Raw genomic sequence first — 57,003 nt, 5'->3', positions numbered from 1 at the left:
GACGCCCCTGACCCGCGCCCTGAGGGGAGTGCCGGTGATGGGAGCCCACTGGGTGGTGCGCCGGCCGGATGGCTCGGTGCGCACGCTCAGCGGCAGTGCCCTTCCCATCCGCCGGCCGGATGGCTCGCTCGCCGGGGCGGTGCTCTCCGCCCGCGACGAGACGGAGCGGCTGATGCGCGAGGTGGAGACCGCCGAGGCGCTGGCCCTGCTCGACACGGTACTGGCCACCGCACCCGTGGGCCTGTCCTTCGTGGACGGGGAGCTGCGGTATGTCCGCATCAACCACGCGCTCGCCGCCATCAATGGCCCCCCGGTGGGGAGCACGCTGGGGCGCACGATGCGCGAGGTGGTCCCGGAACTGGCGCACATCGTGGAGCCGCTCTGCCAGCACGTGCTCGACACGGGGGAGCCGCTGTTGGATCTCGAGATATCGGGCACCACGCCCGGCCTCGCGGGGAACCTGGGGCACTGGCTGGTGAGCTACTACCCGGTGTGGAACCGGCGGGGTCAGGTGTTCATGGTGGGCTCGGTGGTGGTGGACATCACCGAGCGCAAGCGGACCGAGGAGCGGATGGCGCAGCTGGACGCGCTGGTGGCCGCCGCGCCCGTGGGCCTGGCCCTGCTCGACACGGAACTGCGCTATGTGCACATCAACGAGGCCCTGGCCCGGGCCAATGGCCTGTCCGTGGAGTCCCACGTGGGACGGACGGTGGCCGAGGTGCTGCCGGAGTACGCTCCCTGGTCGGAGCCGCTGCTGCGGCGGGTGCTGGAGACGGGGGAGCCGTTGAGGGGGCTCGAGAGCCGGGCCGCGGCCGCCCATGATCCGGGGGTCATCCACCACTGGGTGTCGGACTACTTCCCGGTGCGTGCGCCGGAGGGGAGGGTGATGGGCCTGGGCGTGGTGGTGATGGACGTCACCGAGGCCCGGCGCAAGGAGGAGGAGCTGCACCGGGCGGCGGAGTTCCGCGAGCGCTTCCTGGGCATCGTCTCGCATGACCTGCGCAATCCGCTCAACGCCATCCTCCTGTCCGCCAATGCGCTGATGCGCTCGGATTGCGTGATGAAGCAGCACCTGAAGGCCGTGCGCCGCATCACCACCAGCACCGAGCGCATGGGGCGGATGATTGGCGAGCTGCTCGACTTCACGCGGGGGCGGCTGGGTGGGGGCATTCCCATCACGCCGCGGCCGGCCAACCTCCGCCACCTCTGCCGGCACGTGCTGGAGGAACTGGAGGCCGTCCACCTGGATCGCGAGCTGAGGCTGCGCGCGCAGGGAGATTTCCAGGGAGCGTGGGACCCGGACCGCCTGGCGCAGTTGCTGGGCAACCTGGGCAAGAACGCGCTGGACTACAGCCCGGTGGACACGCCCGTGGACTTCTCGCTCCACGACGAGGGCGGCACCCTGCGCCTGGAGGTGCACAACGAGGGGCCGCCCATTCCCCGGGAGCTGCTGGCGGGCATCTTCGAGCCCTTCCGGCGGGCGGTGAAGGGAGACGCCCACCCGACCTCGGGGCTGGGGCTGGGCCTCTTCATCGTGCAGGAGATCGCCCGGGCCCACGGTGGCTCCGTGGAGGTGCGCTCCAGCGAGGGCCGGGGCACCACCTTCACCGTGCGGCTGCCCCGGTACAGCCCGGGCGCGCCAGCTCCGGACGGGGCGCTGCATTGAGCCCCCGGTGTGCGAGCGGGGGAGCGGGGGCCCGGAAGCGGCCCGTCAGATCCGTGGCGTGACGGGGGTTTCTGTTCTTCGCATGAGCAAGAACGAAGCCCTTGGGGCGCTACAGGAACGGTGGGAGCTCGGAAGCTTCATTCGGGAGAACCGCACCAACCTCCTCCAGGAGTGGGAGCGCACCGTGCGCCGGCTTCCCTATGCCCGGGAGCTCTCGCGGCCCCGTTTGTTGGATCACCTGCCAGACCTGCTGGACCGGATCGCCCAGGTGGTGGAGACGGTGCGGACGGGCGGAGACGAGTCGCTCGAGGGCCTGCCGGAGGTGCATGCCCTGGAGCGGTTGGACTCGGGCTTCGACCTGGACGAGGTGGCCGGGGAGTACGCGCTGCTGCGGGGCTGCATCCTCCAGCTCTACGCCCAACACGTGGAGGCGGCGGGCGCGGGGTCGCTGTCCGTGGCGATGCAGGAAGTGGTGCGCTTCAACCGGACATTCGACGAGGCCGTGGCCGCCGCCGTCTCGCGCTACGCACGGGCCCGGGAGCGCACGCTGGTGGCGCTCGACCGCATCTCCGAGGCGGCGCTGGGGACGGAGGACGCGGACACCTTCCTGCCGAAGTTGCTGCGCGTCATCCTGGAGACCACGGAGGCGGTGGACTCCGTCACGCTGCTGTTGCGCGAGGGCGACGTGCTCCGGGTGCACGCCTCGGTGGGGTTGGAGCAGGAGGTGGCCTCCGGCTTCTCCCTGCGGGTGGGCGAGGGCTTCTCCGGGACGATCGCCGCCGAGCGGTGTCCTCGCGAGGTGCGCTCCGCGGCGACGGATCCGCTGGTGAGGAGCGAGGCCATCCGCTCGCGAGGGACGCGTGCCCTCTATGGCGTTCCCCTGTTGTACGCGGGAGAGGTCATCGGCGTGGCGAACATGGGCAGCCGTACCACCTTCGAGTTCTCCAACGAGGACAAGCTGCTCTTCCGGGCCATGGTGAGCCGGGTCACCACGCTCATCGTCCAGTCGCAGCTGGCCGCGCGGCAGCGGGAGGTGGAGCGGAAGCAGGCCGAGACGCTCGCGCTGCTGGACTCGTTGCTGGCCTCCGTGCCGGCGAGCCTGGCCCTGCTCGACACGGAGCTGCGCTACCTGCGCGTCAACGAGGCGTTGGCCGCCTCCAACGGCGTGTCCGTGGAGGCCCATGTGGGACGGACGCCGGGCGAGGTGATTCCCGACAGGGCGCCGCTCGTCGAGGCCCTGCTGCGGCGGGTGTTGGAGACGGGCGAGCCGCTGCGGGCCCAGGAGTTCAGCGCCCCCCCGGCCACGGAGCCGGGTGTGCCGCACCACTGGCTGGGGGACTACTTCCCGGTGCGTGCGCGGGACGGGCAGGTGCTCGGGGTGGGCGGATTCCTGGTGGACATCACCGAGCGCAAGAAGCAGGAGGAGCGGTTGCGCCAGACGGCGGAGTTCCGCGAGCGCTTCCTGGGCGTGGTCTCGCATGATCTGCGCAATCCGCTCAACGCCATCCTGCTATCGGCCAACGCGCTGCTGCGCACCGAGGGCATTCCAGCCAGCCACACGAAGATGGTGCGCCGCATCGTCACCAGTGGTGAGCGCATGGGGCGGATGATTGGCGAGCTGCTCGACTTCACGCGGGGGCGGTTGGGGGGCGGCATTCCCATCCAACTCCAGCGCGTCAACCTCCGGCACCTCTCCCGCCATGTGCTGGAGGAGCTGGAGATCGGCTTCCCCGGCCGCGAGCTGCGGTTGCACGCGGAGGGAGATCTCCTGGGCGCGTGGGACCCGGATCGGCTGGCGCAGTTGCTGGGCAACCTGGGCAAGAACGCATTGGACTACAGCCCGGCGGACACGCCCGTGGACTTCTCGCTCCACGACGAGGGCGACATGCTGCGCATGGAGGTTCACAACGACGGAGCGCCCATTCCGCGGGAGTTGCTGGCGGGCATCTTCGAGCCCTTCCGGCGAGCGGTGGAGGGGGATGCCCATCCGACCTCGGGGCTGGGGCTGGGCCTCTTCATCGTGCGGGAGATCGCCCGGGCCCATGGGGGCTCCGTGGAGGTGCGCTCCAGCGAGGGCGAGGGCACTACCTTCACCGTGCGGTTGCCGCGCCACGGCAAGCGAGCCCGGGAATCCGCCGGAGCCATGCACTGAGAGCGTGAAGATGGGGGCGCTCCCAGGATCCTGGAGAGTGCCCCTGGGAACAAGCGCTGACAACGCGGCCATATCCCCTCGCCCTCCGGGAGAGGGACGGGGTGAGGGTGCCACGCATCCCGGGTTGAACCCCCTGTCCACCCTGTGATTCATGGGTTGGAGAACGGGGACGGATACCCTCACCCTGACCCTCTCCCGAGGGGAGAGGGAATATCCGGTCACTTTCCCTGAAAGGGATTAGCGACGCAGGAGTGGGTCGTCGTCGGGGGTGAGATTCAGCGAGCGCCTGTTGTCCGCGTCATCGGGAGAGCTGATCTCCACCTCCTCGCGGCGTACCGACTCCGCCACGCGGCGCTCCTCCTCGATGGAGTCCTTGTGGATGACCACTTCCTCATCCACCACCGCGCGCTTCTGGACGTCCACCTCCTCGGCGCGCAGGGGCACCACCACCGTCTCCTCCTGGAAGGAGGCGTTCATGGCGGGCCGGCCTGGATCGACGTTGCGGCGCTCTACCCGGGCGCGCTCGCGGCGGACCGGGACCTCCACCGTCTTCACCTCTTCCACGACGTCCTTGTGGACGCGCACCTCACCGGCCGATACGTCGCGCCGGGTGACGTCCAGCTCCTCCTTGTGTACCGGGATGGCCACCTCCTCCGTGCGCCGGGCCTCCCACGTGCGATCCTTGATGCCCGTGTCCGCTCTCAGGCCCGTGTCCGTGCCCAGGCCGGTCGCGCCGAGGCCAGCGCTCGTGCCGAGGCCCGTGGTGGTCGTGTCGTAGCCGGTGGTCGTCCCGTACCTGTCCGTGTCCGATAGATTCCGGAGGCTCTCCCGGCCGTGCATGAGGATGATCTCCCCATCGCGGATGTCACTGATGTCCGCGTAGCGGACGAGGTAGTCCTTTGGGAAGAAGAGGCCCTTCTCGATGTGGAACGCGTCATCTCCGAGAGAGAAGACCTTGCCAAGCTTCTCGCCGTCGATGCTGCGAACCGTCATGCCTTCCCTCAACTGCGTGCGCTGGAACATGGCTGTTCTCCTGTTGAGTGGCTCCAGCCCTGACGATGGGGGTGATGGGACCGGGGGGCATATCGGCGCATGACGGACGCCCGGCCGCATTCCTGTCCAGGCTTCGTCCCGGAACGCGAGCCTCTCCCGGTGTTCTGATTGCGAACGGGCCCGGCGCCTGGGCGAGGCTCGCGCGCCTCCCTGGTGGCCAGGTGACCAGCCGGTGGAGGCGCTACGGCGTACCCTTCATCCGCTGCTGGCGGCGCTTCTCGCGGAAGAACTCCACCTGCCACTTCCGCACCGCCGCCTCGTGGCACTCCAGCGTGGGACAGAAGATGTGCGTGCCGTCGTTGCGCGACACGAAGAAGAGGTCATCGCAGTCCAGGGGGTGGAGGGCGGCCTGGAGGGCAGCGGCGCCCGGGCTGGCGATGGGCCCCGGTGGCAGCCCCGGGGTGGTGTACGTGTTGTACGGGTGCGGCGTCCTCAGGTCCTTCCGGGTGATGTTCCGCGAATACACCCCGTGCCGCAGCTTCATGGAGTAGAGGACCGTGGGGTCCGTCTCGAGCTTGATGCCCTGGCGCAGCCGGTTGTGGAAGACGCACGAGATGCGGGGCCGCTCCTGGGGCTGGCCCGTCTCCTTCTCCACGATGGATGCCAGGGTGAACGTCTCGAGCAGCGAGAGCTTCACCCCGTCCTTCCGCCGCGCGTCCGCCTTCCGGTACTCCTCCAGCGCGCGCTGCACCATCTTCGCCAGCACCTTCTCCGCGGTGGCGCTGCGGGTGAAGGCGTACGTGTCCGGGTAGAGGAAGCCCTCGAGCGAAGCAGTCGGCACTCCGGCCTCGCGCAGGAAGTTCCGGTCCGTGGCGAGCCGTTCCAGCTCTCCCAGGTCCAGCTTCAGCTCCGAGCCGGCGAGGATGGGGAGGATCTCCTCGATGCGCAGGCCCTCGGGGACGGTGAAGCGGTAGAGCTTCACCTTGCCGGAGGCGAGCTGTTCCACCACTTGCGCGGGGGTGAGTGTGCCCTCGAAGAGGTACTCGCCGGCCTTGAGCCGGGGGCCCACCCCCTCGCGGCGGATGTAGAGGTAGAGCAGCTCCGGGTCGGTGACGATGCCCGCGTCCGCGAGCATCCTCGCGATCGTCCTCGGGCCGGTGCCGCCAGGCACGGCCAGGGTGATGCCCTCGGAGGGCAGGGTGACGGGGGCGGCGGCGAACTCGGAGATTCTGCGCTCGCGGCGCAGGTACCAGGCGCCCGCGACGGCCGCCGCGAGCACCCCGAGGACGAGCAGGGCAATCAGGACCTTCTTCACCTACGGCTCCGGCTCGTAGTCGTCATCGTCGTAGGCGTCGCCCGAGGACGGCGGACTGCGGGCATCGAGCCAGCCCTGGAGGATGAACTGGGCGGCCATCTGGTCGATGACCTCGCGGCGCTTGGCGCGCGACAGGTCCGCCTCGAGCAGGGTGCGCTGGGCGGCCACGGTGGACAGGCGCTCGTCCCACAGCTCCACGGGCAGGCCGAGCGCCTGGGTGAGGGCGTCCACGAACTTGCGGGTGGCCTCGGCGCGAGGGCCCTCGGTGCCGTCCATGTTGAGGGGGAGTCCGACGACGAAGCGCTCGACCTCGTACTCCTGTACCAGCTCCTTGAGGGCGGCGAGGTCCGCCTTGAGGCTGGTGCGCCGGATGGTGGTGACGGTCTGGGCGGTGAGGCCCAGGGCGTCCGAGGCGGCCACGCCGATCGTCTTGGTCCCATAGTCGAGGCCGAGGGTTCGCATGCGCGGCGGAATGTAACCGCAATCCCCGGCCGTGGACCGCCCCGTCCGCGAGGCAGGACCGTGCTTGTCCGGTGGGCGGGCTAAACCGCTGAATTCGTTGAGCCGGGCGAGGCCTCGGGCCCGGCACCGCCGCTGCAATCCGTCAGGCGCGGAACACGGTGCGGCATCCGGAGGCATGGAGCCCCGGCGCCGCAGGGGAGGCACCATGAGTGACGTCTTGAGGGGTCTGGGCAATGTGCTGGGGGGCGTGACGAGTCTGCTGTCGGGGGGAGCGCTCATCGACGCGGCGGGCAACGCGCTGGGGTTGCCGCCAGCGATTACGAACGCGGCGAAGGTGGCCGTGGGCGCGATGACGGGCAACGTGATGCTGGCGGCCGATGGCGCGATGGGGCTCGCGCAGGAGCTGACGAAGAATCCGCCGGCCACCACCGAGTACAAGCCGCCCGCCGACAGCGCGCGGGCCTGTGAGGGCTACGCGAATCCTCCGCCGCCGGGCACCCCGACGTCGGGGTCGAGCGGCCAGGCCCAGGCGTGCGGCGGTACCCAGAGCAGCCACCTGGATCCGAAGATGAACGACTACCTCCACTCGCTGCAGACGTTGCAGCAGAACTTCCGCTACCTCGACGCGACGGACGGGAAGCTGGACGGCGACGTGTCGCGGGGGGACCTCCAGCGCATCTCCCAGGACGCGCGCGTGTCGCCCGAGCTGCGCCAGGCGGCCCGCTTCCTCGTGGACAACCCGGGCTACTTCGAGCGGCTCGATACCGCGGTCGGCGTCCACTCGCTGGGGCTGGTCTTCCGCGACATGCTCAATGACGACCGCATCAGCCTGAGCAACGTCCAGAACGAGATCAACAAGGTGAAGGCGGACTTCGCTCAGTACGGGCGGCCCGCGAGCACGGGCAGTCCGGCGCCGTCCACGCCGGCGGGCAGCGCGACGGGCGGCTCGCCGCCTGGATCCACGAGCGGCACGGCCAGCTCGAGCATGAAGGGCATCATCAACGACCCGAGCATGAGCCTGGAGGAGAAGATCGAGGCCATCCTCATGGGGCTCACGGAGAGGATGGACGGGGAGATCCTCCAGGTGATGGATGAGCTGGCGGCGGCGCAGGACAAGCAGGCCGGCATCAAGAACGGCAAGGGGGACGAGAAGGCGCTCTCCGACTCCCAGCGCGACATCGACCGCCTCAACATGCGGCTCCAGAAGCTGGTGGAGAAGCGGAAGATGATGTTCGAGATGATGAGCACGCTGTCCATGAAGTTCAACGAGATGGCGAAGACGGCCCTCTCCAACATGCGGAGCGCCTGAGCGGAGATGGGGCGCGTCATCAAGTACGAGGGAGGAACCATGGACACGGCAACGGCGGAGAAGCTGAAGGCATTCGTGCGCGGGGAGGTGACGTGGGCGGAGGTGGAGGGGATGACCTTCGCGGAGGCGAAGGCGATTGCCCAGGTGGGGTGTGACCTGGCGGCGGCGGGGCGCTACGAGGAGGCGCGCATCCTCTTCGAGGGGCTGGTGGAGGGGAACCCGAAGGACTCGGCGAGCCGCGCGGCGCTGGGCACGGTGTACCAGAAGCTGGGGCGGCTGGAGGACGCCGTCACCGAGTACAGCGCGGCGCTGGAGAGGGATCCGGCCAACCCGGTGGCGCTGGTGAACCGGGGCGAGCTGTACCTGCGGCGGGGGAACCGGCAGGGCTTCACGGACCTGGCCAACGCGGTGGAGGCGGATCCGAGGGGGGAGACGTCGGCGGGCCGGAGGGCGAGGGCGCTGGTGAGGGCCATCGCGCTGGCGGCCGCGGAGAAGCTGCAGCCGGAGCCGCGGGCGAAGGCATAGTCCGCGGAGCCGGGAGGGACCGCCGGGCCGCGGAGGGGAGGAGGGGATGGGCGGTCCGGGGGGAGGGCGTCAGTGGGAGGGCTCCGTGAGGGGTCCGCCCGCTGGCGCCCTTTTTTCTGGGGCGGGAGGGATGGCGGCGAGCCGCTCGCTGATGGGCGGGTGGCTGTGGCCCTTGAGGACGACCCAGCGAGGCGGGTCGGGGTTCATCTTGTTCACCCGGGCGGCCTTCACCAGCATGCGGCGGAAGGAGGCGGGATCCTGCGTGAGCTGGAGGGCGTAGCGGTCGGCCTCGCGTTCGCGCTCGCGGGAGAAGGCCGAGGAGATGGGCGTGCTCAGGAAGAAGACGAAGAAGGAGAGCAGCCACAGCAGGGGGAAGGTGCGGATGTCCGCGAAGCGCGTGGCGCCGAACCAGCCCCGGGCGGCGGCGCGCCGCAGCATCCGGTCGATGACGTAGAGGAGCGCCACCAGGGCCACCGAGGCGGCGATGCGGCCCGGCCATTTCGGCTCGTGTACGTGACCGGCCTCGTGGGCCACGGCGGCGAGGATTTCCTCCGGCTGGAGCTCGCGGAGCATGACGTCGTTGAGCACGATGGTGCGCGTGGGGCCCTGGCCCGCGAAGTACGCCTGGAGGCGCTTGCTGGCCACGGACGTCTTCTCCACCCGCACGTCCTGGAAGGGGACATCCGCCTGGGTCATGAGCGCGGTGATGCGCTCGCGCAGGGGGCCCTGCTCCAGGGGCTTCTGCTCGAAGAAGACCTGGCTGCGGTACGGGTCGAGCGCGGAAGCCACCAGCATCAGCAGCGCCGTGGGGATGCCCAGCACCAGCCACCAGCGTTTCATCCGCCGGGCCAGCCCGTACATGCCCAGCGCCAGCGCCGACACGGCGACACACTCCAGGGCGATGCCCTTGAGCTCGTCCACCAGGAAGCGCAGCGGCGTGTACGCGGACATGCCGTAGCGGTGCTCCAGCACGTAGCCGAAGTAGATGTTCGCCGGGATGTAGACGAGCTCGATGAAGAGCTCCACGAGCATCGCGAAGAGGAGCGCCGCGCCCCAGCCCGGCTCTCCCCAGAGCTTGTCCAGGGCCTGGACGATCACCCGGAAGACGGGCGCCGTCCGCAGGAACGCGAGCCGCTGGGACAGCCAGGCCGCGCCCGACTCGGACCACCGGTAGAAGGGCCGCACCAGGACGCCCAGGATGAGCGCCAGGACGCCCAGGTAGACGAGCGGGCTCACCGCGCTCCGGATGTAGAGCGGCAGGTAGTAGGCCTCGATCTCGGCGAGCTGCTCGGGGGTGAAGATGGGCTCCATGGGTGGAGCCAGAGCCTAGACCCTTCGCCGGAGTTTTTCCCAGGGAGGCGCCGTCAGCACTCCGAGTGTATTCGGGTCCAGATGCGAGGCCGGAAGCATCATGGATCCGCTGTGATAGCTTGCGCCCACCGCCATTCCGGGAGCCGTGAACCTGACACCGAATACGCGAGCGTGGCCCTGGGCACCTCTTCTGGCCGTGGCCGTGGGAGTGCTGTCCTCCGGCTGCATCGAGTTGCCCGACAAACGCTTCTCTTGCGCGACGGATGGGGATTGCGAGCAGGTGGGCCGCGACGGGACGGTGTACGTCTGCAGGGAAGAGGTTTGTGTCCCGCCGGGTTCCGGGCCCGGTGAGGAACCGGATTCGGGGATGGATGGCGGCGGAGATGGTGGGGCTGGCGAGGATGGTGGGACCGATGCGGGCTCGGATGCGGGCTCCGTCACCTGCCCGGACGAGCCGGCGCTGATGCCCTGTACTTCCGATGGGGGCTGGTGCTGGGACAACCCGCTCGCCTCGGGAAGCCGGTTGCTGGCCATCCGGGGGCATTCGGAGAACGACATCCTGGCGGTAGGGGAGAACGGCGTCGCGCTGTCCTGGGATGGGACGTGCTGGAACCGGAGCCGGGCCGGGAAGCAGAGCCAGACCCTGAATGGCATCTGGCCGGTCCCTGGTCAGGGGTGGCAGGTGGCCGGCATCAACGGCACCCTGCTGAGGTCCGAGGATGGCGGCTGGGTGGAGGAGAAGCTCGGCTCGGTGACACTGCATGACATCTCGGGGAGCTCGGACGGAACCGTGCTCGCGGTGGGCGACGCCGGCACCATCCATCGCTTCCTCGATGGGAAGTGGAGCACGCAAAGCGCGGGCAGCTCCCCGCTCACCGCGGTCGTGGCCGTCTCGAGCGATGATGCCTGGGTGTTCGCCGAGAACGGCGACATCTTCACCTACGACCCGATCTTCAGCCGCTGGAACTGGAACTACTCCTCGGGAGTCGCGCTCACGGACGCCGTCAGGCTTCCGGACGGGAGGCACCTGGCCGTGGGCACGGGCTCTCTCCTGCGCCGGGTGGGCGGGCTGACGGGGTGGACGAAGACCGGGATCGGGACGTCCACCACCCGGCTCAACGGCATCTGGCATGACTCCGGCTTCACGTGGATCGTCGGAGAGCCCGGGTCCGTCTATCGGGAGGATGGGGGCACCGAGCCGAGTGGTACCGCGCAGGTCCTGAACTCCGTGTGGAGCCGGGGGGAGAAGGCCTGGGCGGTGGGTGAGTTCGGCGTCATCGTGCAGCGCACCGGCTCGTCCTGGGCCGAGGTCCCGGGCGGCGTGGTGCGCAACATCCACGGGCTGTGGCCCTCGAGCGACGGGTTGTGGGCGGTGGGGGACAAGGGGCTGCTCATGCGCCGCGTGGGCGGGCGCTGGAGCACGGTGCTCCCTCCCGAGCAGAACGTCTTCCGCGACATCTGGGGGAGCGGGGACCGGGTGTGGGTGCTCGGCGACAGCGCCAGGGTCTACCTGTACCAGGACGGCCGTTGGACGACGGAGTTGACCGATGACAACCTGAACGCCTTGTGGGGCGTGGGCCCTGACCAGGTCTGGGGCGTGGGCCCGGGTGGAGTCATCCGGCGCCGCAATGCCAATGGCACCTGGGAGAGGGAGCCACTCAATGGCGGCAACGCCTTCGAGTTCAAGGCCATCTGGGGCTCGTCCGCCGGCAACCTCTGGGCCGTGGGCACCGGGGGCAACGTCTACCGGCGTGATCCCACGTGTGAAGCGGTCTCGTGCACCTGGCTCAAGCAGACCGGGGCTCCGGTGATTGGGTTCAACGATGTGTGGGGAACCCCCTCGGGCAAGCTGTGGGCCGTGGCCGGAGGGGGAGGCATCCATCACTACAATGGAAGCTCCTGGGTGGAGCAGCCCATCACCGGTGGCAATCCAGGCCTGCTCGCACTCACCGGACGGAGTGAGGGCGAAATCTGGGCCGTGGGCGGCAATGGCTCCGTCGCGACGTGGGACGGGAACACCTGGACCCTGCAGATCGTGACGGGTGGTCACGCCCTGAACGCGGTGGTGGCGGCGGGAGACACTGTCTGGGCAGGAGGGCTCGATGGGACGATCATCAAACACCAGTGACGGGCACGCCCCGCTCGAGCAGACCGTCCTGAGCGACCCGCTCATCGGGGCGCAACTGGGCGAGTACGTCGTCCGCGAGCGCATCGGCGAAGGCGGCATGGGCATCGTCTACCGGGGCGAGCAGCCGCTGATCGGCAAGCAGGTGGCCGTCAAGGTGCTGCGCGCGGAGGTGGGGGAGCGGTCCCAGCACGTGGAGCGGTTGCTGGCCGAGGCCCGTGCCGTCAACGCCATCCGCCACCGCGGCATCATCGACATCTTCAGCTTCGGCCAGACGCCGGACGGCCGGCAGTACTTCGTCATGGAGTACCTGCAGGGCAGCGCGCTCGACGCCCACCTCGCCCGGCACGGCTCGTTGCCGTTGCGTGAGGTGCTCCACATCTCCGAGGAGCTGCTGGACGCGCTGGCCGCCGCGCACGAGGCCGGTGTCATCCACCGCGACCTCAAGCCCAACAACCTCTTCCTGGTGCGGCAGCCCGGGGGGGGCACCTACGTCAAGGTGCTGGACTTCGGCCTGGCCAAGCAGACCTCCAGCACCCACGGGAACACGCCCCAGACGCAGCAGGGGATCGTCATGGGGACGCCGGAGTACATGGCGCCCGAGCAGGCCTGTGCGTTGCCGGTTTCCTCCAAGACGGACCTCTATTCCTTTGGAGTGATGCTCTTCCAGATGTTGACCGGGCAGCTTCCCTTCGCCGCCCGGTCCTCCATGGAGCTGCTCGTCCAGCACATCACGCAGCCGCCGCCTTCCGTGCTCACGCTGCGGCCGGAGCTGCCTTCCGAACTCGCGGCGCTCGTGTCGAAGCTGCTGGCGAAGGCGCCGGAGGAGCGGCCCGCGATGGAGGAGGTTCGCGCCGGGCTCCAACGGCTCGCGCGCCTGGTGCCGGAGGAGGGCGGCCCGGTGAAGGCCGTGCGCGGCGCGAAGCGCCCTCCCGCCCCGCGGCCGCTCCCCGCTCCCCCGAGCCCTCCCGAGGAGCACCCCGCCCTGGCGAAGACGGTGATCTCGCTGACGGCCATTCCGGTGGCTCGCCGGTCCCGGGCTCCGCTGATCGCCGTGGCCGGAGGGTTCCTGCTCACGCTGGGGGCGGGGTTGTTCTACTTCCCGCGCTCGGAGCCGCCACCCGTGGCCCCTCCCGTCGTCGAGGCCCGCGCCCCGGCCGTGGTGGAGCCGCCCCCCGCCGCGCCTCCCGCCGTGGCCGTGGCCTCCGCCGCCGAGCCGGTGCCTGCCGCCGAGCCCGCCCCTTTCTCTCCCGAGCCGCTGACTCCCCCAGAGTCTCCTTCCGGGCCGGCTCCGGACACCCGGCCCTCGAGCAACACAGCCCAGGTGCGCGGCCCACCCAGGGGACGCACCGAGCGCAACCCGTTGCTCGCGCGCATCGAGCGCCTGGAGAAGCGGCTGCGCTCGGCCGGGCTTCCGGACGATGAGCGGGAGCAGGCACTCGCCCTGTTGGAGAAGGCGCGGGACATGGCCGAGAAGGCGGATACGCCCGAGGAACGCAGGCGGGTTCTGATCAGCCTCGACCGGTGGACGGGTCAATTCCTCCCGAGGAACTGAGGGCCCCGTACCTTGACAGTGCGAGCGCGGCGTGTGCCACCATGCGCCCATGCTCTCGTTGGTGCTGGCGCTGGTCGCCGCGCAGACCGCCGCTCCTCAGGAGGCGGCCCTGTCGCGTGGGGTGGTGGTGATGAGCTCGCGCAGCGAGGGGCTCACGCCCATCGAGACCGTGGCGCTGGCGGAGCGGTTGTCCAAGGCGCTCCAGGACGCGCGGGTGCCGGTGGCGCTGAGTCCCGACGAGGCCATCTCCCGGCTCGGTCCCGAGCGGCGCCCCGAGCGCTGCCAGGTCAAGCCCGAGTGTCTCGCGGAGCGCGGGCGCGCGCTCGGGGTGGGGGCGGTGGTGGCGCTCGACTCGAGCAAGGTCTTCGATGATCTGCCCATGCGCGTCATGCTGCTCGACTCCCGCCAGGGCCGGATCATCCTGAGGCGCAGCTACACCGTCCCGGGCGCCCGGGTGGAGGAGCTGGACAGCGCCTTCCGGGACGTCAGCCAGGAGATCCAGAAGAGCCTCTCGGCGCTGCCCGGTTTCGAGGAGCCCCTGTCCTCGGATGCGCCCACGCAGCCCGGCGCCGTGGTGCTCACGCCCTCGCCAGCGGAGGCGCCGTCTCCCGCCCTCGCCGGGACCGCCCAGCCCTCGCGGCTGCCCGTGTACCTCACCCGGGGTGGCGCCGCGGTGGCCGGAGGGACCGCCCTCTTCTTCCTGGTGAGCGGGTTGCTTCAGGCCTCGGAGCTTCAGCAGGAGCTGCCGTCCGGCGATTCCAAGTGGACCTACGCGCAGGCGACCCAGCTGAGGGATGGCGCCAACCGCCAGCTGCTGCTCTCGGGCGTGCTCGCCGGGGCGGCGGGGGTGCTGCTCGGCGCCAGCTTCCTGCTGTCCTCGCCAGAGCCCATGAGCGAGGCTCCCACGGCCGGAGCGCGTTGAAAGGACAACGCCCTCCCATCTCCGTGCTGGCGTGAGCCGTGGGTCTTCCGCACCTTCAGGGCGCGAGGAAGGCCCAGGGCATGACGACGGTCGCGGAGTTCATCGAGAGGAACCGGCAGCAGCTCATCGAGCGCTACATCCGGGAGTTGAGCCAGTGGGAGTCTGCCCGGGGGTTTGGTCCGAACGAGCTGACGGACAGCTTTCCCGAGTTCCTCTCGGCGCTGGCGGCCATCTCCCGGCAGGGCCGCCGGGACGATCCCGCGAAGACGAGGTCGCGGCTGGAGGGGACCCACATCAGCCAGCGCGTGCGGTTGGGCTTCAACCAGGAGGAGGTGACGGACGAGTACGTCCTCATGGGCCGTCTCATCTCGGGCCTCTGGGAGGGGCTTCCACTGGAGCAGCAGCCCACGCTGGAGGACACGCGGCTCCTGTTCGAGGAGCTCCAGGGAGCGATGGACCAGGTGATTGTCACCTTCAGTGGCTACTCCCTGGAGGACCGGCAGCGGGAGAAGCGTTTCCTGAATCGCCTCAACGCGCTGGCGAGCGAGGTGATGGGAGACGGCGAGCACTTCATCCCCCTGCATGAGCGGCTGGGCGCCCTGGTGGAGGTGGTGCGGGAGGCCATGCGGGCGCAGGGGGCCGCGCTCCTGCTCATGGCCGCGGACGGCCGGACGCTCCTTCCCACCATGTTCACGGGCCAGTGGAACGCGCGGACCGAGACCGGGCCCGTTCCGCTGGACGGGTCCTCCTTCGTGGCCAGACTGGCCGCCTCCGAGGAGCCGCTGGAGTTGCCGGACGCGGCGGGAGCCGGACACGAGGTGTCCGAGGGCGTGCGCCTCAGTGGCCTGCATTCGCTGCTGGGGGCCAGGCTGTGGCCGCACGGCAAGCTGCTCGGGGTGCTCTACCTGGGGGTCGCGGAGATCCGGCCCTTCGAGCCCCAGGCCCGGCGCTACCTCGAGACGCTGGTGGAGTACCTCTCCGGCATCATCCAGAAGGCGCTCCTGCTCCAGCAGCTCCGGCAGGCCAACGAGCGGCTGGCCAGGTCCGAGACGTTCCACCGGCTGGCGACCGCGGCCATCAGCGACGCCATCTGGGAGTGGAATCTCCAGACGGACACCGTCACCTGGAGCGGGGGGGTGGAGAAGCTCTTCGGGCATACGCGGGAGCAGCTCGGCGGGCACGTCTCCGCCTGGTACGACCATATCCACCCGGAGGATCGCGAGCGGGTCGTCCACGGCATCCACGAGACCATCGCAAGCGGTGGGCAGCGGTGGAGGGACGAGTATCGCTTCCTCCACCAGGATGGCGGCTATGTCCACGTCACCGACCACGGCCTCGTCGAGCGGGACGCGAGCGGCCGGGCGGTGCGGATGGTGGGGGCGATGCAGGACATCACCGCGAGCAAGGCGGCGAGCGAGGCGCTCCGGGTGAGCGAGGAGCGGCTGCGGCTGGCGGTGCGCGCGGCGGAGCTGGGGACGTGGGACTTCTATCCGGTGACGGGCATCCTGCGCTGGGACGAGCGGTGCAAGGCGCTCTTCGAGCTGCCCCTGACGCCCGAGGTGACGTACGAGGGCTTCATGGCGGCGCTCCAACCGGAGGACCGGGAGCGCGCGCAAGAGGCCGTCCAGTGGGCGCTGCAACCGGACAGTGGCGGGGAGTACGACATCGAGTTCCGCCCGTTGAGGCAGAAGGGCCGGCCAGAGCGCTGGGTCCGCGCCATCGGCCGGGCCCTCTTCGAGGGAGGACGGGCCGTGCGCTTCATTGGCACCGCCCAGGACATCTCCGAGCGCAAGCACCAGCAGCAGGAGTCCCAGAAGCGCGCGGAGTTCGCCGAGCAGCTCATCGGCATCGTCTCGCATGACCTGCGCAATCCCCTCAATGCCATCACCCTGTCGGTGGCGGCGCTGTTGCGGCAGGAGGAGCTGGGCGAGCGCCAGGCGAAGGGGCTCGCGCGCATCTCGGCGGCGACGGAGCGGGCGACGCGGCTCATCCGGGATCTGCTCGACTTCACCCGGGCGCGGCTCGGAGGCGGCATCCCCATCGAGCGCAAGCCGTTGGACGTGCATTCCCTCTGCCGGCAGGTGGTGGAGGAGGTGAGGCTCGCCCATCCAGACCGGGATGTGGAGGTGGTGTGGAGCGGGGAGGGCACGGGCGAGTGGGATGGGGACCGGCTGGCCCAGGTCATCACCAACCTGGTGAACAACGCGCTGGCCTACAGCCCGCCGGGGACGCCCGTGCACGTGGAGACGCGGGGGATGGACGGCGCCGTGTTGCTCAGCGTGCACAACGTGGGCAGGCCCATTCCTCCCGAGCTGCTTCCGCGCCTGTTCGAGCCAATGACGCGGGGGAGGCCGGGAGGAGACGCGGCGAGCCGCAGCATCGGCCTGGGCCTGTTCATCGTGGCCAACATCGTCCATGCGCACGGAGGCACCATCGAGGTGCACTCCGAGGAGGCCACGGGCACGACGTTCACGGTGCGGCTGCCGAGGAGCGCGTCCACCCCTTCAGGAATGTGACCGGATACCCCCTCTCCCCTCGGGCGAGGGGAAATGGCCTCAGGAGTGCGGCTTGGACGGGGTGGGCTCGTCCTCGGGGACGGGCGCCGACTCCGTGTCCGCCAGCAGCAGCGCCTTCATCTTCTCCAGGCTCTGCCGCGTCTTGTCCACGAACGTGTTCTGCGAGCCGATGCGCTCGGCCGCCTCCAACGTGCGCTCGTAGATGTTGATGGACTTGGTGAGGAGGATCCGCACCTTCTTGCGCACCTCCTCGCGGTAGATGGCCGCCTCCTCCGCGTCCAGCTCCGCCGGGGCCGGCGAGTTCACCAGGTGCTCGTAGAGGTTCTCGTACATCGAGCCGATCTGCGACCCGGCCGCCGTTGCCCAGTGCCCGTTGCCCACCCGGATGGCGCGCAGGTAGTTGCCCTGTGCCGACAGCAGCAGCTCGGCCTTGTAGTTCAGGTCGTTGGCCAGCGCGTCACTGCCCTTGGCCGGGTCCAGCTTCACCTGGTCGTAGTGCTGCCGGTAGATCTCCCCGATGAAGAAGTGCGCCTGCGCCGGGAAGTAGTCCTCGATCTCGTCCTTGTCCGCCAGGGCCTCATACGTGGAGAGCGCTTGCCGCAGCGTCTTCTCCGCCTTCTCGCTCTGCCCCAGCTCCAGCTCGCACACGCCCTGCTGCACCTGGGCCTCCAGACGCTTGCTCACCGGGAGATCCGCGCGCCCGGCGATGGTGCCGAGCACCCTGGCGGCCTCCGCGAAGCGCTCCAGGTGGTACTGCGTCTCGGCCAGACGGAAGGCCGCGTCCAGTGCGTCGCCCGTGCCCTTCTCCGCGTCCGCCAGCTCGGAGAAGCGCAGGTTCGCCTCCTCCCACTGCTCCAGCCGCTCGTGGGCCAGGCCCGCGTTGTAGAGCGCCTCGAAGCGGTGCTTGCTCTGGGGGTGGAAGTCCGCCAGCCGCCCGAAGTAGCGCGCCGCCTTGGTGAAGTCGTTGGCCGCGAAGGCCGACGTGCCCCCGGCGAACAGCTCCTCGTCGTTGAGCGAGGCCAGCTCCAGGTCCGCCGTCACCGTCACGGGGTCGAACTGCACCTGCTGCCGGGGCGTCTCCGGCGTCTCGCGCACCGCCGTCCCCGTCGTCCGGCACCCCACCAGGCCCAGAACTCCCACCAACACCCACTTGCGCCAGGTGGCCAACATGTATGTCCTCCGCTGCATAGGTCGTCAGGGGCCCCCGGAGGGGCCGTCCAGGTTTCCTGCCTCCAGGACAGCAAGAGCCGTCCCGGAGTTCCCAGGCGGGGCGCAGCTTAACCTTCGCCCGGGTTTCCCGCCCGCATGGCTCGATGCCCGGCGGCCTGGCGGGCGCAGCCGTGGACACTTGGAGGAGCGACGATGCTGGCCTGCATGGACGTGGATTACCGGGACGAGGTCACCGTGGCCGCCTGTGTGCTCTTCCGGGACTGGGCCGATGCCGCCGAGGCCTCGCACCTCGTGGAGCGCGGCCCCCCCGCCGAGCCCTATGAGCCCGGCCAGTTCTTCCGCCGCGAGCTGCCCCACCTGCTCAAGGTGCTCGGCACGGTTCAGGAGCCGCTGGAGACGGTGGTCATCGACGGGTACGTGTGGCTGGGCGAGGAGCGGCCCGGGCTGGGCGCGCACCTGTACGAGGCGCTCGGGCGGCGCGTGCCGGTCATCGGCGTGGCCAAGACGGCGTTCCACTCGAGTCAGCTCGCGGTGCCGGTGCTGCGCGGGCAGAGCCAGCGTCCGCTGTTCGTCACCGCGGTGGGCGTGGAGGCCCGCGAAGCCGCCGAGTACGTGCGGCGGATGCATGGGGCCTCGCGGATTCCCACGCTGCTCAACCGGGTGGACCGGTTGTGCCGGGATTCGTGACGGAGGTGGGGCTTCCGGGAGCGCTCTTCACGAACTTGTCCAACAGTTGGACAAGTCTTGCGAGACCGGGCCCGGAGGGTGCTCCCGGGATTCAACCCGGGGGACTGGAACCCTCACCCCGTCCCTCTCCCGGGGGGAGAGGGGCAGTGGGGCCGGGAATCACTTCCTCGCCGATCAGGTAGCGCCCCGTGCGCCACAGCGCGCTGATCTCATGCACGTCCAGCTCGAAGCGCGGCACCTGGATGAGCGGCGTGTTCCCGGCCGCCGCCTGCAGCTCGGCGATGCCCCGGGCGTCCTGCTCCGCCAGCATCTTCAGCTCCCGCAGCGTCTGCTCCACCTTCGCGCGCCGCGCCGGGATGAGCCCCTGCATCTCCTCCCACAGCTGCGCTCCCGGCATCGGATGCACGCGGTTGACCACCACCGCCACCACGTCCATCGCGTTCTGCTTCAGCAGCCGGTGGAAGTGCATCACCTCGTCCAGCCGCTCGCGGCCCGGGCTCGTCACCAGCACGAAGCCCGTCTGCTCCGCCGCCAGCAGCTCGCGCACCCCGCGCGCCCGCTCCCGGAAGCTCTCGTTCATCGGCGCGATGGCCATCATGAAGGCGGCCAGCTCCTGCAACGTCTCCGTGCCGGTGAACTTGGAGATCGTCTTCGCCGCGTAGCTGCTGCCCAGGCTGAACAGGGAGAGGCCAATCCGGCCCGCCGCCAGCGCGGGCGTGAGCAGCCACTTGGCCGCCTCGTTGTCGAGGAAGTCCAACACCCGGTTGGGCGCCTCGAGGAAGTCCAGCGCGTGCGCCGTGGGCGGCGTGTCGAGCACGATGAGCTCGTAGTCGCGCTTCGTGCGCAGCTCCCACAGCTTCTCCATCGCGATGTATTCCTGGCTGCCCGCGAGCGCGCTGGAGAGCGACTGGTAGAAGCGGTTGGAGAGGATCTTCTCGCGCTTGTCCGGTGGGGCGTACTTGAGGATGAGATCGTCCCACGTCTGCTTCATGTCCAGCATCATCGCGTGGAGACGGCCCCGGGGCTTCACCCCCAGGGGTTCCAGCGCGGAGGCGGGGACCTCGGCTTCCACGTTGCCCAGGGCGTGGAGCCCCAGCGAGTTGGCCAGCCGCTTGGCCGGGTCGATGGTGCACACCAGGCTGCTGCGCCCATCCACCGCCGAGCGCAGCGCCAGCGTCGCGGAGATGGTCGTCTTGCCCACGCCTCCCGAGCCGACGCACACCAGCACGCGCTTCTTCTTCAAGGCCTCGGAGAGCGCGTTCATGCCCCGGCCTTCCCCGTCACCATCGGCTCCAGGTGTCCCATCACCTGCTCGATGGCCGAGCGGTCGAAGTCCGGCGTGAAGATGCGGGGCACCTGGTACACCGGCACGTGCAGGTTGCGCTCCAGCTTCATCTCCGAGAGCACCGTCTGCGCCGCCCGGTCATGGTGCGAGCGCGCCACCCGCAGCAGCTCCGGCTGATCCACCAGTGCCTCCAGGTCGTCCTCGGTGAAGCGCTCGAGGAAGGCCGCGTTCAGCACCGCCGCATGCGTGCGCACCTTCACCTGATCGCGCAGCGCCGCGTGCAGCTCCAGCGTCTCGTTCACCGGCAGCTCCTCCGGCAGCGACACCAGCACGGCCGCCGTCACCGCGGGGTCCTCGAGGATATCGCGCATCTTCAGGGCCTCGCGGGTCATGGGCCCGGGCGGCAGCGTTTGCAGCAGCACCTGCGGCACGCGCAGGAAGGTGATGGCGTGGCCCGTGGCCGGCGCGTCCATCACGATGGTGTCCCACAAGGGCTTGCCATCCGGCCGCTTCTCCTGGGCGTGGTAGAGGATCTTCCCCAGCAGCACCAGCTCCTGCAGCGAGGGGATGAAGCGCAGGAAATAGCGCACCACCTTGTTCTCGAAGACCGTCTTGTAGAGGGTCTCGAAGCGCAGGACCATGAGCGCGTACTCGCGCATGGCCTCCTGGGGGCGCACGTCCACCGCCCAGAGGTTGTCCTCCAATTTCGTCACCTCGGGGCCCACGGGCTTGTGCCCGAGCAGGCGGCTGATGCGCTCCTGGGTGTTGATTTCACACACCAGGGTACGCCTGCCGGCGCGCGCCGAGCGCAACGCCAGTGCCGCGGCGATGGTGCTCTTGCCCACGCCACCCTTGCCAGAGACGATCCACACCCTCTTGTCGAGCAGGCCGGCCATCGGGAGCGGCGAACCGTAGGGATGCCCCTCCCCCCTGTCAACGCGCTCTGTCATCTGGAACCCATCGCTTGACACGTCGCGTCGTGTCCTTCCAGAGTTCGCGCGTTTTCTCCAGAACCTTCCGCGTCCCCCGTGTCGAATCGCGCGGATTGATGGACACCCCCATGCTCAAAGACAACCCCGTGGTGAAGAAGCTCGTCGAGACCGGCGAGGAGCGCGCCGGCAAGCTGGCGCAGCAACTGATGTCCAACGAGAAGTTCGTGGCGGCGGTGCAGACGGTGGTGGCGCGCACGCTGGCGGCCAAGGGCACGTTGGATGGAGCGCTGCGCTCGGCGCTGTCGGCCATGAACCTGCCCTCCAGCGCGGACGTGGAGCAGCTGCGCAACAAGGTGGATGACCTGGAGCGGTTGCTGTCCTCGGTGGAGTCCAAGCTGGACACGCTGACGGCCGCGGCCAAGAAGAAGTAGAGGGCCCTCCATGCGGCGCATCGCCTTCATCAACGAGAAGGGTGGCACCTGCAAGACGACGCTGGCGGTCAACACCGCGGCGTGGCTCGCGCGGGACCGCGGACTGAAGGTCCTGCTGGTGGACCTGGATACGCAGGGGCACGCGGGCAAGTCGCTCGGCCTGGACGTGCGCACCCTGCCGCGCAACGTCTTCCACCTGCTCACCGATCCGGCCGTGCGCCTGGAGGACGTGGTCCAGCCCTCGGCCGTCGAGGGCCTGTCCGTCCTGCCCGCCTACAAGGAGATGGCGGACTTCCCCCTGGTGGTGGCCCAGGACGAGCGGCGTGCACACCGGCTCGCCGGGCGGCTCGAGGCCGCGGAGGCCGCCGGCTTCGACGCCATCGTCTTCGACGCGCCGCCGTCCATGGGCATCACCACGCGCAACATCCTCGTGGCCGCCACCGAGGTGGTGGTGCCCGTGGCCCTCACGTACTTCGCGCTCGATGGCTGCGCCGAGGTGGCCGACACCGTCCGTCAGGTCGCCGAGACCGAGGGCCGTCCCGGCTTGCGCATCACCAAGGTGGTGCCCACCCTGTACCGGCGCACCGCGCTCGCCACCGCCATTCTCGAGCGCCTCAAGGCCTACTTCCCCGAGACCCTCGCCGCCACGCCGCTCGGCTACAACGTCAAGGTGGACGAGGCGCAGAGCCACGGGAAGACCATCTGGGAGTACGCCCCGAGCAGCACCGGCGCCCGGATGCTCGCCGCCATCGCCACGGAGATCTTCGACGGGGCGCCCGCGAAGGCCTCGAAGCGCGGGAAGAAGGCCGCCAGCGGGGCGTAACAGGGGGCAACCCGCGAGCCTCGATACCCTCACCCCGGGGGGGCTTGCCCCCCCTTTGAACGACGGGGGGCTCCTCTCCCAGGGGGAGAGGGTGTTTGGCGGTGAGGGGAGACTGGGCGGGGAGGGTGCTACTGCTGCTTGCTCTTCTCGAGCTCGTCCAGCTTCTTCTCGAGCTCTTCCAGCCGCTGCGTCAGCACCGCCATGTCGCGGCCCAGCGCCGGCAGGTTGCCCGCCAGGTTCTCCACGGCGTGCTTCACCCGCTCGTCGATCTTCTTCTGCCAGTCCTCCAGCGCCCGCTGGCTCGCCTTGAGCAGCTCCGCCGGGCCTCCCGGCGCGTTGTCCTCGTCCTGCTTGCTCGGCTCCTCGGCGAGCGGGGGAGCGTCCTCCTGCGCGCCTTCCTCCTTCTCGCGCCTCAGCAGCTTGTCCAGCCGCGACTCGGCCTCCTCGCGGATGGAAACCACACGGGGAGTGACTTCCTTCTGGATGAAGCCCGTCAGCGACTCGCCCGGGTGCCGGATGATCTCCCGCAGCACCGTCAGCGGCATCCGGTTCCGCTTCTTCTCCTCCTCGAAGATGATCTGCGCCAGCGTGACCGAGGTGAGATCCTCTTTCGTCCGATTGTCGACGATCTGGACCTCCACACCCTCCTTGATCATCGCGGCGATCTCATCCAGGGTCACATAGCGGCTCTCGACGGTGTCGTAGAGCTTGCGGTTGGTGTACCGCTTGATGACCTTGGGCTCCTTGCCCGGCACGCCTGCCTGCTCTGGCTCGCTCATAATCTCGTTCCCCGCCCACTGCGGATGCTTGAGCACACGGTGTGGGACAGAAGCCTGTAGCAGAGGGGTGGGGGGCGGGCAAGCCGGGTGGAGGCATGCTCGCGATGACGCCCCTCTGCGCCTATACTCCCGGACCGGCCGAGCCCTGAATGATCGTCAAGTGTGAGCGGTGTCAGACGCGGTTCAAGATCCCCGACGAGAAGGTGACGGACAAGGGGGTCAAGGTCCGCTGCACGAAGTGTCAGCACACCTTCAAGGTCGCGCGTGAGGACTCCCCGTCCGCCGCGCCGGCCCCGGGTGTGCCTTCCCTGGATCCGGCCGCGAAGCCGCCGGCCACTCCTCGTGCGGGTACGCCCCTCGAGGTGCCCCGGGCCTCCCCGCCCGCTGGCAAGGCCCCGGCTCGCCCCGGGGGTCTGGACAACCTTTTCGATGGGCCCGTGAGCGCCAACGCGTCGGTTCCGGGTATCGCCTCGTCTCGCGGAGGAGCTCCCTCCGTGCTGCCGCGCATCGGCTCGATGGAGCCGCCGAAGACGCCGGCGACCATCGATCTGGACCCCTTGATGGAGTTCATGGGGGAGAACACCCCCACGCCCGCCGAGGCGCTCAAGCTCGCCGCCAAGGCCCCCATTCCGAACAAGCCCGCCGGAGCGCTCGCGACCGGCCCGGCCCAGGCGCCCAAGCCCGCGGCTCCCGCGCCCAAGCCCGCCGCGCCCGTGCCCGTGCAGGTGCCGGCGAAGAGCCCTCCCTTGCAGGTGCCGGCGAAGAGCCCCGCGCTCGCGCCCGTGAGCAGCGCTCCCTTCTCCTTCGACGAGAACGACCCGTTCGGCTCGACCGATACGGAGGCGACGCTCCCGGCTCCGGTGCCCACGTTGCCGCCCAGGCCGGTCCCCACGCCCGTGCCCGTCCGGAGCGCTCCGCCCGCGCCCAAGCCGGCCCAGGCCGCCGCGCCCGTGCCCGTGCAGGTCCCGGCCCGGAGTCCCGCGCCCGCGCCTCGCGCCCCCGTGCCCGTGGCCATCGAGGAGCGTGATCCGTTCTCCTTGCCTCCCGAGGACGCGCCGACGATGCGGGCCTCGCCCACGCTGCCGCCTCGCGGTGCGGCGCCCGTGGCCCTCGAGGAGCATGATCCGTTCTCCCTGCCTCCCGAGGACGCGCCGACGATGCGGGCCTCGCCCACGTTGCCCGCTGCGCCCGCCGCTCCGGTCTACGAGGAGATGGAGGGTCTCGAGGGCAACAACCCGTTCGTCTCGTTCGAGCCTCCGCCGCCGGCCCCGGCGCCCAAGCCGGCCCGTGCCGCGCCCGTTCCGGTTCCCGCCGCGGCTGCTGGTGAGGACAACCCGTTCGCCGCGTTCGACCCGGTGGCGGCACTGCCTCCGGCCGCGGCACAGGCCCCCGCGCCGGCTGCCGGTGAGGACAATCCGTTCGCCGCGTTCGATCCGGTGGCGGCGCTGCCTCCGGCTTCGAAGGCGCCGGCGCCCGCTCCGAGCCCCGCGCCCGCCGCGCCCTCGGGCATTCCGGATTGGGGTGCTCCGCAGCAGGGGGCTCCCTCGGGCATTCCGGACTGGGGTGCTCCGCAGCAGGCCCCGCCGTCGGGCATTCCGGACTGGGGTGCGCCGCAGACGGTCGCGGCCACGCCCATCGCCAAGGCGAACGCGCCCACGGAGCGCAACCCGTTCCCGGACTTCCCGGGGCCCGGAGAGGGCGGTGCGCCGGGCCGCGAGGTCCTCGAGGATTTCCCACCCGCGCCTCCGCCGCCGGTGATCGCCGCACCGCCGCCTCCCAAGGTGGATCAGGCACCTGGCGGGAGCTCGGGTCCGGGCATCGCGCGGCGTCTGGCCTCGTTGGCCGCCCAGCTCATGGTGGCGGCGGTGCTGGTGGTGGGCCTGCTCGCCGTGGCCATGGCCTGGCTCAACGATGGGCGGATGGAGCTGTCGCCCGAGCGCATGCGCGAGCTGGTGTCGCCCACGCGGCCCCTGGTGGCGAAGGATCTGTCCAACGGCCTCTACGAGACGGGGGCGGGGCACAGCCTCTTCTTCGTCCGCGGCGAGGTGGAGAACCGTGGCACCTCCGCCATCCGGGTGAAGGCGGGCGTCGCGCTGTACGAAGGAGATCAGCGGGTGAAGTCCGCGGAAGGCATCGCGGGCGCCGTGCCCACGCCCGAGGAACTCTTCCAGCTCACCAGCCCGGCGGACGCCGAGACGCTGCGGGCCCGTCTGGACGCCGCCGCCAAGGAAGTGGCTCCCGGGGCCCGGGCGCCCTTCGTCGTCTTCTTCTACGAGTACCCCTCGGATCTGGCGGACTTCCGGCTCGAGGTGACGCTCGAGCAGCAGACGGCGGTCGCCAGCGGAGGAGCGAAGGAGGGAAGCGCCGGCGATGCCAAGCCGTGAGGAAGCCAGGTCCGTCATCCACAAGCTCCACGCCCTGAGCGGGAGCGCGGAGATCGTCCGCAAGGCCGCCGCGCGCGAGCTCGCGCGGAGGGATCCGCTCGACGCGAACGAGCTGCTCAACGAGGTCATCTTCCTGGCCCGGGGTGGCTGGGAGCCGGCCACGTGCGTGCTCTCGGCCTTCGTGTCGGCGCTGGGCCGGGAGGCGGCGAGCATCCCCTACGCGGACTCCATGCGCCGCATGGCCGAGGTGCAGTCGCTGGAGTCGGTGGCGGACCTCTTCGAGACGGGGCCGGCCCAGAAGGAGTTCGACGAGGGGGCGGCGGCCAAGGCGGACGCGAAGCTGCTCACCCAGTCGCTGGGGCACCTCAAGCAGCAGGCGCGGCTCACGAGGGACCCGGACGTGCTCTCGCGGCTGGTGACGGCGAGCAACCCGGCGGTGGTGCGCAACGCGCTCCTCAACCCCCGCCTCACCGAGCCGCTGGTGGTGCGCATGGCGGCGCGCCGTCCGGCCCGGCCGGAGCCGCTGGTGGAGATCTGGAAGTCGCCGCGCTGGTCCACGCGTCACGGGGTGCGCCGGGCGCTCGTCTTCAACCCGTACCTGCCACCGGAGGTGGGGGTGAAGATCGTCCCGCTGCTCAACGTGAATGACCTGGAGGAGCTGGCCAGGGACTCGTCCGTGCACCCCTCGCTGCGCGAGCAGGCCGAGCGTCTGCTGGCCGGGGGGATGGTACCCGGCTCGAACTAGCCGCGCTTGGGGCCGGAGTCGGTGTAGTCGGCGTCGGACACGTCCTGGCCGCGCTTGGCGCGGGGCAGCGTCTTCACGTCCACGAGGTCCTCGCCCTTCGAGGCCTTCTTGAACGAGTAGACGAACTTGCCCACGGCATTGCCGAGCTGACCCATCCGGGCGGCGGAGAACACCACCACCAGGATGAACGCGATGAACAGAATCTCCCCGGTACGCAGCCCCAGCATGCCGCGCACAGTGCAGCAAAGCCGGGGGTGAGGCAAGCCGCCTGTCACCCTCCGGACGGAGGAGGGGCTTCAGGACGCTCGCCCTGGGGGCCGGGCTGTTGCAGATTGCGCGGCATGCTCCTGCTCGCCCACCGAGGTGCCAGCGCCGATGCCCCGGAGAACACCCTCGACGCCTTCCAGGAGGCCGTGGCCCAGGGGGCCGACGGCGTGGAACTGGACGCCATGGTGTGCGGCTCCGGCGAGGTGGTGGTGTGCCACGACGAGCACCTGGAGCGGCTGGCCGGCCTGCCCTGGGAGGTGCGCACCACGTCCTATTGGAAGCTGAAGGGGGCGGACGTGGGCAGCCGGCTCGGCTTCAAGCCCGCGCGCATTCCCCTGTTGGAGGAGGTGCTGGACGCGCTGCCCTCGCACTTCCTCATCAACATCGAGCTCAAGTGCGACCAGGCGGATGACGGGGGCCTGTCCCAGAAGGTGGCGGAGCTCGTCATGCGGCGCGGGCTGGCCGGGCGGGTGGTGATTTCCAGCTTCAACCCGCTGTGCCTCTTCCGGACGGCGGCGGCCGCGCCCTCGTTGCGCCGCGGTTTCCTCATCGATCCGGACAAGCGCTGGGGGCCGCAGGCGTACGTGGTGACGCCGCTCGTCTCGTCGCACTCGGTGCACCCGTGCCACGAGCAGTGCACGCCGGAGCGGGTGGAGGAGTGGCGCCGCCGGGGCCTGCGCGTGGCGGTGTGGACGGTGGATGACCCCACGCGCGCCCGGCAGATGGAGGAGATGGGCGTGTCCTATCTCATCACCAACAAGCCCCGCGCCATTCGCGAGGCCCTGCGCGGCCGGGCGGCCTGATCTCTTTCAGACAAGTGGGCGAAGATATCCCCTCTCCCCTCGGGAGAGGGTCAGGGTGAGGGTGCCCGGTCCCGTTCTTCAACCCGTGGCCCCCAGAGTGTGGACAGGGGGTTCAACCCGGGTTCACCCGATACCCTCACCCCGTCCCTCTCCCGAGGGGAGAGGGGAAATGGCCGCGGAGAGGACCTGGATTCGGGGAAGGGACTTCCCTGAAGATGAACTAGAAATCCAGGCCGAGCGTGGTGCTGAAGGCCAGCACCGCGGGCAGGGCGCGGCTGCGCGTCGCTCCCGTCTCAGTGTTGGCCACCTCGAGGAAGCCCTGGTTGCTCAAGGACACCTCGGCGCCAAGCTGCAGCGCGCCGCCGATGAAGCGCACGCCCCCGTAGAGGCGGCTGTTGATGTTCTCCATCAGCTTCACTTCCTGGTACACGCCGGTGTTGTTCAGGCCCGCGTAGGGGTCCGCGCCGGTCGTGCTGCCGCGCGTCCGGGCCTGATCGAAGTCGAGCGTGTCCGTGCTGGCCGCCACACCCGTCAGGTCGAGGCCACCGTAGGGGGTGAGCGTCACCATGCCCCCGAGCGGGAACTGCTTGCCCACGCCGAAGTCGAGGCCCGCCGCCGTCAGATCGAAGTCCTTGTTGCCCATCAGCCGCGTCACGTGCAAGCGCACGCCGACGTCCGGCAGCCAGGTGAAGCCCTCGTTGACGGCCCACTTCAGCTCGCCGGTGGCGGCGAACATGCTGCTGCGGTCAATCCACCCCACGCGGGCGCCCAGCTCGAAGGAGAAGGGCAGGCCCTTGCGCACGTGCACCGAGGGCAGCAGCAACGGATTGGTCGGCACCCCCTCCGTGGGGATCGTCACCTGTCCGTCCGCGTTGCCCGGCGTGGGCAGGCCGATGACACTCAGCTCCGCGTTGAGCGAGAAGCCCGCGTGCCCCAGCGTCTCCGGCGGCATCAGGTTCGCCGACGTCATCACCGCGGCGAAGGTGCGCGCGAAGGCACGGAAGTCTCCGTTGGCCTCCGGCTTGTAGTTGGCCGACGGCGTGGTCGAGCCAGCACTCGCGACGGGGCTCGGGTTGCCGAGATCCGTAATCCTGATGTCATTGCGGTCCGCGTACGCGGCGGAGCCGCACACCAGAACCGCGAGGGCCATCCCACGGCTGAACGTCCGCATCCTCAGTACCGCCTCCCAGGCGCGCGTCCGGCGGCGGCGCCAATCGGAGCGACGCTAGCGTGCGTCCGAGGAAAGCGTCAATAAAACGGGCGGCTTCCGAGGGGACCCCGGGGTCCCGACGAAAGCCGCCCGGAATACGGACGATCAGCCCGTCTACCTGCTACGGCGTGGCCGACTTGGCCGGCTTGCTGGCCGAGGCCGGCGTCACCTTCTGGGCCACCTCGGCCGGACGGCGGCGGATGACCAGGGTGCGGCGGCTGGCGAAGTCGGTGCTCTCACGGGCCACCACCAGCACGCTGTTGTTGCCCTCCTTCAGGGAGAACTCGGTGCTGAACTTCAGCTTCTGCGGCTCGCCGCCCTTGGCCTTCGGGTCCACGCCCTGGAAGTAGACCTTCTGGTCGTTCACCAGCACGTACATGTCCAGCAGACCCTGGGCGTCGTCTACCTCACCGGAGAGGGTGTACTTCTCGCCGTTGGCCACCAGGCCACCCTGGGCCAGGTCCACGTCGAGCTTGATCTCCGGCGGCGAGCGGCGCGCCACGTACGTCAGCCCCTGGGGCGCCGTGGCCTTGCCGCGCGTGTCGCGGGCGTCCTCGGTGCTCACGAAGGCGAAGCGGTCCTTGTCCAGCTCTACCCGGTAGTAGCCCTTGGTGGCGGCTTCCGCGTTGAGCACCGCCGGGCGGGACAGCCGCGCCAGCACCTGGGCGCCCTGCTCCGGCGACGCCAGCAGCGCCGCCTTCTCCGACACCTTCACCAGGCCCTTCTTCGGCTCGAACTTCGCCACCGGCGCGTCCGACACGGGCAGCTCCAGCTTCTCCATGGCGAACTCCTCCAGCGGCTCGTCCACGATGGCCAGACGCAGCGGGAAGGTCTTCCCGTCGTAGCCCTTCTTCACCGCCAGCTGGAAGCGCGCCGTCTTCGTCTCGCCCGGGGCCAGCTCGCCAATCTTGAAGCGGCCCTTCTCGATGAAGATGTCCGGATCCCCCAGGTTCTTGATCTGCGCGAACGAGTCGAGCGCCTTGCCCTTGCCCGTGTTCGTCACGTCCATCACCAGGGTGATGTCCTCGCCGCGCTGGGCGGTGCCGTCGCGGTTGCAGGACTCGCAGGCGTCGATGACCTGCCAGTTGAAGGCGAAGGCGGGACGCGGCAGCTCGGCGAAGTTGAGCTCGCTCACCAGCGTGGTGGGCAGGGCCCCGTGGTCGTCGTGGAACTTCACCGTCACCTCGTCCCGGCGGGACGTCAGGTCCTTGGGCAGCTTCACCTTCACCTTCCACGTCTTCTTCTCACCCGGGGCGAGGCTGCCGATGAGGAACTCGCGGCGATCCAGGTAGTAGTTGTCGCTCTCCGTCCAGGCGTGCACGCGCTTGAGCGGCTCGGTGCCCTTGTTCTCGGCGGTGAGCACCAGGTCGAACGTCTCGCCCGCGGCGATGCGCTGGTCCGCGGAGGGGCTGAAGGTGGCCGCGAGCTTCACGTCCTTGGGCGTGGGGCCCGCGTTCCAGTCCACGTTGAGGGCCTGGATGGCGGAGTTGATGCGCTGCTCCTCCTCCTCGCGCTTCTTCTCCACGAAGCCCTTGCCCTTCTGCAGCATCTGGCGCCGGTCGGCGTAGGGCATCTGCAGGACGTAGTCGCGGGCGAACTGCACCTCGAAGTCCTCCTTCACCTCGTCCTGGCTCTCGGCATCCATCTGGTCGTCCAGTTCCTCGCCGGTGCCCACCGAGTCGATGTCCAGCAGCGGGCTGGGCGCCGTGCCCTGCTTGGCGGCCGTCTCGGGATTCTTGGCGGCCTCCTCCTGCTTCTTGGCGAGCGCCTGCTGCTGCTTCTCGTCCAGCTTGAGGTACTTCACCGACTCCAGCGGCTTCTCGCGGCCCAGCACGTCCTCGCGCTTCTTGGCCACCGAGTCCGAGTTCGGGTTGCCGAAGTGCTGATCCAGGTCCGCCTCGCCAATCGTCTTGCGCGGGGCGAACACCAGCACGCGATCCTCCGTGACGGCCGAGGGCACCAGCTCGATGTCCGGGACGATGCCCACCTCCTGGATGGAGACGTCACCGGGCGTGAGGTACTTGGCGATGGTCAGCTTCAGCGCGCTGTCGTCCGGGAAGTCATAGAGCACCTGCACGCTGCCCTTGCCGAACGTCTGGCGGCCGATGATGACGGCGCGGTTGAGGTTCTTGAGCGCGCCCGCGACGATCTCCGACGCCGAGGCGCTGCCCGCGTTCACCAGCACGGCCACGGGGTAGGTGTCCTCACCCTCGTCCGGACGGGCGCGCTTCTCCTCGCGCAGCTTGTCGGACAGGCCCACCGTCGAGACGATGGTGCCGCTGGACAGGAAGGTGTCGGACACCTGGATGGCCTGCTCCAGCAGACCGCCCGGGTTGCCGCGCATGTCCAGCACCACACCCTTGAGGCCGCCCTTGGCCTCGGTCTGCCGGCGCATCTCGCTGAGCGCCGCCTGCAGATCCCTCGTGGTGTTGCCCTGGAAGTTCTTCAGGCGCACGTAGCCCACGTTGCCGGCCAGCAGTTTGTGCTGGACGCTCTCGATGGAGATCATCGCGCGGCTGAGCGTCATGGGGCGCGGCTTGTCCCAGCCCTTGCGCTCCACGGTGATGGACACGCGGCTGTCCACCGGGCCACGCAGCTTGGACACGGCCTCGTTGAGGTCCATGTTGACCGTGGACTCCTCACCAATCTTCTTGATCTGATCATCCTTCACGATGCCCGCGCGCGCCGCCGGCGTCTTGGGCAGCACCTTCACCACGGTGAGGTTGCCCTCGCGCATCTGGATGACGAAGCCCAGGCCGCCGAACTCGCCCTTGGTGGAGAGCTTCATCTCCCGGTACACCTCGGGGCGCAGCAGCACCGAGTGCGGATCCAGCGTGGAGAGCATCCCGTTGACGGCCGCGTACTCGATGTCGCGGGTGTCGTCGATGGGACGCATGTTCTTGTTCACGAAGTCGAAGACGTCCTTGAGCGTGAAGGACATCTTCCAGAGCGAGTCCACGTGGCTGATGTCGAACTCACGCGTCTTGCCGTTGACGTTGACGTTGAGCTTGCCGGACTCGGCGTTGCCGTCCACGAGCACGTCCGGGACGCTCTTCTCCACGTACTCCAGCGCGGAGATCATCATCTCCTTGGGCTTCACGCGCTTGGGGTCGACGTAGTTGTCCTTCACATAGAGGATGACCTTGGTGAAGACGCGGAGGGAGGAGAGGTCATGCGTGGGGCCTCCCTTCTCACCGGCGATGCGGGAGGAGTCCGAGCTTCCCTGGCCGGCCTCCGCCACGCCGAGTGTCAGCGGCAGGGGCGCCCGGTCGTTGCCCACGAGGGCCCAGGCGCCAAGGAGAACGGCGACGGCGGTGATCCGGCGAAAGAGTCGCGGCATGGTTCATCCAGGGTGGGGCCCGTGGGCCCCGGGGGTGATACGTGAAAAGCCCAGCAAATCCGAGCGGTTGGCGTGAAGAACGAGTGCCGGGAGCAACCGGGCAAGCCTAATCATGGCCTCTTGGTGCTTCAAGCGGACGCCTTCCCGCAGCGTTCGATAACGCCACCAGGGCCCGGAGCGTTCCCGCCTCGGAGCCTCCGGACGAGACAACCGGCCCCCTGGATTATTTCCCGGCGGGCCCGGCCGAGGGGGGAGGAGGCACGTTGCCCACGGCGAGCAGCCCCCGGTACAGGAGGGTGCCGCCCACGACGGCCACCGGCAGGAAGAGGGTGTTGAGGATGGGAACCCAGAGCAGGACGTAGACGCCCGCCCCGAAGCCGAGGCAGAGGAGCCAGCGCTGGCGCATCACCCGGCGCACCTCGGCGAAGGGGTACTGGTGGCGCGTCATGGGCGCGGCCAGGTGTTCACCCGCCAGCCAGAGCGTCGTCCACAAGGTGCCCAGCACCGTCCACGCGATGTTGCCCACCACCGGTATCAGGTTGAGCGGGAAGATCACCGCCAGTCCCAGCAGGAGCAGGGAGAGGCGTGCCAGGGTGTGCCCCAGGCTGGTGGCCAGTCCCTGGAGGAAGGAGCCGAGCCGGAAGGGGGGCGAGGTGTAGCCGCCACACTGGGCCTCGGTGAGCTCGGACAGGGGGTCCTGCAGGGGGGCCAGCACCAGGGGGACCACCACGTTGGCCCCCACCACCAGCAGGACGAGGAACATCAACACCAGCACGAGGTACCAGAGGGCCTGGCTGTACCAGGGCCCGGGGCGGGTCCACATCCACCCCAGCAGGTCCGGGGTGTACCTCCAGAGCAGGGCGAAGAGGGCGCCCAGGGCCACCAGGGTCACGGCGGCACACAGGGCGGACAGCCGCTTCAGCGCGGGGGTGCGGAAGATGAGGTTTCCGGCTCGGAACAGGAGGCCGAGCCCCTGGAGCACGTCCGCTGGACCGGCCCGGGCGGAGAAGGGGGGCACCGGTGAGGGGTGGGTCGAGGGGTGGGTCATTGACGTCACGATGCGCAAATGACGGCAGTGGGGTCAACGACCGTTATATAGGGCCGCCATGTCTCTCGATCTCCAGCGCGCCACCTCCGAGCCCATCACCTCCGTCGACATGCTGTTGGCGGGTTTCCGCTCCGCTGAGAAGCCCCCCTCACAGCACCTGCTGGGACTCGAGCACGAGAAATTCGTCTATCCCGTCCAGTCCGCGCGGCCCGTGCCGTACGAGGGGCCCTCGGGCATCGGGGCGCTGCTGGAGCGGCTGGCTCCCAACGGCTACACCCCCTTCCGGGAGACGCCGGCCTCCCCCGCCATCGCCCTGCAGAAGGGGATGCTCACCATCTCGCTGGAGCCCGGCGGGCAGCTGGAACTGTCCGGCTCGCCCCTGCGCACCGCGCGCGAGGCCCACGCGGAGAACCTCGCCCACCTGGCCGAGGTGAAGGCCGCCGCGGGGCCGCTCGGCCTGCGGCTGGTGGCCCTGGGCTACCGGCCCTTCGCCACCACGGCCGACATGCCGTGGATGCCCAAGACGCGCTACCTCGCCATGCGGCAGTCCCTGCCCGAGCGCGGCCGCCTGGCCCTCAACATGATGTTGATGACCTCCACCGGCCAGGTATCTCTCGACTGGTCGAGCGAGGCGGACTGTGTGCGCAAGACGGTGCTGACGGCGCGCCTGGCTCCGCTGATGGTGGCCCTCTACGCCAACAGCCCCATCGTGGACGGCAAGCCCTCGGGCTACATGTCCTTCCGCAACCGCGTCTGGGACGAGGTGGACCCCACCCGCTGTGGCTACCTGCGCTCCTTCTTCGACGGCTCCTTCTCCTACCGTGCCTATGTGGACTGGGCCCTGGACGCGCCCATCCTCTTCCTGCGCCGGCGCGGCGAGTACCTCCGTCCGAAGATGACCTTCCGTCAGTTCATGAAGGACGGCTTCGAGGGCGCGCCCGCCGACATGTCCGACTGGACCGACCACCTCTCCACGCTCTTCCCCGAGGTGCGGCTGAAGAAGGTGATGGAGGTGCGCGGCGCGGACTGCGTGTCGGCGCCGATGACGGGCGCACTCGCGGCGCTGTGGCGGGGACTGCTGTACGGCCCGGGCGCCATGGACGAGGCCGAGAAGCTGCTGCCCCAGCTCTCCTACGAGGAGCACCTGGCCTTCCACGACACCGCGCGCCGGCAGGGTCTGGCGGGGCGGCTGCGCGACCAGGAGATCCACCGGCTCGCCGGGGAGATGGTGGCCATTGCCCGCCGCGGCCTGGAGCGACTGGATCGCGAGGACGCGCCCCTGGTCGAGCCGCTCGCCGAGGTGGCCGCCTCGGGCCGCTCGCCCGGCCAGTCCGTGCTGGAGGCGTGGGAGAAGGATCCCCGTCCCGAGGCACTGCTCGACCGCGCCGCCCTCTAGGACGGGCTTCCGGGGGCCGCTGTGGGCGGCCCCATGCGGAGAGGATCCCAGACGTACTCCTCGGTGGGGATGAGCTTCATGTTCGTCAGGCCATGGCGTGCGACGAACCCGGCGAAGCGCTCGGAGACGACGATGCTGCCCGGCAGGCCTCGGGGACGGAACACGTCCTCGCCGGACCAGGTGCCCGGCTCCAGGGTGTAGCCGTGGATGGAGTCCACTCCCGTGGAACGGCACTCCAGGCATGTCACGGGCTCGACACGGCGTATGCGGCTGTGCGCCTCATCCACGGCGGCACGGCTGTAACAAGCGGTGACGGCGAAGTAGCGAGGGACTGCACCGGGCTTGGGGCCCTTGCGCATCCTGCGCACCCGCAGCACCTCGACGGGATGGAAGCCGAGCAGCCCGGTCAAGCCATCCTGTCGGAAGGCCTCGGCGAAACGCTCGGAGACAAGTATGTCATGGCCAGGGCCATCGACGAAGTCGCCAAGGCTCTGGCCATACAATTCCAACTTGACGCGGTAGGGGGGCAGCCACGTCCGCATGCCGATGGGATCGCCACACTGGGGGCAATAGGGGCCATCCCCGGTGTTGTCAGGCTCGGCCGGGTCGAACTTGGTGTCATGAGGGCCCCACATGTCATCTTCGAGCTCGAAGAAGCGTTGGAGCGGGGGCGGTTCAGAGGCCATCGGGAAACCTTTTGAGCATCTCTGGTCGGTTGTAGATCTCCCGGAGTAACTTCTCGAATTGCTTCGGTGTTGCTTTTTCGTGGCGAGCGAGCCACTTGATGACCTCCGCGTCCACGTCGCGGTGCCATTGCTGGTAGCCGCAGTGTGATTCCTCGTCCTTCGCCCGGAGCTTGAATCGCTCGTCCCGAGGCTTGTACAGCCCGCGAAGGGTGAGATGTCTCTCCAACGCCCTGGCGATGGGCCGGGAGATGGCGTGGTGATTCTGGCCCGTGCAGTTGGGGGGCTCGCCAGACTCCGCGTTTTCTGTGGCGTCGTCCGCTTCGGCGCTCTCGGACTCCGTGGCTTCCTCCTTGAGCGTCACCTCCGCGCTCGCGGTGGCCTCGTGGAGCGCCTTCGCGCCTTTGAGCATTTCGGTGATCTGCGTTGGGGTGGCCCCACAACTCTCCGCCGCGCTCTGTGGCCATCGCCTGATGCAGCAGTCCACCGTGTTCAGGCAGGAGGGAGCCTGGGCCAGGAGCGTAGGGGTGCTCGCGGTGCTCGAACCGCTCGCGAGCACCACCACCACCACCCACCAGAGTCCCAGGACGCTTTTCGCGAGGCGCATGCCCTCCAGCATAGGGGAACCCCTTATTCACAGGGTTGTGACTCTGGTAGTTTGTCAACAAATACCGTCTTGCTGGATAATTCTCGTCTGGCTCGAAAAGCGGGTTTGAGGTATTGGCGCCCGCATTTCGGACACCGGGGTGGCCGGGGGTGTCCAAGCGAGAGGCCAGAGCGATGACGGTGCGCACCAGAATCCTGCTGTTCGCGGCGGTGGCGGTGGGGCTCGTCGCAGTGGTGGGCGGGGCGCTGTACTCGCTCGCCACCCGGGGGCGGTGGAGCACGGAGCAGGTCTTCGCCATGCAGGAGCAGAACACCCTGTACGGCAAGCTGTCCGGAGACGCCCTGGGGGTGCCGCACACGCTGCTCGAGGCGCGCGGCAAGGGCCAGGAGACGCGGGTGGTGCTCGAGGCCGAGCGGCGGCGCGCCGAGGCGGACTTCGGGCACCTCCGCGAGCTGATCGCGCTCGACAGGATGCCCGAGGATGTTCCCGGCGTGCTCGCCCTCATCGACGCGGCCCGGCGGGAGCACCTGGGCTGGATGGAGCGCCTGGAGGAGCGCGTGCGGCAGGCCGGGACGGGAGGCGAGGACCGGGTGCTGCGTGAGTCGCTCGACTCCTTCCGCACGGGGGTGATGCCGCTCCTGGAGAAGGCCTGGGGGATGAACCTCGAGCGGCTGGCGGAGCACAAGCGGCTCCGGCTCGAGATCCTCCAGTCCAACCAGGTGTTCGGCGCCGTCGTGCCGCTCGTGGCCCTGGGCCTGGTGATGTCGCTGGCGGCCACCGTGCTCATCACCCTGCGGCGCTCGTCGCGGGAGTTGCTGCGAGGGGCGGAGCGCATCGGCCTGGGAGACTTCACCACCGAGCTGCCGGTGAAGGGCCGGGACGAGTACGCCACGCTGGCGCGGGCCTTCAACCGGATGATGGGAGAGCTGCGCGACACCGTGAGCGAGAAGGAGCGGCTGGCCAAGGCCGAGGCCGAGGCGGCGGAGCGGGAGATGCGCCGCTACAGCACCCTGCTGGAGGAGACGGTGCGCCAGCGCACCACCGAGCTGGAGGAGGCCAACGCGCAACTGCTCTTCGCGGACCGGCTGGTGACGGTGGGCCAGCTGGCGGCGGGCGTGGGCCATGAGATCAACAACCCGCTCGCCTTCATCCTCGGCAACCTGAGCTATGCGCGCGAGGAGCTGGAGCGGATGCAGGGCGCGCCCTCGCCGCTGGAGCGCGAGGAGTTGCTGGCGGCGCTCTCCGAGGCGCACGAGGGCGCCGAGCGGGTGAAGCTGCTGGTGCAGGATTTGAAGATGCTCGCGCGCGCGGACGACGCGGTGAGCGGCCCGGTGGACCTGGAGGCGGTGCTGCGGAGCGCGTCGAAGATGGCCGCGCACGAGGTCCGCCAGCGGGCGCGGGTGGTGATGCGGATGGAGGGAGCACCCCGGGCGCATGGCAACGCGGCCCGCCTGTGCCAGGTGTTCCTCAACCTGATCATCAACGCGGCACACGCGATCGCCCCGGGGCAGGTGGATCAGAACGAGATCCGCCTGGTGGCCCGGCAGGCTCCGGACTCGCGCGTGCTCGTGGAGGTGAGCGACACCGGTTGCGGCATCCCCTCCGAGAACCTGGAGCACATCTTCCGGCCCTTCTTCACCACCAAGCCCGCGGGGGTGGGCAGCGGGCTGGGGCTGTCGGTGTGCCAGCGCATCATCACCATGCACGGCGGCGACATCACCGTGGAGAGCCAGCCGGGCCGGGGCACCACCTTCCGGATCTCCCTGCCGATGCACGTCGCCGGGGAGGAACGGCTCGCGAGGTCGGCTGCCTGACTCCGCCATCACGAAGCCCCGCCGCTCCAGGTGGAGGCGCGGCGGGGCCCGGCTTCATGAGGTCCGGTGGCGAGGGGACTAGAAGCTGCCGCCGAGAGTCAGGTTGAAGTTGACCAGACCGCCCGTGGTGTCGCCCGCCGGGGTGGCGTCGTTCGCGAAGGACGTGCCGATCAGGGCGCGGTACGTGGCGCGCGCACCCGCGAAGACGTTCCGGGTGAAGCGATAGTCCACGCCGGCCGCGAGCGGCACTTCACCGATGAAGTCGTTGTCGTAGAGGCCCTCGGAGCCTTCACTGGCGTTGAGGTAGCTCAGGCCGAAACCCGCTCCCAGGTACGGAAAGAGCTTCGCCTGGAACATGGGGGCGCCAGCCTTGGCCAGGATACCGAGGTTGTGGCGCCACATGGCTTCTCCCTCGCCGACACGCCCGTCATCAATGGGCAGGCGCTGTCCCTCATAGCCCGCCTCGACGCCAACGGAGGGCCAGGGCTGGGCATCGGCGGTGACGCCGAGCAGCGCGCCCGGCTGCGTGAGGCCACCGCTGTTCCCCGTGAATCCACCCACGCCACCGCGCACATCGACGCCCACCGGTACCTGGTTCTCTTCGAAGTCGATGCCGCGGCCGACCTTGGATGCGTCCACGGCTGCGAATGCCGAGCCCGCGGTGCAGAAGGCCATCAAAGCGATACCACCCATCCATGAACGGAACTTCATCGCGTCCTCCAGTCACGAGTGACTGCTGGGCGAAATCTGGGCATTCGCCCGGAATGGGAAGGAGTTGACACCGCAACACCGTGGATGCTCGTGCACGACTCGGGCATGACGTGGAGCGGCTGCCTGGCCCCCCGCTGCCTTCAAGAGGTGCGGCGGCCGAAGAGCTTGCGCAGACCGGAGAGGAGTCCGCCCGGACGGGCCTCGGGCTCGCCCTCCAACGGCGAGCGGGCCATGACGGCCTCCAGCTCCGCGTCCTCGGGCATGTCCATGGCGAGCGTCACGGTATGCCGCTTCACGCCGGGCAGCGTGGCCGCGAGCGAGAGGATGCCGTCCTGCGAGAGGCTGAAGTGCACCTCGGCTTCTCCCTGACGCTCGATGGTGAAGGCGAGCGTGCCGAGGTATTCGTTCTCCGCGGCCACCGGAGAGGGCCCCTGGAAGAGGGCGAGCGTGAGCGGCCCGGGCGTGACGGGCAGCACGAGCGTCTTCTCCGCGGGCAGCCGCGTATTGCGCTCGAGGACGCGGCGCAGCGTGCCCCCGCGCTCGGCGACGCCGATGGGGACGGAGAGCACCTCGGAGACGGTGGCGCCGGGCTTGCCCGCGGCCGCATCGAGCAGCCCCTGGCCCAGCAGTGCCGCGCCGAGCGCCACCAGGTGCGTGGCGTCGTGGGTGGACTGCATGTCCGCGCGCACGGGCACGCCCAGGCTCTCCTCCAGCCGGCGGCGCACCAGCGGCGAGCGGCCCTGTCCTCCCAGCAGCAGCACCTCGTCGAGCCCCTGCGGCGAGAGTGCGCTGGACTCGAGCACCTGGCGCACCACGAGGGTGATGCGCTGCACGAGGTCCGCGGTGAGGGCGTCCAGGCGCTCACGGTTGAGTGAGAACGGCGTGGGGGTGCCGGGGAGCGGGAAGGAGACCTCGTCGCGCTCGCTGAGGGCCACCTTGGCGGACTCGGCGGCGGTGAGCAGGGGGAGCCAGTCGGTGGGGTGCTCGGGACGCGGGAGCCCCTGAGCCTGGAGCTCGCTGGCGAGCGCCTCGGCGATGCGCGCGTCGAAGTCCATGCCGCCGACAGTGGGGTCTCCGCCCGTGGTGATGACCTCGAGATCATCCCCGGTGAGCTGGACGACGGACACGTCGAGGCCGCCGCCGCCGAGCTCCACCACGAGCAGGCGCTTGCGGGCGAGCCCCCGCTCATGACCGAAGGCGAGTGCCGCGGCCGAGGGAGCGTTGACGATGCGCAGGACGTCGAGCCCGGCGAGCGAGCCCGCCTCGCGCATGGCGGCGCGCTGGCGGTCATCGAAGTGGGCGGGGACGCAGAGGACGGCGCGCGTGGCCTCGTGGCCGAGGAAGGAGGTGGTGGAGGACTTGAGCTGGCGCAGGAGCAGGGCGGCGAGCTCGGGGAGGAGGTGGCCGCGGCCGTGGAGCTCGATGCTGGCGTCGCCGTGGGGACCGGCGGAGAGGGGGAAGGGCAGGGGGCCACCGAGTGCTCGCACGAGGGGCGAGCGGGCGCGCAGGCCGAGGAAGCGGCGGAGCCCGGGGATGGCGTGTCGAGGGGAGCGCTCGGCTTCGGCCCTGGCGGCGGCGCCCACGAGGAACTGGCCCGAGGCGTCCACGGCGAGCAGCGAGGGGAGGGCGTTGGCCTCGCCCAGGGGGATGAGCTGGAGCGTGCCCTGGTGGTGGACGGCGACGCGCGCATGCGAGGTGCCGAGGTCGATGCCGAGCACCACCTCGGGAGGCGCGGCCACCACGGGCGTGGAGACGGGCACGTCGAGGATGGCGCGCCGGCGGCCCTTGAGCTCGGGCGAGACGGGACGGCGGGGCTCCTCGGTGGGCGGCGGCGGCACCTCGCGAGCGATCTCCGGACGCGAGGGAGCCTCCGGGGGTTGCGTGGGAGCGGGTGCTTCGGGGATGGCGGGTGTGGCCGGGGCTGACGTCTCGGCGACGGGCGGCTCCGGTTGTACCGAGACGGGAGGTGCCACGGGCGGAGCAGGCGCGGGTGGCTCGGGCTCCAGGGTGATGCTCTCGGGGGAGAGTATCTCCTCGTCGGGGTCGAGGTGATCCAGAACGGCGTTGGCGATGAGGTCCTGGGTCGTGGGCCGCGCGGGAATCGCGGGGATCTCCACGGGGGTGGGCACTCTTGCGGCCGTGGGCGCGGAGGGCGTGGGTTGCGTGGGAGTCGCGGGGAACTCCACGGGAGTGGGCACCCTCCCTGGAGCTGGCGCGGAGTGCGCGGGCAGCGGTGCGTCCGCCTGTGCTGGCGCCTCGGGCACCGGGGGCGTCGCGGGAATCCGTGGCTCGGTGACGGCGGCAGGTGTCACCGGTTCAGGTGCCGGTGCGGAGGGCGTGGCCGGTTTCGGCGTGGGAGTGACGTCCTGTTGTGCGGAGAGGGCCGCGGGAGGAGTCACCGTCTCTGGCGGAGTGGGCGCGGCTGGTTTCGGCGCGGGCGTCCGGGGTGGAGCGGAGGGGGCGGCGGCCGGCTTCGCGGAGGCCGGAGGCACCACCTGTGTGGGAGCAGGGGTCTTCGGCTCTGGCGCACGGGCAGGTGCGGCGGGGGCCGCTTGCCTCGCCGGACCTGGAGCCTGACCCGGAGCCGGTGCCGGGGACACGGGGCCCGGAGCGGTGGCCGGTCCGGGCGAAATGGGAGCTGCTGTCGTGCCAGGCGATGCCGGCTTCGGAGCAGCGGGCTTCAGCGCCGCCGGTTTCGGAGCAGCGGGCTTCGGAGCGGCGGGCTTCGGCGCCGCTTGCGTTGGAGCGGCGGGTTTCGGAGCCGCGGGGCGCGGGGTGGGGGCGGCGGGCTCCGGACGCGGAGGCACGACGGGCGTGGCCGGCCCGTGAGGGGCTGGGACACCAGGGTTCGCCGCCGCACCGGTGGCCGGCGGTGGCGAGGCGATGGGGGCGGAGGGCGTCGCGGCCTGCTTGCGAAGCGCCTCCGCGGAGATGACGGGCCGTCCGCGTTTCGCCGCGCCCGCCGATGCCTCCGGGTTCGGAACCGGATGCTCGACGGGCGGGTTCGCGAGCGGCTCGGGCACCGCCGTGTCAGCGGTCCTGGCGGCGCTCCCGGTGCCGTGGTTGCGGCGGGCGAGGATGCGGTCGATGAGCGCCTTGCTGTACGCATCGAGCCGCACGAAGCGCACGGTCATCCCGGCGCGAGGGCCCTCGGCCTGGGACTTCACCACCAGCCCCTCGCCGCGCAGCAGGCGCCCACCATCGGCCAGCACCAGCTCGAAGGCGAGCCCCGTACCCTCGGGCTTGGGCGAGCGCGTGGCGATGAAGAGGCCCCCGCGCGCGACATTGGCGCCGTACTTCTCGACGAAGTCCTCCTCCGTCGCGTACGGGAGGCGGATGCGCAGCGGGATCAGCGTGGGCCCGACCGTCACCGTGCGTCACCGTCTCCCGAAGGGCCTCATTGCAGCGGGATGCGAGCGTTCTCGCCGCTGCGGGTGGGAATCAGGAGGGACAGCCCCGGACCGATGGCGTCCGGAGGCACCTCGAAGATGAGATCCATCGAGTCGCGCTGTGCGTTCTCCCAGGTCCGGTCCAACGTGCGCGTCCCCGCGAGGGTCTGGGCATCACGGGCCAGGGGGTACTCCTTGCCCCCCGCGTCCACCACCCGCGCCGTCGAGAAGGACACGTCCACGGACTGCGGGCCCACGTTCTCCGCGTCGAGCGTCACGCGCAGGAACAGCTCGTCGGTGGTGAGGGCCACCTTGCCCGTGCCGCGCAGGGAGTGCAGTGACTCCAACCCGGTGGGCTGGAGCGCGAGCGTGTCCACCTTCACCTTCTCCTTGGAGGGCAGTGCGTAGGTCCGGGCCTTCTCCTGGTCCTGGCCGGCGGCGAGTCCCGCCAGCCGGGCATTGGGGTCGGTCTCGTCGGGCGCGGCGGTGGGCGCCCCGCCCTGATTCACGCGGTCCACCTCCTGGCGCAACCTCTCCAGGGTGCGGTCCTCCGTCGCCGCGGGCTGCTCCTCTTTCTTGCAGCCCCCGAGGAGGGCCGCCGCGCAGAGGAGCACCGCGAGTCCTCGGGGGCTCGGGCTCATGAGAGGCTCGTCCCCTTCACCAGCTCGTAGAACTTGTCGAAGGCGTTGGAGATGCGCGAGGGATCCTCGCCACCGCCCTGGGCCAGGTCCGGCTTGCCACCGCCGCGGCCGTTGACCTCCTTGGCCATCTCCTTGAGCAGGTTGCCCGCGTGGATGCCCTTGGCCACCACGTCCTTGGTCGCCGCCACGAGCAGGACGACCTTGCCGTCCTTCTCGCCGCCGATGACCACCACGCCGGACTTGATGCGGTCGCGCAACTGGTCGGCCATCCCGCGGAACACGTTCGGATCCGCCGGATCCATCCGCGTGGCGAGCACCTTCATGCCGTTGATGTCGCGCGCCTGCTCGAGCAGATCCTTGCTGGAGCCGCTCTGCGCCTTGACGGACACCTCCTCGACCTTGCGCTCCAGGTCCTTCACGCGCTTCTGCGTGGCTTCCACGCGCTTGACCAGGTCCTTGGGCGAGGTCTTCAGCAGCTCGGCCGCCTTCTTCAGCTCGCGCTCGGTCTCGCGCACGTACTGGAGCGCGCCCAGGCCGGTGACGGCGGTGATGCGCCGCACGCCCGAGGCCACGCCGCTCTCGCTCACCAGCTTGAAGAGGCCGATGTCACCGCTGCGCCGCACGTGGGTGCCGCCGCACAGCTCGGTGGACTGCGGGTGCACGGTGACGACGCGCACCGTCTCGCCGTACTTCTCGCCGAACATGGCGACGGCGCCGGACTTCTTCGCGTCCTCCAGGTTCATCACGCGCGTCTGGGCCTCGGTGTTCTCGCGCACCCAGCCGTTGACCAGGTCCTCCACCTGCTCCTGCTGCTCGGGCGTCATGGGCGAGAAGTGCGAGAAGTCGAAGCGCAGGTAGTCGGGCGCCACCACGGAGCCCGCCTGCTTCACGTGCTCGCCGAGCACCATCTTGAGCGCCTTGTGCAGCAGGTGCGTGGCCGAGTGGTTGGCCCGGATGGACGAGCGCCGCTCGCCGTCCACGCCCGCCTGCACCATGTCACCGGCCTTGAAGGTGCCCTCGGTCACCTTCACGTGGTGGACGATGAGGCCCGACACCGGGCGCGTCGCGTCCTGGACCCCGGCCTTCGCCTTGCCGCCATGGCCCACGATGCGGCCGGTGTCGCCCGTCTGGCCGCCGGACTCGCCGTAGAAGGGCGTGCGGTCCAGCACCAGCTCCACCTCGTCACCCGCGGTGGCCTCGGTCAGCTCCGCGCCATTCTTGCCGATGATGGCGCGCACGGAGCCCTCGCCCTCGTGGCCCACGCCCTCGTAGCCGAGGAACTCGGTGGGGCCCAGGCGCTCGAGCAGCTTGAGGTAGACGGTGGAGATGATGCTACCCGGGCCGATGGGCCCGTCCGGGCCCTTGTCGGCCTCTTCCTTCTTGAGCTTCTCGTAGCCCGGGATGTCGGCCTCGAAGCCGCGCTCCTTGAGGATGATCTCCGTGAGGTCCCACGGGAAGCCGTAGGTGCCATGGAGCTCCCAGACCTTGGCGCCCGAGAGGACCTTGTCCCCGGACTGCTTCATCCGGGCCACTTCCTCGTCGATGAGCTTCATGCCGCGGTTGAGCGTGCGGCGGAAGCTCTCCTCCTCGTGCTTGCAGACCTCGAGCAGGAAGGTGCGGCCGTCGCGCAGCTCGGGGTAGGCGTCGCTCATGAGCTCGATGACGCGGTCCACGACCTTGAAGAAGAAGAGCTCGTCGAGCCCCAGCAGCGAGCCGTGGCGGATGGCGCGGCGCATGATGCGGCGCAGGACGTAACCGCGGCCCTCGTTGGAGGGCTGCACGCCGTCGGCGATGAGGAACGCGGCCGCGCGGCTGTGGTCCGCCACCACGCGCATGGAGGCTCCGCCCTCCTGGGTGTAGGGCTTGCCCACCAGCTCGCTCACGCGCGAGAGGATGCTCTGGAAGAGGTCCGTGTCGTAGTTGGAGCGCTTGCCCTGCACGACGGAGGCGATGCGCTCCAGGCCCGCGCCCGTGTCGATGGACGGCTTGGGCAGCGGGATGAGCGGCGCGTCCTTCTCCTTGCGCTCGAACTGCATGAACACGAGGTTCCAGATTTCCAGCCACCGGTCGCAGTCACACGCCACGCCTTTACACTGGCGGCCCGCGGACACCTCGGCACAGGGGATGTCATCGCCCTGGTGGTAGTGGATCTCCGAGCAGGGACCGCACGGGCCGGTGTCGCCCATGGCCCAGAAGTTGTCCTTGAGGCCGAGCTTGAGGATGCGATCGCGGGCCACGCCCTGCTTCGCCCACAGCTCGAAGGCCTCCTCGTCCCAGGGGATGCCGCCCTCGCCGTTGAACACGGTGACGGCCAGCCGCGCCTTGTCCAGTCCGAGCGTCTTCGTCACGAACTCCCAGCCGTACGCGATGGCGTCGGCCTTGAAGTAGTCGCCGAAGGAGAAGTTGCCGAGCATCTCGAAGAACGTGTGGTGCCGGGCGGTGTAGCCCACGTTGTCGAGGTCGTTGTGCTTGCCGCCGGCGCGCACGCACTTCTGCGAGGTGGTGGCGCGGGTGTACTCGCGCTTCTCACGCCCCGTGAAGACGTCCTTGAACTGGACCATGCCTGCGTTGGTGAAGAGCAGGGTGGGGTCGTTCTGCGGCACGAGGGAGGACGACGCAACGCGGCGATGGCCGCGCTCTTCGAAGAACTTGAGGAACGCCTCTCGAATCTGGGAAGCGGACAGGACAGAGGACATGGTGAGGGTATATGCCACAAGTGGTGGGTGCGCTGCGTTTCTTATGGACCAAGCTAGGATCCGCCTACTGACATGCGCTCCCCATCCCACCTTGTCACCCTTCTGCTGCTCGTCTGCCCGGCGACAGTCCTGGCACAAATCGACCCCCAGACGGCCTCGCTCGGCCGGAGGTTGAAGCAGGGAGCCGAGCCCGAGCACCGTGTCCAGGCGGCCCGGCTGCTGGGGGAGTCGGAGGATCCCGAGGCGCTCCCGCTGCTGTGCGCGGGGCTGGAGGACCCGGCGGCGGAGGTCCGGGCGGCGGCGGCCGGGGGGCTGGAGAAGCTCGGGGAGCTGGGGGGCTTGCAGTGCCTGGAGGCCCGGAAGGACGAGCCGGACGCGGCGGCCAAGACGGCCCTGGAGTCGGCGGTGGGGCGGTTGCGGCAGTTGAAGGCCCGGCCGCCGAAGGTCTACGTGCTCCTGAACGAGGTGAAGGACACGACGGGGACACTGTCGCCGGAGCTGGTGAAGGCCACCGAGGCGCGGATGCGGCGGAAGCTGACGCAGGAGGGGGCGTGGCTGGCCCCGGAGAAGGAGGCCGAGGCGGCGGCGAAGGGGGTGCTGCGCAAGCACAAGCTTCAGGGCTACCGGCTGACGACGGAGATCCGCCCGGGGCCCTCGGGGGGGCTGAAGCTGGTGGTGATGTGCACGCGCTACCCGGGCAAGGTGCAGTTGATGGGGACCATCGAGGTCCATGCGTCGGATGCGGAGCCCTACGAGCTGCTCTGGGCCTTGGCGCCCGAAGCCGTCACCGAGACCCTGGCGACCTTCAAGGGGAAATAGCGCACACTCCGCGTGGGCTGCGTTCTTCTGGCTTGGGACGCTAGGATTCGATTCCCCGCATGCGGCGCTCGCTCTCGCTCTTCGTTCTGTTCCTGCTCACCTTGCCCGGGGCCGTTCTGGCCCAGGTGGATTCCCGGACTGCCTCGTTGAGCAAACAGCTCGGCCAGGGGCAGGAGCCGCGTGCGCGCTCCCAGGCCGCGCAGGGGCTGGGGTCCTCGGATGATCCGGAAGCGGTGAAGCCGCTGTGCGGCGGGTTGAAGGATCCGGAGGGCCAGGTGCGGGCGGCGGCGGCCCAGGCGTTGGGGAAGCTGAAGGAAGTGGCCGGGCTGGAGTGCCTGAAGGCGCGCAAGGGCGAGACGGACGCGGCGGCACAGGCGGCCATCAAGACGGCCACGCAGGTGCTGCAGGACCTGAAGAACCAGAAGCCGCGGGTGTACGTGCACTTCTCCGGGGTGAAGGACAAGACGGGGGGGCTGAAATCCGAGGTGGTGAAGTTCGCCGAGGCGCGGATGAAGCGGAAGCTGACGCAGATGGGGGCGCAGCTGGCACCGGCGAAGGAGAGCAAGACGGCGGCGCAGGGGGTGCTGCGCAAGCACGGCATCCACGGCTTCCGGGTGCAGGCGGAGATTCATTCCACCGAGTCCGGGGGGCTGCTGGTGCGGATGGTGTGCATCGGCTACCCGGGCCAGGAGCTGCTGGGAGACGTGGAGGTGCAGGCGTCGGGAGCGAAGCCCGAGGACCTGCTCAAGGTGCTGGCCCCGCGCATCGTCGAGGAGGCCGCGGATACCTTCGAGTGGGAGACGTGAGTTGCGGTAGACACCCCGGCCATGACTCAGGAGAAATCTGCTCGCGAGGAGCTGGAGCACTGGTCCGCGGTCGAGCTCGACTCTGCGGAGGACGCACGCCAGGCGGCCAGGCTCGTTGTCGACTTCGAGGCCCACCCCGAGAAGTACTCGGACCCCGAGGATGTGGTGTCCCCCTTCTCCCAGATCGTGGGGCTCTTCCAACAGCCCACGGCCAAGGAAGCGGCGATCACCCTTCGTGCCGAGGCGCTCCCCTCCCTGCTCCGTCTCTATGATGCGCGGCTGCGGGAGTGGCGGAAGGCCGGTCCGCAAGAGGGCTACGACTCCACCGCCAGCGATCTGCTCTTCGTCCTGAAGATCTTCGCGATGTACCGGGGGGAGGAGCCGCTTCAGCGCATCATCGACGCGGCGCGAATCCCGCTCGATCCCGAGAGCTACATGTGGTCGACCGTTCTGTCCGCGCTCGCCAATGCCGAGAAGGAGGCCGCCACTCGCGTCGCTTCCGCGCTCGCGGAGCCGCTCCCTCCGGAGTTCATCGCCGTGGCGCTGCTCGACATGGCCAACACGCTCGCGCGCGAGCACGGCGTCACCTCGCACCCCTTCGACACGGCCAAGGGGCGCGAGCTGCTCCGGTCCTTTCTCACCGACGAGGACCCGGACCATTTCTCGTACGCCCACAGCGCGGCGGCCAGCCTGCCCTTCCTGACGGACTCGCGGGAGTTCTTCACCCTGGCCCTGGAGCACCCCGACATGGGGGTCCGCATGGAGGCCGCCTGGGCCGCCGCCCGAGGGGGAGATGCCCTGGCCGTGGCCCGGCTCCAGGACTGGTCCAAGGACCCGAGGACCCGGAAACGCGCCGTGACCTACCTCACGGAGCTCGGGATCCAACCGGCTCCTGTTCCGGAGAAGGAGCGCCCCCGGCTCGAAGCGATGGCCGAGATGATTCAGTGGCTCGAGTACCCGACGGAATTCGGCCGGGCGCCCGATCACATCGAGGTCTACGATCACCGCCGGCTCTTCTGGCCGCCCACGAAGGATGAGCGCGACGTCTGGCTCTTCCGCTACCGCTACGAAGAGGAGGGGGGCGAACCGGAGGAAGGCGTGGGCATGGTGGGCTCCGTCACCTTCGCTCTCTTCGGCGAGGCGACGGCCGACCTGCCTCCCGAGGACATCTACGCCCTGCACTGCGTCTGGGAGCTCCAGCAGGAGGGTGACGAGCGCGCGCCGAAGGAACGGACGATCCAGGAGGGCCGGAAGCTCCTCGGGTTTCTGGTGAACTGAGGGCGCTTTCAGGGCTCGGCGGCGGTCCCGATGAGCTGTCTGGCCTCGCGGAGCATGGTGCTGAGCCCGGCCTCCCTCGAGTTCGGATGGAGGAGGCCCGCGTAGAGGCCATGGCCCCATCCCAGGAGGAGCAGGAGCACCAGCACCATGCCCCAGGCCGGGACGCCCTCGTTCCCCGTCCGGGACGTGAAGAGTCCCCGCCAGAACTCGCGCAGCATCATGTAGCCGGTGAGCGGAGGCAGCGGGAGCAGGTTGAGGGCGGCGAGCTTCGCCGAGAGCACGCCGAGCGCTGGCAAGAAGCCCTCGGTCCTCAGCAGCGCGAAGAAGGAGACCACCCGCTGCTGGGCGAGGAGGACGTTGACCACCTGCTCGAAGCCCGAGGTGAAGGCCGCGAGGCCGCGTGCGGGTGAGAGGCACGCCACGGCGAGCAGGAGCATGCCGGCGACCGTGCTGGTGTGGACGATGAGCCGGAGGAACAGGGGCAGCCGCAGGAAGCTGTTGTCATCCGTCCCATCCCTGCGGATGCCGAGCGCCTCGAAGGTGACGCTCGCGCCGAAGTTGAGGAAGCCGAGGCTCCACTTGACGCCCCGGATGCGGAAGCTGAGCAGCGGGGGGCCGACATGGAAGCGGATCTCGGAGAGCGAGGCGCCCACGCCCCAGCATACGAGGGCCATCACCACGCCCGAGACGAGGGAGATGACGGTGGCCATGAGCCACAACCACGCGAGTGCCATCCAGGGTTCCATGGGAGAACTCTGGGCCATCCCCGTGCGCGAGGAAAGCCCCCCCCCGCCTCACGCCCGGCGGATGAGCCCCATGTCCTCGATGGCGGAGTAGAGGCGCACACGGGCCTCGGACCAGGGGAGCAGCTCCACGCGGTAGCCGGCGAGCGCGTCCAGCAGGAGCTGCCGGTAGCTGGGGTGGCCCGGGTCGGCGATGACGACCACGCCCCGGTCCGCGTGCGAGCGGATGAGCCGGCCCACCCCCTGGCGCAGCATCAGCAGGGCGCGGGGCATGCGGTAGTGGAGGAAACCCAGGTGCGTGTTGCCTCCGCGGGAGAGCGGCTCCTCGCGTGCGGCCACCAGCGGGCGGCTGGCGGGCTCCAGCGGCAGCTTGTCGATGAAGACGCACCCGACGCCCCGGCCGGGGATGTCCACGCCCTGCCAGAAGCTCTTCGTTCCCAGCAGCACCGTGCCGGTGTCCTTCTCCTGCCGCGCCGCCAGCGAGCGCCCGTGCCCGCGCGATTGGCGCATCACCTCGATGCCCATCGGCTCCAGCTTCGCCTTCACCAGGTCGCCCACGCGCTCCATGCGCCGCGAGGAGGCGAACAGCCCCAGCACCCGTCCGCCCATCACCTGGGCCAGTCCGGACACGCGCGTCGCGGCCCAGTCGATGAACGGTTCCTCGTGCGCGCGAGGTGCGTCCATCACCAGGATGACCAGGGCCTGCTTGCGCAGGTTGAACGGCGTGGGCGCGCGCAGCAGCCGGGGCGCGGGAATGCCCTCGTTGCGCCCGTCCAGTCCCAGCCGTCCGAGCACATAGGGCATCCGCTCGGTGCCCGTGCTCAGCGTGGCCGAGGCCAGCACCAGGGCCCGCTTGTGCTGCGCGAAGTCCCGGGACACGTAGGGCGCCACGTTCAGCGGCTGCGCGATCAGGGTCCAGCGCTGCTTGCGAGGCACCGCCGTGGCCGCGTAGCACCGGCCCTCCGCCGGCTCGTCGGACAGCTCCGAGGTCAGCGTGGTCAGCTCCAGCACCTCGGACACGCCGCCCGCCAGCTCGCGCTCCAGCGGCGGCATCTTCACCGCCAGGTCCGGCAATATCTCCTGCAGCCCCACCGTGAGCAGCTTGTGCAGGCCCTGGAGGCACTCGCGCAGCTCCAGCAGCCCCTCGCGCACGGGCACCCACGGGGGCGAGGCCCGCACCTCGGCGGTGATGCGCAGCTCCGGAGCGTAGGCGGACTCGTCCGCGTCCTCGGAGGCGCTCGCCGCGGCGGGTTCGCACAGCGCCGTCACCCGCTCACCCAGGGCACGCGCCGCCGCGCCCACCGAGAGCAGGGCGCTGTCGATCTCACTCATCAGCACGCGGGCTTCCGCGCGCCGCGAGGCGAAGAGGGCCCGCCGCAGCTCGGCGAAGAGTCCGCGCCGCCCATCGCGTCCATGGAGCCGCTCGGCGAGCCGGCTGAAGGCCATGTCCGACAGCTCCGAGGAGAGCGCGGTGGTGGCCACGTCCTCGACCTCGTGGGCCTCGTCGAGCACGAGGTGGTCCAGCTTCGGGTAGCGGGCGGGCCAGGCGAAGGCGAGGGACTGATTGATGACGAGCACGTCCGCGTCGCGCGCCTGGGCCACGGCCGAGTGGTAGTAGCAGCGATGGAAGTAGGGGCAGCGTTCGCCGAGCGTGGTGGCGGCCTCGGAGCGCACCGCGGGAGCGAGCGCGTGCAGCACGGGGAAGCGCTCGCGGAACCAGTGGCTCAGGCGGTCCAGGTCGCCATCGGGGCCGCGGCGCATGAGGGCGCGCAGGTAGGCGCGAGGGGCGCGGGCGGCGTGGCCCATGCCGGGTTCCACACGGGTGGCGTCCAGCGCGCGGCGGCGGCAGAGGTAGTTCGTCTGGCCCTTGAGGAGCGTGTACGAGAAGGCGCCGCCGGTGGCACGGTGCAGGCGGGGCAGGTCCTTCTCGATGAGCTGGTCCTGCAGCGTCTTGGTATTCGGCGCCACGCCTACCTTGCGTCCGTTGCGAGCGGCGAAGAGGGCCGCGGGTGCCAGGTACGCGAGCGACTTGCCCGTGCCCGTGCCGGCCTCCACCGCGAGCTGACCGCCATCGGACAGGGTGTGGGCCACGGCCTTGGACATCTCGAGCTGCGCGGGCCGGGCGGCGAAGCCCTCCTGGGCGCGCTCCAGGGCACCTCCGGGGCCGAGCAGTGCCGAGACCTCCTCGGAGCGGACGGGCAGCACCGGGGTGTTCTCATCCGGTGGTTCGGGAGGCGGCTTCGAGCCGTTGGCCCGCTGGCGCTCGGCACGTCCGGGGAGGAAGCCCGTGGCCTCCAGCTTCAGGGGAGCGGGCCGGGCCCGGCACAGGTTCCACAGGCCGGTGAGCAGCGACACGAGGGGCGCCGCCTCCGGGTCGAGCGCTCCATCCAGCTCCATTCCGGCCTCGCCGGCCTCGATCTGAGCCAGCCGCAGCGCGGCGCGCGGGTCCAGCGTTTCGAGCAGATCGGCGAGGTCCTCGGCGCGGCCGTCGCGGATGCAGCCGTCGAGCGCGTGCTGCAGTACGGACCAGGTGGCCTCGCAGTCCGTCATGGCGCGGTGGCGGGCACGAGGGCCCTTGCCGGCCCAGCGCATCAGGGACTCGAGCGAGTGGCTGGACAGCTCCGGGTGCAGGTAGTGCATCAGCTCGCACGAGTCGAGCACCGGGGCGCGGATGGGGCCGAGCAGGTCCGGGAGGAAGCCCTTCTCGAAGGAGGCGTTGTGGGCCACCACGGTCCAGCCGGCGAGCTTCTCTCGCAGCTCGGGAATCCTCTCGGCGAGCCGGGGCTGACCGGCGAGCATCGAGTCCTCGATGCCCGTGAGCCGGCGGATGGTGAGGGGCAGGGGACGCGAGGCGGCGAAGAAGTGGACGTAGCGGTCCACCACCCGGCCGTTCTCGATGAAGAGGGCCCCGAGCTCGATGACCTCGTCGGCGCGCGGATCCAACCCCGTCGTCTCGAGGTCGAGGAATACGTGCCGGGTGAAGAGGTCCGCCGCGCTGCTCATGGGGGAGAGGGGCCAGCCTACCCGTCTTCGGGCGTCGTGCCGAGAAACCGGGCGTCCGGGGTCCGATGGACTCGCGGTGTCCACTCGCAGTGTGGTTCACCGGCCGCAGCCGTGGCGCTCGGGACACGTGGTGGCGGGTGGGGCGGCACGGGAGTCCACGCGCTGTACGGGGGCGCGACCGCTCGGTGCCGCGAACCGACCGTTCGGCGCGAGGGCCCTCGCCGGCGCCGCGGTTGGGCCCAACCTTGCACAACACCGGGCGAACTCACGCTCCTCGGAGTGCTCCGTATGACGACCGCCGCCACTGGCTTCCCGACCGATACCGATGATGTTGCCTCGGCCCCCGCCGTTCCGCGTCTGCGCCGGCCTCTCGCGACGTTGCTCGCATCGCTCGGGCTGGGCGTCTGCGCCGAGGTGTTCTTCGATGGGCCCGCACTCGGCATCTCCCTCCCGCTCTTCGTCGTGCTGCTGCTCGCGGCGCTGCTCGGCCTGGGAGGGCGCGAGGGCTGGCAGCGGGCCCGTCCCAACGCGTGGCTGCTCGTGCCGTTGCTGTTCTTCTCCGGGATGGTGTTCGTGCGCGCGAACCCGTTCCTCACGACGCTCAACGTGCTCGCCACGGGCTTCCTGCTGCTGCTGGTGACGCACTTCTGGGCGGCGGGCCGGGTGGAGCGGCTCGGGCTGTGGAGCTACCCGTTCACGGCGCTCGGAGCCTTCTTCCATGCCGCGTTGCTGCCACCGGGCGTGCTGCGCGCGGAGGTGGACCTGTCCGCGGCCCGCCGGCAGGTGCCGAAGTTGATGCCGGTGGTGCGGGGCGCCTTGCTCGCCGTGCCCGTGCTGTTCGTCTTCACCGCGTTGCTCGTCTCGGCGGACGCCGTGTTCGAGGAGGCGGTGACGCGGGTGTTGTCCTTCAGCCCGGGCCTGACGTTCCTGGACACGGTGGGGCGGCTGGTGTTCGTGGGGGGCAGTGCGTTCGGGGTGCTCGGGCTGTTGGCGCACGCGCAGCGCCGGCGCCGCAACGGCGCGGAGGCGGGTGATGTGGAGGTGGCGCCGGTGGAAACCCGCCTGGGCTTCGTCGAGTGCCTCACGCTGGTGGGGCTGGTGGATCTGCTCTTCCTGGGCTTCGCGGCCATCCAGTTCGCCTTCCTCTTCGGTGCGGCCCAGCTGCCGGCGCGGTTCATGAGCTACTCGGAGTACGCGCGGCGCGGCTTCTTCGAGCTGCTCGCGGTGTCGATGATGACGCTGGGGCTGAGCATGGCGCTGGCGCGCTGGACGCGGCTGCGGAGCGAGGGGCAGGTCACCGCCTTCCGGGTGGCGTGCTCGGTGATGGTGGGCCTGGTGCTGGTCATCCTGGCGTCGGCGATGAAGCGCATGGCGCTCTACGAGTCCGCGTATGGCTACACGCACCTGCGCGTGTACACGCACGTCTTCATGGTGGCGCTGGCCGGGGTGCTCGTGTGGCGAGCGGTGACGTTGTGGTGGCGCCCGGAGCGCTTCGCCATCGGGGCCTTCGTGGGGGCGCTCGGCTTCCTCGCGGCGCTCAACGTGCTCAACCCCGATGCCTTCATCGCGCGGGGCAACCTCGCGCGGGCCGCGGAGGGCTCCGTGCTGGACGAGGTGCACATGGTGTCCCTGTCCGAGGACGCCGCGCCGGAGCTGGCCGCACAGATGGCGCTGGCGCCCGACAGCACCCTGGCGCGGAGCGTCCACGGCATGTTCTGCCGGTTCACCGAGCCGATGCCGGGAGGCTGGCCTGCCTTCCACCTCGCGCGTCACCGGGCGGCCACGTGGGCCCGCTCGCTCGAGTGTCCACTGTCCCTGCCCGAGCCCGTCTCCGAGCAGCTGCCCGCCGCCGTGGTGAATCCCGCCGGCGCGGAGACGGAGGCCTCTGGGGAGAGGGTGGACTGATACACGAAGGGGGCCTCCGCACCGCGCGGGTGTGGCTGGCCCCCTGGGCAATACCTGGGCAATAGAGGAAGCGAAGGGGTGGAGCTACTCCACCATGAACACGCCGCTGATCATCTTCCCCATGGCGCAGCCGTAGACGAGCTTGCCCGACTTGTTGGGGGTGAAGGCCACCTCCACCGGCTGGTTGAGGGGCAGCGGGGTGTTGATGTTGTAGTCCTCGAGGACGATCTCCGTCGCGCAGGTGTGGTCCGTGGTGCGGGTCATCACCAGCTTCACGGGCTCGCCCTGCTTGAGGGTGATGGGGCTTGGCTCGTAGCCCTTCTCGGTGACGGAGATCGCGATGGTGCGCGGCTCACCGGGCTTCGCCGCCGGCTGGGTGGGAGCGGCGGCGGAGGGCTCCGCCGGTTTCGGCTCCGGCTTCGAGTCCTTCGTGCAACCCTGGGCGCCCAGGATGGCCGCCGAGAGGGTGAGGGCCAGCAGCGGCTTGATGATCTTGGAGAGGAAGGGCATCGCGGGTCCTCGCGGCTAGTCGTTCTCTCCGGCCTCGTCGCCGGAGAACTCGGTGTCCGTAGTGTCGCCAGTGTCGTCAGTGTCGTCCCCGGCCTCCTCGGCCGAGAAGCGGACCAGGGCGTGCAGGGGGATGAACACCTCGTGTCCGTCATCGCCGACGATGAGGTCGAAGCGTCCCACCACGCGCAGAGGCATGGACAGCTGGATGCCGTTGCGCAGCGTGAGGTGCACGAGCTGCCCCTGGTGGGGCAGGAAGGGGCGGGGATCCGAGAAGGGGCGCTTGTCGGGCTGGCGCGCGACATTGGCGGGCTTCTGGGCCAGCTTCTGGTCGCGCTCGAGCTGGGGCGTGAGCTGCTCCCAGTCCGAGCGGCGGGTGATCATGACGACCTGGAGCTTCTCCAGCCGTCCGCTGCGGCCGAGCACGAAGGAGATGGGCTCCACGGACGAGAGGGTATCGAGCACGGTGCGCTCGCCCAGCACCACGGCCAGCTCCGTCTTCGACTCGAGCAGCCCGTTGATGAAGGCGCTCACCGAGGTGTCGTCCACCTCGCCGCGGGCCTGCTTCACGGCGGCCTTGCGCTGGGTGCGCTCCTTGCGCGCGAGGAACTCGGCCACGGTCAGGCCGCTCTGCAGCACGCCGAAGGCGTCGGGGAGCGACAGGCCGGGGTTCTGGCCCATCAGCGCGTACACCTGGTCGAAGCGTTTGGCCTCCTCGGCGTGCAGCTTGCGCCATATCCGGCACTTCATCTTGCCCTCGAGCTCGCCCTTGGCGATGCGCGCGGGCACATGCTCCTTGGTGGCGAGTGCGAGGATCTGCTCGGGGGTGGGAGGGGGGCGGGGCGTCCGGGGACGTCCGAAGCCGCCACCGGGGCGCGAGCCCGGTCCCGCACCAGGCGCACGGCTCGCGGAAGGCGCGGGCCGGGGCGAGGTGGGGGAGGGGACGGGCCTGGGTGCCGGGACGACGGTCCGGGGCGCGACGGGAGCCACGGCCGCCGGGGCCTCGGGCGTCCCGGAGGGGGCCTCCGGACTCGGGGCCGGACTTGGGACCGGACTCGGCGTCGGCGTGGGCCTCGGCGTGGGCCGGGGCGTCACGGAGACGGTGGGCGCCGTCGAGGACGGAGTGGGAGTGGGCCGCGGCGTGGGGGTAGGGGTGGGCCGGGGCGAGACAGAACTGGTGGGAGTCGGGCTCGGCGCCGCGGTGCCGGGAGTGCTGGCAGGGCGCCGGATGACCTCGACTGCGGGGGCAATCCGCCGTGGCTTCCGATCGTTCACGTTCTTAGGCTACCTGAAGCGCGAGCGGCCTGGGGGAGGCCTGTTCTCACGGCTGCTGGAGGGACTTCGTAAGGTCAATCTTCCATCCGGACGGTTCACGTACCATCCGTACCTGACTCTTTACATCCGAGGAAACCACGCCCACCTCCGCTACATCCCCTTCCTCGCGAAGTAACGAGACCTCCGTAACATGGGCGGGGGGCGGAACATTCGCGAAGAAGAAGGCTACCGGATCCGCCTTCACCGCGCCTCCAGAAGCCTGGGCGGCGGCCTCGGCCCGGGCCTTGAGTGCCTCCTGGGTGGGCTGGGAGAGGGAGGACCAGGCTGTCTTCTCATCTCCCCGCCGCAGGGCCTCGAGGAATGACTGGTAGGCCTTGTCGGGCGTCGTGAAGCTGGGTCGGTTGCAACCACCGAGGGCCAGCAGGGCCAGCAGGAGGAGCGGCATGGCGGGCAGCAGTCGCATGTCCTGCCATCTAGGCCAAACGGCCCCGCTCGCCAAGAGGCAGAATCACCCCGGGGATTCTTCCTGATACTGGCGGACGCAATTGCGGCCCGCCGCCTTGGCCGCGTAGAGGCAGGTGTCGGCCACGCGCAGCAGCTCCTCCATCACTGGCAGGCTCTTGGCGGGCACGCTGGCCACGCCCAGCGAGGCCGTACACCGTACCTGCTGGCGGGACCCGTCCGGGGCGCGGTGCTCCAACTGGAGGGAGGCGATGGCCTCGCGCACCCTCTCGCACGCCCCGAGCGCCTCCTTGGGACCCGTCTCCGGCAGCAGGGCGATCATCTCCTCGCCGCCGTAGCGCGCCACGAAATCCACCTCGCGCAGCTTGCCCTTGATGGTCCGGGCCACCTGGCGCAGCACCTCATCCCCGAAGGGGTGTCCGTAGGTGTCGTTGAGCTTCTTGAAGTGGTCGATGTCCATCATCACCAGCGACAAGGGCGAGCGGTAGCGGGTGGAGCGGACGAACTCCTCGGTGAGGCGCTCCTCGAAGTAGCGGCGGTTGTAGAGGCCGGTGAGCGCGTCCACGCGGGTGAGGGCCAGCAGCTCCTCGCGCTTCTGGGCCAGCTCCTTGTTGGCCTTGTCCAGCTCGCGGTTCTTCTCCACCACCGCGTCCTGCAGGGCCTTGAGGCGCAGCATGGACTTCACGCGGGCGGACAGCTCCAGCATGTCGAAGGGCTTGACCAGGTAGTCATCCGCGCCCAGCTCCAGGCCCTCGACCTTGCCCGCCGCCTGCCGGGCCGTCACCAGGATGACGGGGATGAAGCCGAAGCCGCCCTCGCCCCCGTTGGCCTTGATGATGCGGCACACCTCCACGCCGCCCAGCCGGGGCATCTCCACGTCCATGATGATGAGGTCCGGCCTCACCTCGCGCAGCGAGCGCAGCGCCTCGGTGCCGTCATGGGCCTCGCGGAAGCGGTAGCCCTGGGAGGCCAGGCCCTCGCGCACGTGCTGGATGTTGGCCGGGTCATCGTCGACGAGCAGGATGGTCCGGTCGGCGAGCGCTGGGGTGGCCAGGGTCCGGCGGGTCACCTCTCCCATCTTCTTGATCGAACCGTCGGCCATGTCGCTGCCCGCACCCCGTTGCACCCTCGACTTCCGGGGCCGTCTGATTCTTCCCCGGAAGCCCGGTGACTGCCAAGTCACCCGCCGGCCCGGGTGCTCCTCAGGCCGGCTTGCGCAGGCGGGCGCGGTAGACGGGCTCCCCGCTGGCCAGGTAGCGCCGCTCCCGCGTGGAGGGCACCTCCTCGGGGTCATAAGGGTGGAAGATACCCTTTCCCAGGGGATTGACGAAGCCGGCGTCCTCCAGGATGGACAGCATGGACACACCCCGGTCCTGAACGTCCGTGCGCATGTCGAAGAGGCCGCCGGGCTTGAGCTTGTCCAGGAGCAGCTTCGCGAACTCGGGCTGGATGACGGCGCGCTTGAAGTGGGCGCGCTTCCACCAGGGGTCGGGGAACTGCAGGTGGATGGCGT

45 protein-coding genes (2 of these 45 only partly in view) are annotated in these 57,003 nt (G+C 70.0%); 20 read left to right on the top strand and 25 right to left on the bottom strand.

Features of this window, described 5'->3' with window-relative positions:
- Both BO221_RS55875 and BO221_RS05500 read left to right on the top strand, forming a co-directional pair.
- Positions 1-1,666 carry the 3' portion of a PAS domain-containing protein gene (locus tag BO221_RS55875; RefSeq protein ID WP_073559196.1) on the top strand. It extends 1,166 nt beyond the left edge of the window, so 1,666 of the gene's 2,832 nt are visible here — the last part of the coding sequence; its start codon lies beyond the left edge, outside the window; it ends in the stop codon at positions 1,664-1,666.
- 82 nt (positions 1,667-1,748) lie between these two features.
- Positions 1,749-3,818: an ATP-binding protein gene (locus BO221_RS05500; protein WP_073559195.1), complete on the top strand. Its 2,070-nt coding sequence runs from the start codon at positions 1,749-1,751 to the stop codon at positions 3,816-3,818.
- Positions 3,819-4,055: 237 nt separating this feature from the next.
- Here the strand turns inward: BO221_RS05500 and BO221_RS05495 are convergent, their stop codons facing one another.
- The 3 genes from BO221_RS05495 to ruvX all read right to left on the bottom strand — a co-directional run bounded on the left by BO221_RS05495 (position 4,056) and on the right by ruvX (position 6,588).
- The gene (locus tag BO221_RS05495) at positions 4,056-4,841 is read right to left on the bottom strand and encodes a YsnF/AvaK domain-containing protein (protein ID WP_073559194.1); all 786 of its coding nucleotides are present in this window, start codon (positions 4,839-4,841) and stop codon (positions 4,056-4,058) included.
- Between the two features lie 211 nt (positions 4,842-5,052).
- Entirely contained in the window at positions 5,053-6,126 is a 1,074-nt protein-coding gene (gene mltG / locus BO221_RS05490) for an endolytic transglycosylase MltG (protein WP_073559193.1), read from the bottom strand.
- Positions 6,127-6,588, bottom strand: a complete 462-nt coding sequence (gene ruvX, locus BO221_RS05485) for a Holliday junction resolvase RuvX (RefSeq protein WP_073559192.1) — start codon at positions 6,586-6,588, stop codon at positions 6,127-6,129.
- A gap of 205 nt (positions 6,589-6,793) precedes the next feature.
- Between ruvX and BO221_RS05480 the strand changes: the two genes are divergently transcribed.
- Both BO221_RS05480 and BO221_RS05475 read left to right on the top strand, forming a co-directional pair.
- On the top strand, positions 6,794-7,897 hold the full coding sequence (locus BO221_RS05480) for a hypothetical protein (protein ID WP_073559191.1): 1,104 nt from the start codon (positions 6,794-6,796) through the stop codon (positions 7,895-7,897).
- A gap of 6 nt (positions 7,898-7,903) precedes the next feature.
- Entirely contained in the window at positions 7,904-8,422 is a 519-nt protein-coding gene (locus tag BO221_RS05475) for a tetratricopeptide repeat protein (RefSeq protein WP_073559190.1), read from the top strand.
- A gap of 69 nt (positions 8,423-8,491) precedes the next feature.
- On the opposite strand, the gene BO221_RS05470 is transcribed toward BO221_RS05475, so the two are convergent.
- Complete coding sequence (locus tag BO221_RS05470; RefSeq protein ID WP_073559189.1) at positions 8,492-9,733, bottom strand: M48 family metalloprotease; 1,242 nt, start codon at positions 9,731-9,733, stop codon at positions 8,492-8,494.
- A 145-nt stretch (positions 9,734-9,878) separates the two neighbouring features.
- Here BO221_RS05470 and BO221_RS05465 point away from each other — a divergent pair, with 145 nt between their 5' ends.
- The 4 genes from BO221_RS05465 to BO221_RS05450 all read left to right on the top strand — a co-directional run bounded on the left by BO221_RS05465 (position 9,879) and on the right by BO221_RS05450 (position 16,851).
- Positions 9,879-11,861, top strand: coding sequence for a hypothetical protein (locus BO221_RS05465; RefSeq protein WP_143195266.1), 1,983 nt, complete (start codon positions 9,879-9,881; stop codon positions 11,859-11,861).
- Positions 11,836-13,413: a serine/threonine-protein kinase gene (locus BO221_RS05460; protein ID WP_073559187.1), complete on the top strand. Its 1,578-nt coding sequence runs from the start codon at positions 11,836-11,838 to the stop codon at positions 13,411-13,413. Before BO221_RS05465 ends, BO221_RS05460 begins: the two co-directional genes overlap by 26 nt.
- A 49-nt stretch (positions 13,414-13,462) precedes the next feature.
- On the top strand, positions 13,463-14,335 hold the full coding sequence (locus tag BO221_RS05455; protein ID WP_073559186.1) for a hypothetical protein: 873 nt from the start codon (positions 13,463-13,465) through the stop codon (positions 14,333-14,335).
- Positions 14,336-14,415: 80 nt separating this feature from the next.
- On the top strand, positions 14,416-16,851 hold the full coding sequence (locus tag BO221_RS05450; RefSeq protein ID WP_073559185.1) for a PAS domain-containing protein: 2,436 nt from the start codon (positions 14,416-14,418) through the stop codon (positions 16,849-16,851).
- A gap of 39 nt (positions 16,852-16,890) precedes the next feature.
- Here BO221_RS05450 and BO221_RS05445 read toward each other — a convergent pair whose 3' ends face one another.
- Positions 16,891-18,021, bottom strand: a complete 1,131-nt coding sequence (locus BO221_RS05445) for a tetratricopeptide repeat protein (protein ID WP_143195265.1) — start codon at positions 18,019-18,021, stop codon at positions 16,891-16,893.
- A gap of 192 nt (positions 18,022-18,213) precedes the next feature.
- On the opposite strand from BO221_RS05445, the gene BO221_RS05440 reads away from it, so the two are divergent.
- Positions 18,214-18,708 (top strand): endonuclease V, encoded by a 495-nt coding sequence (locus tag BO221_RS05440; RefSeq protein WP_073559183.1) that lies wholly within the window; start codon positions 18,214-18,216, stop codon positions 18,706-18,708.
- 91 nt (positions 18,709-18,799) lie between these two features.
- Here the strand turns inward: BO221_RS05440 and BO221_RS05435 are convergent, their stop codons facing one another.
- Positions 18,800-19,972: an ArsA-related P-loop ATPase gene (locus BO221_RS05435; RefSeq protein WP_073559182.1), complete on the bottom strand. Its 1,173-nt coding sequence runs from the start codon at positions 19,970-19,972 to the stop codon at positions 18,800-18,802.
- Positions 19,969-20,889: an ArsA family ATPase gene (locus tag BO221_RS05430; protein WP_073559181.1), complete on the bottom strand. Its 921-nt coding sequence runs from the start codon at positions 20,887-20,889 to the stop codon at positions 19,969-19,971. Before BO221_RS05430 ends, BO221_RS05435 begins: the two co-directional genes overlap by 4 nt.
- Before the next feature lie 164 nt (positions 20,890-21,053).
- Here BO221_RS05430 and BO221_RS05425 point away from each other — a divergent pair, with 164 nt between their 5' ends.
- Complete coding sequence (locus tag BO221_RS05425; RefSeq protein WP_073559489.1) at positions 21,054-21,356, top strand: hypothetical protein; 303 nt, start codon at positions 21,054-21,056, stop codon at positions 21,354-21,356.
- Between the two features lie 10 nt (positions 21,357-21,366).
- Complete coding sequence (locus BO221_RS05420) at positions 21,367-22,179, top strand: ParA family protein (RefSeq protein ID WP_073559180.1); 813 nt, start codon at positions 21,367-21,369, stop codon at positions 22,177-22,179.
- A gap of 128 nt (positions 22,180-22,307) precedes the next feature.
- Here the strand turns inward: BO221_RS05420 and BO221_RS05415 are convergent, their stop codons facing one another.
- Positions 22,308-22,958: a polyhydroxyalkanoate synthesis regulator DNA-binding domain-containing protein gene (locus BO221_RS05415; RefSeq protein ID WP_073559179.1), complete on the bottom strand. Its 651-nt coding sequence runs from the start codon at positions 22,956-22,958 to the stop codon at positions 22,308-22,310.
- A 149-nt stretch (positions 22,959-23,107) separates the two neighbouring features.
- Between BO221_RS05415 and BO221_RS05410 the strand changes: the two genes are divergently transcribed.
- Both BO221_RS05410 and BO221_RS05405 read left to right on the top strand, forming a co-directional pair.
- A complete protein-coding gene (locus BO221_RS05410) occupies positions 23,108-25,342 on the top strand; it encodes a zinc-ribbon domain-containing protein (RefSeq protein WP_073559178.1) in 2,235 nt (744 codons plus the stop codon).
- Entirely contained in the window at positions 25,329-26,087 is a 759-nt protein-coding gene (locus BO221_RS05405) for a hypothetical protein (protein ID WP_073559177.1), read from the top strand. The genes BO221_RS05410 and BO221_RS05405 overlap by 14 nt, the downstream gene beginning before the upstream one ends.
- On the opposite strand, the gene BO221_RS05400 is transcribed toward BO221_RS05405, so the two are convergent.
- Positions 26,084-26,314, bottom strand: a complete 231-nt coding sequence (locus BO221_RS05400; RefSeq protein ID WP_073559176.1) for a twin-arginine translocase TatA/TatE family subunit — start codon at positions 26,312-26,314, stop codon at positions 26,084-26,086. The two genes, BO221_RS05405 and BO221_RS05400, sit on opposite strands and share 4 nt — an antisense overlap.
- Before the next feature lie 114 nt (positions 26,315-26,428).
- On the opposite strand from BO221_RS05400, the gene BO221_RS05395 reads away from it, so the two are divergent.
- Positions 26,429-27,157 (top strand): glycerophosphodiester phosphodiesterase family protein, encoded by a 729-nt coding sequence (locus BO221_RS05395; protein ID WP_073559175.1) that lies wholly within the window; start codon positions 26,429-26,431, stop codon positions 27,155-27,157.
- A 220-nt stretch (positions 27,158-27,377) separates the two neighbouring features.
- Here BO221_RS05395 and BO221_RS05390 read toward each other — a convergent pair whose 3' ends face one another.
- The 3 genes from BO221_RS05390 to BO221_RS05380 form a co-directional block, all read right to left on the bottom strand.
- Complete coding sequence (locus BO221_RS05390) at positions 27,378-28,328, bottom strand: hypothetical protein (protein WP_073559174.1); 951 nt, start codon at positions 28,326-28,328, stop codon at positions 27,378-27,380.
- Between the two features lie 160 nt (positions 28,329-28,488).
- Complete coding sequence (locus BO221_RS05385) at positions 28,489-31,707, bottom strand: MXAN_5808 family serine peptidase (protein WP_073559173.1); 3,219 nt, start codon at positions 31,705-31,707, stop codon at positions 28,489-28,491.
- 223 nt (positions 31,708-31,930) lie between these two features.
- Positions 31,931-32,755 carry an EI24 domain-containing protein gene (locus tag BO221_RS05380; protein WP_073559172.1) on the bottom strand — a complete coding sequence of 275 codons (825 nt, stop codon included), beginning with the start codon at positions 32,753-32,755 and terminating at the stop codon, positions 31,931-31,933.
- A gap of 58 nt (positions 32,756-32,813) precedes the next feature.
- Here BO221_RS05380 and BO221_RS05375 point away from each other — a divergent pair, with 58 nt between their 5' ends.
- On the top strand, positions 32,814-34,151 hold the full coding sequence (locus tag BO221_RS05375; protein WP_073559171.1) for a glutamate--cysteine ligase: 1,338 nt from the start codon (positions 32,814-32,816) through the stop codon (positions 34,149-34,151).
- On the opposite strand, the gene BO221_RS55870 is transcribed toward BO221_RS05375, so the two are convergent.
- Both BO221_RS55870 and BO221_RS55350 read right to left on the bottom strand, forming a co-directional pair.
- On the bottom strand, positions 34,148-34,837 hold the full coding sequence (locus tag BO221_RS55870; protein ID WP_073559170.1) for a hypothetical protein: 690 nt from the start codon (positions 34,835-34,837) through the stop codon (positions 34,148-34,150). The two genes, BO221_RS05375 and BO221_RS55870, sit on opposite strands and share 4 nt — an antisense overlap.
- Positions 34,827-35,441, bottom strand: a complete 615-nt coding sequence (locus BO221_RS55350; protein WP_198956054.1) for a Wall-associated protein precursor — start codon at positions 35,439-35,441, stop codon at positions 34,827-34,829. Before BO221_RS55350 ends, BO221_RS55870 begins: the two co-directional genes overlap by 11 nt.
- A 173-nt stretch (positions 35,442-35,614) precedes the next feature.
- Between BO221_RS55350 and BO221_RS54765 the strand changes: the two genes are divergently transcribed.
- Positions 35,615-37,255 (top strand): sensor histidine kinase, encoded by a 1,641-nt coding sequence (locus BO221_RS54765; protein WP_073559168.1) that lies wholly within the window; start codon positions 35,615-35,617, stop codon positions 37,253-37,255.
- Between the two features lie 78 nt (positions 37,256-37,333).
- Here the strand turns inward: BO221_RS54765 and BO221_RS05355 are convergent, their stop codons facing one another.
- From BO221_RS05355 to alaS, 4 genes are all read right to left on the bottom strand, one after another.
- Positions 37,334-37,966: an outer membrane beta-barrel protein gene (locus BO221_RS05355; protein WP_073559167.1), complete on the bottom strand. Its 633-nt coding sequence runs from the start codon at positions 37,964-37,966 to the stop codon at positions 37,334-37,336.
- 140 nt (positions 37,967-38,106) lie between these two features.
- On the bottom strand, positions 38,107-41,337 hold the full coding sequence (locus tag BO221_RS55865; RefSeq protein WP_233165680.1) for an Hsp70 family protein: 3,231 nt from the start codon (positions 41,335-41,337) through the stop codon (positions 38,107-38,109).
- Positions 41,338-41,363: 26 nt separating this feature from the next.
- Positions 41,364-41,996 (bottom strand): hypothetical protein, encoded by a 633-nt coding sequence (locus BO221_RS05345; RefSeq protein ID WP_073559166.1) that lies wholly within the window; start codon positions 41,994-41,996, stop codon positions 41,364-41,366.
- Complete coding sequence (gene alaS / locus BO221_RS05340; RefSeq protein WP_073559487.1) at positions 41,993-44,692, bottom strand: alanine--tRNA ligase; 2,700 nt, start codon at positions 44,690-44,692, stop codon at positions 41,993-41,995. Before alaS ends, BO221_RS05345 begins: the two co-directional genes overlap by 4 nt.
- Positions 44,693-44,764: 72 nt before the next feature.
- Between alaS and BO221_RS05335 the strand changes: the two genes are divergently transcribed.
- Genes BO221_RS05335 through BO221_RS05325 form a run of 3 tightly spaced genes read left to right on the top strand, consistent with a single transcriptional unit; the run spans position 44,765 to position 47,595 of the window.
- A complete protein-coding gene (locus BO221_RS05335) occupies positions 44,765-45,511 on the top strand; it encodes a HEAT repeat domain-containing protein (protein ID WP_073559165.1) in 747 nt (248 codons plus the stop codon).
- 59 nt (positions 45,512-45,570) lie between these two features.
- Positions 45,571-46,317: a HEAT repeat domain-containing protein gene (locus BO221_RS05330; RefSeq protein WP_073559164.1), complete on the top strand. Its 747-nt coding sequence runs from the start codon at positions 45,571-45,573 to the stop codon at positions 46,315-46,317.
- A 21-nt stretch (positions 46,318-46,338) separates the two neighbouring features.
- A complete protein-coding gene (locus BO221_RS05325) occupies positions 46,339-47,595 on the top strand; it encodes a HEAT repeat domain-containing protein (protein WP_073559163.1) in 1,257 nt (418 codons plus the stop codon).
- 8 nt (positions 47,596-47,603) lie between these two features.
- On the opposite strand, the gene BO221_RS05320 is transcribed toward BO221_RS05325, so the two are convergent.
- Positions 47,604-48,341, bottom strand: coding sequence for a site-2 protease family protein (locus BO221_RS05320; protein ID WP_143195264.1), 738 nt, complete (start codon positions 48,339-48,341; stop codon positions 47,604-47,606).
- A gap of 48 nt (positions 48,342-48,389) precedes the next feature.
- Positions 48,390-51,341: a helicase C-terminal domain-containing protein gene (locus tag BO221_RS05315; RefSeq protein ID WP_073559161.1), complete on the bottom strand. Its 2,952-nt coding sequence runs from the start codon at positions 51,339-51,341 to the stop codon at positions 48,390-48,392.
- 288 nt (positions 51,342-51,629) lie between these two features.
- On the opposite strand from BO221_RS05315, the gene BO221_RS05310 reads away from it, so the two are divergent.
- Positions 51,630-53,246, top strand: coding sequence for a DUF4153 domain-containing protein (locus tag BO221_RS05310; RefSeq protein ID WP_073559160.1), 1,617 nt, complete (start codon positions 51,630-51,632; stop codon positions 53,244-53,246).
- 84 nt (positions 53,247-53,330) lie between these two features.
- Here the strand turns inward: BO221_RS05310 and BO221_RS05305 are convergent, their stop codons facing one another.
- The 5 genes from BO221_RS05305 to BO221_RS05285 form a co-directional block, all read right to left on the bottom strand.
- Positions 53,331-53,756: a cupredoxin domain-containing protein gene (locus BO221_RS05305; protein ID WP_073559159.1), complete on the bottom strand. Its 426-nt coding sequence runs from the start codon at positions 53,754-53,756 to the stop codon at positions 53,331-53,333.
- 15 nt (positions 53,757-53,771) lie between these two features.
- Positions 53,772-54,542 (bottom strand): hypothetical protein, encoded by a 771-nt coding sequence (locus tag BO221_RS55860; RefSeq protein WP_233165678.1) that lies wholly within the window; start codon positions 54,540-54,542, stop codon positions 53,772-53,774.
- A gap of 532 nt (positions 54,543-55,074) precedes the next feature.
- Entirely contained in the window at positions 55,075-55,491 is a 417-nt protein-coding gene (locus tag BO221_RS05295; RefSeq protein ID WP_073559486.1) for a hypothetical protein, read from the bottom strand.
- Positions 55,492-55,536: 45 nt separating this feature from the next.
- Positions 55,537-56,592 carry a diguanylate cyclase gene (locus BO221_RS05290; RefSeq protein WP_073559158.1) on the bottom strand — a complete coding sequence of 352 codons (1,056 nt, stop codon included), beginning with the start codon at positions 56,590-56,592 and terminating at the stop codon, positions 55,537-55,539.
- A gap of 100 nt (positions 56,593-56,692) precedes the next feature.
- On the bottom strand, positions 56,693-57,003 hold the 3' portion of the coding sequence (locus BO221_RS05285) for a tRNA (guanosine(46)-N(7))-methyltransferase TrmB (protein ID WP_073559157.1). Its footprint extends 310 nt past the window's final position; the window shows 311 of its 621 coding nt (coding positions 311-621); its start codon lies off the right edge, out of view; its stop codon occupies positions 56,693-56,695.

It is taken from the genome of Archangium sp. Cb G35 (assembly GCF_001896145.1).
GTDB lineage: Bacteria > Myxococcota > Myxococcia > Myxococcales > Myxococcaceae > Archangium > Archangium violaceum.
The sequence above is the reverse complement of the archived record's forward strand: the minus strand, read 5'-3'. Positions and strand labels throughout refer to the sequence as shown.

Excerpts from the sequence above, each read along its gene's own strand:
- BO221_RS05400 (WP_073559176.1), bottom strand. The coding sequence starts at position 26,314 with ATGCTGGGGCTGCGTACCGGGGAGATTCTGTTCATCGCGTTCATCCTG.
- BO221_RS05440 (WP_073559183.1), top strand. The coding sequence starts at position 18,214 with ATGCTGGCCTGCATGGACGTGGATTACCGGGACGAGGTCACCGTGGCC.
- BO221_RS05390 (WP_073559174.1), bottom strand. The coding sequence starts at position 28,328 with ATGCGGACGTTCAGCCGTGGGATGGCCCTCGCGGTTCTGGTGTGCGGC.
- BO221_RS55870 (WP_073559170.1), bottom strand. The coding sequence starts at position 34,837 with ATGGCCTCTGAACCGCCCCCGCTCCAACGCTTCTTCGAGCTCGAAGAT.
- BO221_RS05380 (WP_073559172.1), bottom strand. The coding sequence starts at position 32,755 with ATGACCCACCCCTCGACCCACCCCTCACCGGTGCCCCCCTTCTCCGCC.
- BO221_RS05420 (WP_073559180.1), top strand. The coding sequence starts at position 21,367 with ATGCGGCGCATCGCCTTCATCAACGAGAAGGGTGGCACCTGCAAGACG.
- BO221_RS54765 (WP_073559168.1), top strand. The coding sequence starts at position 35,615 with ATGACGGTGCGCACCAGAATCCTGCTGTTCGCGGCGGTGGCGGTGGGG.
- BO221_RS05475 (WP_073559190.1), top strand. The coding sequence starts at position 7,904 with ATGGGGCGCGTCATCAAGTACGAGGGAGGAACCATGGACACGGCAACG.
- BO221_RS05480 (WP_073559191.1), top strand. The coding sequence starts at position 6,794 with ATGAGTGACGTCTTGAGGGGTCTGGGCAATGTGCTGGGGGGCGTGACG.
- BO221_RS05295 (WP_073559486.1), bottom strand. The coding sequence starts at position 55,491 with ATGCGACTGCTGCCCGCCATGCCGCTCCTCCTGCTGGCCCTGCTGGCC.
- BO221_RS05450 (WP_073559185.1), top strand. The coding sequence starts at position 14,416 with ATGACGACGGTCGCGGAGTTCATCGAGAGGAACCGGCAGCAGCTCATC.
- alaS (WP_073559487.1), bottom strand. The coding sequence starts at position 44,692 with ATGTCCTCTGTCCTGTCCGCTTCCCAGATTCGAGAGGCGTTCCTCAAG.
- BO221_RS05425 (WP_073559489.1), top strand. The coding sequence starts at position 21,054 with ATGCTCAAAGACAACCCCGTGGTGAAGAAGCTCGTCGAGACCGGCGAG.
- BO221_RS05375 (WP_073559171.1), top strand. The coding sequence starts at position 32,814 with ATGTCTCTCGATCTCCAGCGCGCCACCTCCGAGCCCATCACCTCCGTC.
- BO221_RS05395 (WP_073559175.1), top strand. The coding sequence starts at position 26,429 with ATGCTCCTGCTCGCCCACCGAGGTGCCAGCGCCGATGCCCCGGAGAAC.
- BO221_RS05410 (WP_073559178.1), top strand. The coding sequence starts at position 23,108 with ATGATCGTCAAGTGTGAGCGGTGTCAGACGCGGTTCAAGATCCCCGAC.
- BO221_RS05315 (WP_073559161.1), bottom strand. The coding sequence starts at position 51,341 with ATGAGCAGCGCGGCGGACCTCTTCACCCGGCACGTATTCCTCGACCTC.
- BO221_RS05435 (WP_073559182.1), bottom strand. The coding sequence starts at position 19,972 with ATGAACGCGCTCTCCGAGGCCTTGAAGAAGAAGCGCGTGCTGGTGTGC.
- BO221_RS05305 (WP_073559159.1), bottom strand. The coding sequence starts at position 53,756 with ATGCCCTTCCTCTCCAAGATCATCAAGCCGCTGCTGGCCCTCACCCTC.
- BO221_RS05500 (WP_073559195.1), top strand. The coding sequence starts at position 1,749 with ATGAGCAAGAACGAAGCCCTTGGGGCGCTACAGGAACGGTGGGAGCTC.
- BO221_RS05385 (WP_073559173.1), bottom strand. The coding sequence starts at position 31,707 with ATGCCGCGACTCTTTCGCCGGATCACCGCCGTCGCCGTTCTCCTTGGC.
- BO221_RS05325 (WP_073559163.1), top strand. The coding sequence starts at position 46,339 with ATGACTCAGGAGAAATCTGCTCGCGAGGAGCTGGAGCACTGGTCCGCG.
- ruvX (WP_073559192.1), bottom strand. The coding sequence starts at position 6,588 with ATGCGAACCCTCGGCCTCGACTATGGGACCAAGACGATCGGCGTGGCC.
- BO221_RS05310 (WP_073559160.1), top strand. The coding sequence starts at position 51,630 with ATGACGACCGCCGCCACTGGCTTCCCGACCGATACCGATGATGTTGCC.
- BO221_RS05470 (WP_073559189.1), bottom strand. The coding sequence starts at position 9,733 with ATGGAGCCCATCTTCACCCCCGAGCAGCTCGCCGAGATCGAGGCCTAC.
- BO221_RS05445 (WP_143195265.1), bottom strand. The coding sequence starts at position 18,021 with ATGTTGGCCACCTGGCGCAAGTGGGTGTTGGTGGGAGTTCTGGGCCTG.
- BO221_RS05355 (WP_073559167.1), bottom strand. The coding sequence starts at position 37,966 with ATGAAGTTCCGTTCATGGATGGGTGGTATCGCTTTGATGGCCTTCTGC.
- BO221_RS05430 (WP_073559181.1), bottom strand. The coding sequence starts at position 20,889 with ATGGCCGGCCTGCTCGACAAGAGGGTGTGGATCGTCTCTGGCAAGGGT.
- BO221_RS05495 (WP_073559194.1), bottom strand. The coding sequence starts at position 4,841 with ATGTTCCAGCGCACGCAGTTGAGGGAAGGCATGACGGTTCGCAGCATC.
- BO221_RS55350 (WP_198956054.1), bottom strand. The coding sequence starts at position 35,441 with ATGCGCCTCGCGAAAAGCGTCCTGGGACTCTGGTGGGTGGTGGTGGTG.
- BO221_RS05415 (WP_073559179.1), bottom strand. The coding sequence starts at position 22,958 with ATGAGCGAGCCAGAGCAGGCAGGCGTGCCGGGCAAGGAGCCCAAGGTC.
- BO221_RS05290 (WP_073559158.1), bottom strand. The coding sequence starts at position 56,592 with ATGGCCGACGGTTCGATCAAGAAGATGGGAGAGGTGACCCGCCGGACC.
- BO221_RS05455 (WP_073559186.1), top strand. The coding sequence starts at position 13,463 with ATGCTCTCGTTGGTGCTGGCGCTGGTCGCCGCGCAGACCGCCGCTCCT.
- BO221_RS05335 (WP_073559165.1), top strand. The coding sequence starts at position 44,765 with ATGCGCTCCCCATCCCACCTTGTCACCCTTCTGCTGCTCGTCTGCCCG.
- BO221_RS05330 (WP_073559164.1), top strand. The coding sequence starts at position 45,571 with ATGCGGCGCTCGCTCTCGCTCTTCGTTCTGTTCCTGCTCACCTTGCCC.
- BO221_RS05405 (WP_073559177.1), top strand. The coding sequence starts at position 25,329 with ATGCCAAGCCGTGAGGAAGCCAGGTCCGTCATCCACAAGCTCCACGCC.
- BO221_RS05320 (WP_143195264.1), bottom strand. The coding sequence starts at position 48,341 with ATGGAACCCTGGATGGCACTCGCGTGGTTGTGGCTCATGGCCACCGTC.
- BO221_RS05460 (WP_073559187.1), top strand. The coding sequence starts at position 11,836 with ATGGGACGATCATCAAACACCAGTGACGGGCACGCCCCGCTCGAGCAG.
- BO221_RS05345 (WP_073559166.1), bottom strand. The coding sequence starts at position 41,996 with ATGAGCCCGAGCCCCCGAGGACTCGCGGTGCTCCTCTGCGCGGCGGCC.